General features: G+C 72.3%; 53 protein-coding genes and 1 pseudogene (1 of these 54 only partly in view). 26 read left to right on the forward strand and 28 right to left on the reverse strand.

The genetic code is table 11. The annotated features are described in order from the left end of the window. From ACWEK3_RS24095 to ACWEK3_RS24115, 5 genes and pseudogenes are all read left to right on the forward strand, one after another. A pseudogene (locus tag ACWEK3_RS24095) lies at positions 1-214 on the forward strand (IS200/IS605 family accessory protein TnpB-related protein); the annotation flags it as partial. A 197-nt stretch (positions 215-411) separates the two neighbouring features. Then, a complete protein-coding gene (locus tag ACWEK3_RS24100; protein ID WP_450541609.1) occupies positions 412-810 on the forward strand; it encodes a phage holin family protein in 399 nt (132 codons plus the stop codon). Beyond that, positions 807-1,370: a DUF3618 domain-containing protein gene (locus ACWEK3_RS24105; protein ID WP_453250572.1), complete on the forward strand. Its 564-nt coding sequence runs from the start codon at positions 807-809 to the stop codon at positions 1,368-1,370. Before ACWEK3_RS24100 ends, ACWEK3_RS24105 begins: the two co-directional genes overlap by 4 nt. A gap of 259 nt (positions 1,371-1,629) precedes the next feature. Next, the gene (locus ACWEK3_RS24110; protein WP_376402368.1) at positions 1,630-2,247 is read left to right on the forward strand and encodes an ArsR/SmtB family transcription factor; all 618 of its coding nucleotides are present in this window, start codon (positions 1,630-1,632) and stop codon (positions 2,245-2,247) included. A 41-nt stretch (positions 2,248-2,288) separates the two neighbouring features. Beyond that, on the forward strand, positions 2,289-3,014 hold the full coding sequence (locus ACWEK3_RS24115; protein ID WP_453250573.1) for an SRPBCC family protein: 726 nt from the start codon (positions 2,289-2,291) through the stop codon (positions 3,012-3,014). A gap of 33 nt (positions 3,015-3,047) precedes the next feature. Here ACWEK3_RS24115 and ACWEK3_RS24120 read toward each other — a convergent pair whose 3' ends face one another. Beyond that, positions 3,048-4,877, reverse strand: a complete 1,830-nt coding sequence (locus tag ACWEK3_RS24120; RefSeq protein ID WP_453250574.1) for an endonuclease/exonuclease/phosphatase family protein — start codon at positions 4,875-4,877, stop codon at positions 3,048-3,050. A gap of 314 nt (positions 4,878-5,191) precedes the next feature. On the opposite strand from ACWEK3_RS24120, the gene ACWEK3_RS24125 reads away from it, so the two are divergent. Continuing rightward, positions 5,192-6,619 (forward strand): hypothetical protein, encoded by a 1,428-nt coding sequence (locus ACWEK3_RS24125; RefSeq protein WP_453250575.1) that lies wholly within the window; start codon positions 5,192-5,194, stop codon positions 6,617-6,619. Positions 6,620-6,824: 205 nt separating this feature from the next. On the opposite strand, the gene ACWEK3_RS24130 is transcribed toward ACWEK3_RS24125, so the two are convergent. From ACWEK3_RS24130 to ACWEK3_RS24165, 8 genes are all read right to left on the reverse strand, one after another. Continuing rightward, on the reverse strand, positions 6,825-7,409 hold the full coding sequence (locus tag ACWEK3_RS24130; RefSeq protein WP_225074115.1) for a TerD family protein: 585 nt from the start codon (positions 7,407-7,409) through the stop codon (positions 6,825-6,827). Positions 7,410-7,456: 47 nt separating this feature from the next. Further along, positions 7,457-8,671, reverse strand: a complete 1,215-nt coding sequence (locus ACWEK3_RS24135; protein WP_450541662.1) for a TerD family protein — start codon at positions 8,669-8,671, stop codon at positions 7,457-7,459. Between the two features lie 102 nt (positions 8,672-8,773). Further along, a complete protein-coding gene (locus tag ACWEK3_RS24140) occupies positions 8,774-9,763 on the reverse strand; it encodes a zinc-dependent alcohol dehydrogenase family protein (protein ID WP_453250576.1) in 990 nt (329 codons plus the stop codon). Next, the gene (locus ACWEK3_RS24145; RefSeq protein ID WP_384182903.1) at positions 9,760-10,626 is read right to left on the reverse strand and encodes a carbohydrate ABC transporter permease; all 867 of its coding nucleotides are present in this window, start codon (positions 10,624-10,626) and stop codon (positions 9,760-9,762) included. The genes ACWEK3_RS24140 and ACWEK3_RS24145 overlap by 4 nt, the downstream gene beginning before the upstream one ends. After that, positions 10,626-11,567: a carbohydrate ABC transporter permease gene (locus ACWEK3_RS24150; RefSeq protein ID WP_453250577.1), complete on the reverse strand. Its 942-nt coding sequence runs from the start codon at positions 11,565-11,567 to the stop codon at positions 10,626-10,628. Before ACWEK3_RS24150 ends, ACWEK3_RS24145 begins: the two co-directional genes overlap by 1 nt. Continuing rightward, positions 11,564-12,925, reverse strand: coding sequence for an ABC transporter substrate-binding protein (locus ACWEK3_RS24155; RefSeq protein ID WP_453250578.1), 1,362 nt, complete (start codon positions 12,923-12,925; stop codon positions 11,564-11,566). The genes ACWEK3_RS24150 and ACWEK3_RS24155 overlap by 4 nt, the downstream gene beginning before the upstream one ends. 105 nt (positions 12,926-13,030) lie before the next feature. After that, positions 13,031-13,801: a DeoR/GlpR family DNA-binding transcription regulator gene (locus tag ACWEK3_RS24160; protein ID WP_376402391.1), complete on the reverse strand. Its 771-nt coding sequence runs from the start codon at positions 13,799-13,801 to the stop codon at positions 13,031-13,033. A 268-nt stretch (positions 13,802-14,069) separates the two neighbouring features. Next, a complete protein-coding gene (locus ACWEK3_RS24165; protein WP_453250579.1) occupies positions 14,070-14,879 on the reverse strand; it encodes an NAD-dependent epimerase/dehydratase family protein in 810 nt (269 codons plus the stop codon). Between the two features lie 256 nt (positions 14,880-15,135). On the opposite strand from ACWEK3_RS24165, the gene ACWEK3_RS24170 reads away from it, so the two are divergent. After that, a complete protein-coding gene (locus ACWEK3_RS24170; protein WP_453250580.1) occupies positions 15,136-16,335 on the forward strand; it encodes a hypothetical protein in 1,200 nt (399 codons plus the stop codon). Here the strand turns inward: ACWEK3_RS24170 and ACWEK3_RS24175 are convergent. Continuing rightward, positions 16,272-17,504, reverse strand: coding sequence for an MFS transporter (locus tag ACWEK3_RS24175; RefSeq protein WP_450541628.1), 1,233 nt, complete (start codon positions 17,502-17,504; stop codon positions 16,272-16,274). The genes ACWEK3_RS24170 and ACWEK3_RS24175 overlap by 64 nt on opposite strands. A gap of 387 nt (positions 17,505-17,891) precedes the next feature. On the opposite strand from ACWEK3_RS24175, the gene ACWEK3_RS24180 reads away from it, so the two are divergent. From ACWEK3_RS24180 to ACWEK3_RS24235, 12 genes are all read left to right on the forward strand, one after another. Further along, positions 17,892-18,479 (forward strand): TIGR03086 family metal-binding protein, encoded by a 588-nt coding sequence (locus ACWEK3_RS24180; protein ID WP_450541630.1) that lies wholly within the window; start codon positions 17,892-17,894, stop codon positions 18,477-18,479. A 513-nt stretch (positions 18,480-18,992) separates the two neighbouring features. Then, entirely contained in the window at positions 18,993-19,661 is a 669-nt protein-coding gene (locus ACWEK3_RS24185) for a GntR family transcriptional regulator (RefSeq protein ID WP_390874210.1), read from the forward strand. After that, positions 19,658-20,566, forward strand: coding sequence for a dihydrodipicolinate synthase family protein (locus ACWEK3_RS24190; protein ID WP_453250581.1), 909 nt, complete (start codon positions 19,658-19,660; stop codon positions 20,564-20,566). The genes ACWEK3_RS24185 and ACWEK3_RS24190 overlap by 4 nt, the downstream gene beginning before the upstream one ends. Next, positions 20,563-22,302, forward strand: a complete 1,740-nt coding sequence (gene araD, locus ACWEK3_RS24195; protein ID WP_450541636.1) for an L-arabinonate dehydratase — start codon at positions 20,563-20,565, stop codon at positions 22,300-22,302. Before ACWEK3_RS24190 ends, araD begins: the two co-directional genes overlap by 4 nt. 125 nt (positions 22,303-22,427) lie before the next feature. Next, positions 22,428-23,360: a carbohydrate ABC transporter permease gene (locus ACWEK3_RS24200; protein WP_365420892.1), complete on the forward strand. Its 933-nt coding sequence runs from the start codon at positions 22,428-22,430 to the stop codon at positions 23,358-23,360. Then, positions 23,357-24,241 (forward strand): carbohydrate ABC transporter permease, encoded by an 885-nt coding sequence (locus ACWEK3_RS24205; RefSeq protein WP_376651371.1) that lies wholly within the window; start codon positions 23,357-23,359, stop codon positions 24,239-24,241. The genes ACWEK3_RS24200 and ACWEK3_RS24205 overlap by 4 nt, the downstream gene beginning before the upstream one ends. Continuing rightward, positions 24,238-25,431 carry a Gfo/Idh/MocA family protein gene (locus ACWEK3_RS24210; protein WP_453250582.1) on the forward strand — a complete coding sequence of 398 codons (1,194 nt, stop codon included), beginning with the start codon at positions 24,238-24,240 and terminating at the stop codon, positions 25,429-25,431. Before ACWEK3_RS24205 ends, ACWEK3_RS24210 begins: the two co-directional genes overlap by 4 nt. Next, positions 25,428-26,267 (forward strand): DUF6807 domain-containing protein, encoded by an 840-nt coding sequence (locus tag ACWEK3_RS24215; RefSeq protein WP_450541641.1) that lies wholly within the window; start codon positions 25,428-25,430, stop codon positions 26,265-26,267. Before ACWEK3_RS24210 ends, ACWEK3_RS24215 begins: the two co-directional genes overlap by 4 nt. A gap of 183 nt (positions 26,268-26,450) precedes the next feature. Further along, positions 26,451-27,791: an ABC transporter substrate-binding protein gene (locus ACWEK3_RS24220; RefSeq protein WP_453250583.1), complete on the forward strand. Its 1,341-nt coding sequence runs from the start codon at positions 26,451-26,453 to the stop codon at positions 27,789-27,791. Positions 27,792-27,942: 151 nt separating this feature from the next. Continuing rightward, the gene (locus tag ACWEK3_RS24225) at positions 27,943-29,262 is read left to right on the forward strand and encodes a pectate lyase family protein (RefSeq protein ID WP_453250584.1); all 1,320 of its coding nucleotides are present in this window, start codon (positions 27,943-27,945) and stop codon (positions 29,260-29,262) included. Between the two features lie 86 nt (positions 29,263-29,348). Further along, positions 29,349-30,515: a pectinesterase family protein gene (locus ACWEK3_RS24230; protein WP_453250585.1), complete on the forward strand. Its 1,167-nt coding sequence runs from the start codon at positions 29,349-29,351 to the stop codon at positions 30,513-30,515. Positions 30,516-30,645: 130 nt separating this feature from the next. Beyond that, positions 30,646-31,443, forward strand: a complete 798-nt coding sequence (locus ACWEK3_RS24235) for an HAD family acid phosphatase (RefSeq protein ID WP_450541647.1) — start codon at positions 30,646-30,648, stop codon at positions 31,441-31,443. A 63-nt stretch (positions 31,444-31,506) separates the two neighbouring features. On the opposite strand, the gene ACWEK3_RS24240 is transcribed toward ACWEK3_RS24235, so the two are convergent. Beyond that, positions 31,507-31,986, reverse strand: a complete 480-nt coding sequence (locus ACWEK3_RS24240) for a GNAT family N-acetyltransferase (protein ID WP_453250586.1) — start codon at positions 31,984-31,986, stop codon at positions 31,507-31,509. Between the two features lie 3 nt (positions 31,987-31,989). Further along, positions 31,990-32,763, reverse strand: coding sequence for an IclR family transcriptional regulator (locus ACWEK3_RS24245; RefSeq protein ID WP_141362132.1), 774 nt, complete (start codon positions 32,761-32,763; stop codon positions 31,990-31,992). Between the two features lie 166 nt (positions 32,764-32,929). On the opposite strand from ACWEK3_RS24245, the gene ACWEK3_RS24250 reads away from it, so the two are divergent. From ACWEK3_RS24250 to ACWEK3_RS24265, 4 genes are all read left to right on the forward strand, one after another. After that, complete coding sequence (locus ACWEK3_RS24250; RefSeq protein ID WP_453250587.1) at positions 32,930-34,456, forward strand: aldehyde dehydrogenase (NADP(+)); 1,527 nt, start codon at positions 32,930-32,932, stop codon at positions 34,454-34,456. 49 nt (positions 34,457-34,505) lie between these two features. Then, positions 34,506-35,009: an N-acetyltransferase family protein gene (locus tag ACWEK3_RS24255; protein ID WP_453250588.1), complete on the forward strand. Its 504-nt coding sequence runs from the start codon at positions 34,506-34,508 to the stop codon at positions 35,007-35,009. A gap of 79 nt (positions 35,010-35,088) precedes the next feature. After that, positions 35,089-35,811, forward strand: coding sequence for a DsbA family oxidoreductase (locus ACWEK3_RS24260; protein WP_390727686.1), 723 nt, complete (start codon positions 35,089-35,091; stop codon positions 35,809-35,811). A 107-nt stretch (positions 35,812-35,918) separates the two neighbouring features. After that, positions 35,919-36,968 carry an aminotransferase class V-fold PLP-dependent enzyme gene (locus ACWEK3_RS24265; RefSeq protein WP_450541657.1) on the forward strand — a complete coding sequence of 350 codons (1,050 nt, stop codon included), beginning with the start codon at positions 35,919-35,921 and terminating at the stop codon, positions 36,966-36,968. 156 nt (positions 36,969-37,124) lie between these two features. Here ACWEK3_RS24265 and thpD read toward each other — a convergent pair whose 3' ends face one another. The 5 genes from thpD to ACWEK3_RS24290 all read right to left on the reverse strand — a co-directional run bounded on the left by thpD (position 37,125) and on the right by ACWEK3_RS24290 (position 42,002). Continuing rightward, positions 37,125-38,024 carry an ectoine hydroxylase gene (thpD, locus tag ACWEK3_RS24270; RefSeq protein ID WP_450546292.1) on the reverse strand — a complete coding sequence of 300 codons (900 nt, stop codon included), beginning with the start codon at positions 38,022-38,024 and terminating at the stop codon, positions 37,125-37,127. Beyond that, complete coding sequence (locus ACWEK3_RS24275) at positions 38,021-38,425, reverse strand: ectoine synthase (protein ID WP_361411284.1); 405 nt, start codon at positions 38,423-38,425, stop codon at positions 38,021-38,023. Before ACWEK3_RS24275 ends, thpD begins: the two co-directional genes overlap by 4 nt. Positions 38,426-38,541: 116 nt before the next feature. Beyond that, the gene (gene ectB, locus ACWEK3_RS24280; RefSeq protein WP_453250589.1) at positions 38,542-39,813 is read right to left on the reverse strand and encodes a diaminobutyrate--2-oxoglutarate transaminase; all 1,272 of its coding nucleotides are present in this window, start codon (positions 39,811-39,813) and stop codon (positions 38,542-38,544) included. An 84-nt stretch (positions 39,814-39,897) separates the two neighbouring features. Further along, a complete protein-coding gene (gene ectA, locus ACWEK3_RS24285) occupies positions 39,898-40,437 on the reverse strand; it encodes a diaminobutyrate acetyltransferase (RefSeq protein ID WP_376402452.1) in 540 nt (179 codons plus the stop codon). A gap of 461 nt (positions 40,438-40,898) precedes the next feature. Then, the gene (locus ACWEK3_RS24290; protein ID WP_450546294.1) at positions 40,899-42,002 is read right to left on the reverse strand and encodes a pyridoxal-phosphate-dependent aminotransferase family protein; all 1,104 of its coding nucleotides are present in this window, start codon (positions 42,000-42,002) and stop codon (positions 40,899-40,901) included. A 127-nt stretch (positions 42,003-42,129) separates the two neighbouring features. Between ACWEK3_RS24290 and ACWEK3_RS24295 the strand changes: the two genes are divergently transcribed. After that, a complete protein-coding gene (locus tag ACWEK3_RS24295) occupies positions 42,130-43,227 on the forward strand; it encodes an amidohydrolase family protein (protein WP_450546296.1) in 1,098 nt (365 codons plus the stop codon). 252 nt (positions 43,228-43,479) lie between these two features. Further along, positions 43,480-44,460 carry an SCO1860 family LAETG-anchored protein gene (locus ACWEK3_RS24300; protein WP_453250590.1) on the forward strand — a complete coding sequence of 327 codons (981 nt, stop codon included), beginning with the start codon at positions 43,480-43,482 and terminating at the stop codon, positions 44,458-44,460. Between the two features lie 63 nt (positions 44,461-44,523). On the opposite strand, the gene cobC is transcribed toward ACWEK3_RS24300, so the two are convergent. The 6 genes from cobC to cobM are packed head-to-tail and all read right to left on the reverse strand — an operon-like array spanning position 44,524 to position 50,844. Continuing rightward, positions 44,524-45,603, reverse strand: coding sequence for an Rv2231c family pyridoxal phosphate-dependent protein CobC (gene cobC, locus ACWEK3_RS24305; RefSeq protein ID WP_453250591.1), 1,080 nt, complete (start codon positions 45,601-45,603; stop codon positions 44,524-44,526). Further along, positions 45,593-46,507 carry a sirohydrochlorin chelatase gene (locus tag ACWEK3_RS24310; RefSeq protein ID WP_450546302.1) on the reverse strand — a complete coding sequence of 305 codons (915 nt, stop codon included), beginning with the start codon at positions 46,505-46,507 and terminating at the stop codon, positions 45,593-45,595. The genes cobC and ACWEK3_RS24310 overlap by 11 nt, the downstream gene beginning before the upstream one ends. Next, entirely contained in the window at positions 46,504-47,091 is a 588-nt protein-coding gene (locus tag ACWEK3_RS24315) for a precorrin-8X methylmutase (RefSeq protein WP_450546304.1), read from the reverse strand. Before ACWEK3_RS24315 ends, ACWEK3_RS24310 begins: the two co-directional genes overlap by 4 nt. Further along, on the reverse strand, positions 47,088-48,788 hold the full coding sequence (gene cobJ / locus ACWEK3_RS24320) for a precorrin-3B C(17)-methyltransferase (protein WP_453250592.1): 1,701 nt from the start codon (positions 48,786-48,788) through the stop codon (positions 47,088-47,090). The genes ACWEK3_RS24315 and cobJ overlap by 4 nt, the downstream gene beginning before the upstream one ends. Further along, positions 48,785-50,029, reverse strand: coding sequence for a precorrin-6y C5,15-methyltransferase (decarboxylating) subunit CbiE (gene cbiE / locus ACWEK3_RS24325; protein WP_453250593.1), 1,245 nt, complete (start codon positions 50,027-50,029; stop codon positions 48,785-48,787). The genes cobJ and cbiE overlap by 4 nt, the downstream gene beginning before the upstream one ends. Continuing rightward, complete coding sequence (cobM, locus tag ACWEK3_RS24330) at positions 50,026-50,844, reverse strand: precorrin-4 C(11)-methyltransferase (protein ID WP_450546309.1); 819 nt, start codon at positions 50,842-50,844, stop codon at positions 50,026-50,028. The genes cbiE and cobM overlap by 4 nt, the downstream gene beginning before the upstream one ends. 95 nt (positions 50,845-50,939) lie before the next feature. Between cobM and ACWEK3_RS24335 the strand changes: the two genes are divergently transcribed. Next, complete coding sequence (locus ACWEK3_RS24335) at positions 50,940-51,671, forward strand: ZIP family metal transporter (RefSeq protein ID WP_390727672.1); 732 nt, start codon at positions 50,940-50,942, stop codon at positions 51,669-51,671. A gap of 26 nt (positions 51,672-51,697) precedes the next feature. On the opposite strand, the gene cobI is transcribed toward ACWEK3_RS24335, so the two are convergent. The 5 genes in view from cobI to cobN are tightly spaced (each overlapping or abutting the next) and all read right to left on the reverse strand, a layout consistent with a single transcriptional unit that may run on beyond the window. Continuing rightward, a complete protein-coding gene (gene cobI, locus ACWEK3_RS24340; RefSeq protein WP_361411260.1) occupies positions 51,698-52,447 on the reverse strand; it encodes a precorrin-2 C(20)-methyltransferase in 750 nt (249 codons plus the stop codon). Further along, entirely contained in the window at positions 52,444-53,829 is a 1,386-nt protein-coding gene (locus ACWEK3_RS24345; protein ID WP_450546311.1) for a cobyrinate a,c-diamide synthase, read from the reverse strand. Before ACWEK3_RS24345 ends, cobI begins: the two co-directional genes overlap by 4 nt. Continuing rightward, complete coding sequence (gene cobO, locus ACWEK3_RS24350) at positions 53,823-54,431, reverse strand: cob(I)yrinic acid a,c-diamide adenosyltransferase (RefSeq protein ID WP_450546313.1); 609 nt, start codon at positions 54,429-54,431, stop codon at positions 53,823-53,825. The genes ACWEK3_RS24345 and cobO overlap by 7 nt, the downstream gene beginning before the upstream one ends. After that, on the reverse strand, positions 54,431-56,452 hold the full coding sequence (locus ACWEK3_RS24355; protein WP_453250594.1) for a putative cobaltochelatase: 2,022 nt from the start codon (positions 56,450-56,452) through the stop codon (positions 54,431-54,433). The genes cobO and ACWEK3_RS24355 overlap by 1 nt, the downstream gene beginning before the upstream one ends. Further along, on the reverse strand, positions 56,449-56,454 hold the final stretch of the coding sequence (gene cobN / locus ACWEK3_RS24360) for a cobaltochelatase subunit CobN (protein WP_453250595.1). It continues 3,663 nt past the right edge of the window; 6 of the gene's 3,669 nt are visible here — the last part of the coding sequence; its start codon lies beyond the right edge, outside the window — the gene reads right to left on this strand; it ends in the stop codon at positions 56,449-56,451. The genes ACWEK3_RS24355 and cobN overlap by 4 nt, the downstream gene beginning before the upstream one ends.

The following is a 56,454-nucleotide window of genomic DNA, read 5'->3' on the forward strand; positions in this document are numbered from 1 at the left end:
CGATGCGGTGGGGCATCGGACCGTCCAGGCCCGACCGGGCGTCCTGGGGCGTGAGGGACCCCGCCCCCGCGTTCCCGGACCGCGGACACGATCCGCCGGCGCCGGACGCGGAGCGAAAGCGGGCGACCAGTGTGCCCACAACCGTTCGGGGCACACGGCTGAGTGCGAGTCCTGGCAGCAGGACTCACTCCCGCTCAGTCTCCAGGAACGGTAATCGCAGAGGTCCCGGGGTACCCGGATGGTCCGGACCGAGAGGAGGCGGACACCGTGACCGGGACGATCGATGTGAGGCCTGTGCGCGACCGGCGTCGCCCAGTGCGTGACCGCTCGGCGGACGACCGCTCACCGGCTGAACGTCCGGTGGCCGAACGCCTGCCGGCCGAACCGTCGGTGGGCGACCGTTCACCGGCTGTGCCTGCGGAGGGCGAGCACTCGGTGGGTGAACTCGTCCACCGGGCCACCGAGCAGCTTTCCCAGCTCGTACGGCAGGAAATGGCCCTGGCCAAGCTGGAGCTGACCGAGAAGGGGCGCCGTATGGGACGCGGCGGCGGACTGCTCGGAGCGGCGGGCGCCGTCGGCTATGTCGGGCTGATCGTGCTCGCCGGCGCGGCCACCGCCGCCCTCTCGCTGGCGCTGCCCGTGTGGGCCGCGGCGCTCATCGTGGCGGCCGTGCTGTTCGTGGTCGCGAGCGTGCTGGCCGTCGTCGGACGTGCCCAGTTGCGCCGCGCCGCACCGCCCACACCGGAGGAGATGCTCGGCAGCGTCAAGGCGGACGTCGAAGCGATCAAGGAAAGGGCACACCACCGATGACGGACAGGACACAGGGGGACGGAGGCGCCACTCCGCCGGCGGGCGCGAAGGGCCCCGATGAGCTGAGGTCGCAGATCGAACAGACTAGGAGCCAACTCGGCGACACTGTCGAGGAGTTGGCCGCCAAGGCGGATGTGAAGGGCCGGGCGAAGGCCCGTGCGGCCGACCTGATGGACAAGGCCGGCGCCCTGACGGTCCAGCTGCGCAGCTCCGCCGCGCACGCCGGGCACGTCGTCCAGGAGAAGGCCACCCATGCGGGCCACCGGACCCAGGCGGGGGCGAGCCGGACCGGGCACACCGTCCAGGAGCGGGCCTCGCGGGCGGGCCACACGGTTCAGGAGCGGGCCATACGCGCCGGGCACACGGTTCAGGAGCAAGCGACCCGGGCCGGGCACACGGTCCAGGAACAGGCGACCCGGGCCGGGCACTCCGCCCCGGTGACCAACGCGGTCGAGGCGTACCGCCGCAACCCGCGCCCGCTGGTGATCGCGCTCGCGGCGGGCGCGGCGCTGGTCGCGGCCGGACTGCTGATCCGGCGCAGCCGCAGCCGCCGCCGCTGAGGCCGCCCGGTCCGGAACCGCACACCGGGCACACGGCATGCCGGGACCACTGGCACGCCGTAACCACCGGCACCGGCACCGGGACCACGGCACACCGGGACCGCCGGCTTCCTGGAGGCCGCCCCCACCCGAGAGGTGGGGGCGGCCTTCCCGTGCGCCCGGCGACCGACGCACCGACGAACCGGCCCACCGACCCGCCGACCCACCGAAAAATCGAACCGTCTGGACAAAAAAAGTTTTCGGTGGGAGGGTGGGTCCCATGCTGGACGTCACCGTGATCGAGGACCCCGAGGCCGCAGCCGTCTCCCTGGACCCCATAAGGGCCAGGCTGCTCGCCGAGCTGGCGGCCGGCCCCGCCTCGGCCGCCATGCTGGCCGGTACGGTCGGCCTGCCCCGGCAGAAGGTGAACTACCACCTCAAGGCGCTGGAGCGGCACGGGCTGGTCGAGCTGGCCGGCGAACGCCGCAAGGGCAACGTCACCGAGCGGCTGATGCGCGCGACCGCCGCGTCGTACGTCATCTCCCCGCTGGCCCTGGCCTCCGTGCAGCCCGACCCGGACCGCTTCCGCGACCAGCTCTCCGCGCGCTGGTTGCTCGCCCTCGGCGCCCGGCTGGTGCGCGACGTCGGCTCGCTGATCACCGGCGCGGCCAAGGCCCGCAAGCGGCTGGCGACCTACGCGCTGGACGGCGAGGTCCGCTTCGCCTCGGCCGCCGACCGGGCCGCGTTCGTCGAGGAGCTGACGGCGGGCGTCACCGCCCTGATCCGCAAGTACGACGCCCCGGACGCCGAGGGCGGACGCGACCACCGGATCGTCGTCGCCTTCCACCCCACGGTGAAGGAGCGGGCCGCGCCCGCCGTGGAACCCGAAGCCCAGTAACAGCCCAGTACTCCCCGATCGTCACCGAGCAGGAGCGCGTCATGTCCAAGGAATTCGAGATCGTCCGTGAGTTTGAGGTCGACGCCACCCCCCAGGAGGTGTGGGAGGCGGTCACGATCGGTACCGGTGGATACCTGTGGCCGATGGAGCCGCCGGAGCCCCGGGTGGGCGGCGCCGGACCGTTCGGGTCCACGGTCACCGCCTGGGACCCGCCGCACCGCTACACCAACCGCAGCGAGGACGTCGGGTTCCCGGTCCAGTCGCTCAACCAGCTCGACCACACCATCGAACCGCGCGACGGCGGCCGCCGCGCCTGGGTGCGGTACGTGCACAGCGGCGTCTTCACCGACGACTGGGACAACCAGTACGACGGCGCGAGCAAGCACACCGACTTCTATCTGCACACCCTGCGCGAGTACCTGACGCACTTCGCGCCGCGCCCGGTGGCCTTCGCGACCCTGGACGGCCCTGAGGCGTGCACCGCCCCCGACGCCTTCACGGCCGTGGGCCGGGCCCTCGGGCTCACCGACGACACGGCCACGGGTGCGCGTGTGACCGTCCAGGGGCCCCGGACGTTCGAGGCCGTGCTCGACTACCGCAGCCCGTACTTCATCGGGCTGCGCACCGACGACGCCCTCATCCGCCTCTTCGGCCGCAACCACTGGGGCGCCCCGGTCGGCGTCAGCGTCCACGACTTCGCGCCGGACGCCGACGCCAAGGCCAACGAACTGGCCTGGCGGGAATGGCTGGACGGGGTCTGCGCCTGACGGCCGCCGACCCCGTCCCCAGACACGCGGGTGTTACGGGTGGAACCGCAGCACCTGCGGGTCGTGATCGCTGGTCTGGTCGTGGAACTCCGCGTTGACGTGCACGCTGTCGTAGTCGAAGTTGCCGCCGCGCTTGATCGCCGGGCTGATCAGGATCTGGTCCAGAACCTGGAGGTTGCCCTGGTAGTCGTAGGTGTAACGCTCGTTCTTGGGCAGCGACTTGATCGCCGACCACAGCTCGCCGTCACCCTCGAGGATCTTCGCGGTGCCGGAGAACTCGAAGTCGTTCATGTCGCCGAGCACGACGACGTCCGCGTTCTTCTCGGCCTTCAGGATGTCCTTGACGAAGGAGTTCACCTCGGCCGCCTGGCGGTGGCGCTGGACCTCCGAGCTGCGCGTCGGCGGCTGGTACTGCGAGGTCAGGCCCTGGTCACCGCCCTTGGAGGCGAAGTGGTTGGCGATCACCACGACCGTGCGGCCGCGGAAGGAGAACTCGCCGGCCAGCGGCTTGCGGCTGGACTTCCAGGCGTCGCCGGCGGGGTTGATCCGGCCCGGGGAGACCGTCAGGGCGGCCTTGTTGCCGTTCACCTTGGTGACACCGACGGCGGTGGTCGAGTCGCCGCCCGGGCGGTCGGTGAAGGAGACCCGCTCGGGGTTGAACAGGAACACCTGGCGGATGTTGCCGCCCGGCTCACCGCCGTCCTGGTCGTTGACCGGGTCGATCGAGCGCCAGTCGTACTTCGGGCCGCCGGCCTTGACGATCGCGTCGATCAGCTTGCCGACGGTCACGCTCGCGTCGACCGTGCCGTCGTCCACGGCGCCGTTGTTGTCCTGGATCTCCTCCAGGGACACGATGTCGGGCGACTGGAGGTGGTGCACGATCGCGGCGGCGTGCTCGTCGAAGGTGGCGTCGGACGGGTCGAGGTTCTCGACGTTGTAGGTGGCCACCGAGAGCTCGCCGGCGGACTGCTTGCGGGTCGTCTCGCGCTGGAGGCCACCGCTCTCGAGCGTGCCGAGTCGGCTCGCGACGAGCGTGTAGCCGCCGTAGGAGTTGAAGTCCAGCGGGCCGGTGGTCGTGCCGGCGAGGGTGTCGCCGACGTTCGCCACGGGGAAGTCGGCGGTGGAGCCCAACGACTCGATCTGGAGGCGGCCGGTGTTCTGGGAGTCGTAGGAGCCGTAGACCGTGCCGCCGCGCGTGCTGCGGTTCTCGTCCGGCTTCACCGTGACCCACAGCTCGCTGTAGGGGTTGGTGGCGGTGACCACCCGGGCGTCGGCGATCCGGACGTTCATGCCCTCCAGGGACTCGTAGTAGTCCAGGGCGTACTCCGTCGGCTCCAGGGTCAGACCGTTGATCGAGCCCTTCGCGGCGGGGTCGCCGGCCGGAGCGTAGGCGGCGGGCACCGACTTGGCGTCGATCACGACCGGGGCCGGCACCGGGTTGCCGCGGGAGACGACGGTGACCGTCGGCTTGGTGATCTCGGTGATCGACTGGTTGCCGGAGGCGGCGCCGCCGGGGACGTACTCGGAGACCGTGCCGGTCACCGTGACGGAGTCGCCGACGGCGACCGTCGGGGTGGAGCTGGTGAAGACGAAGACGCCCTCGCTGGTGGCGGGGTTGTCGTCCGGATTGGCGTCCTGCATCCAGAAGCCCCTGGTGGAGCCGTAGGTGCGCACGGCGGTCACGATTCCGGGCACGGCCGTGACCTGCTGGCCCGCGTAGGGGGAGGTCCGGGTGGTGCCCTGGATGTCGTGGATGTGCACGGTGTCCGCGTGCGCGGGAGCGGTGAGGACGACCGTGGACGCGGCCGAGCAGACGGCGGCGATGGTCAGCGCGGCAAGACGCACGGAGGACTTACTGGGCAAGGTGGATCCCTTCGGGACATGACGGAGCGCGGCGACGGGGAGTGCGACGCGAAAACGCGGGCCGCGACCGGAGGCGTACGGATCCACGCGCGTAGAACGTGCCGGGAAACGGCCGCCTCCGCTTATCTACGCGCGTCAATCTCCTGTGTGGCCCGGTCGGCTGTCAAGGTTTCGACCATGTACGGGGCAAGACGGAAAGGTGAACCGGATGGGATGGGTCGAAATCCGTCTAGGCTGAGCGGTCGAGTCGTCAGACTTACCGGCCCGTGGGCTTCCCACCCTCCGGGCCCCGGTCCGCTAGGAGAAACCAGCCGATGTCAGACAGGTCCTCGTTCCCGCCGGTGCTGCTCGCCTCCCAACCGGAGCTGGCCCGGGACGCGCTCGCCACCCCGCTGCTGTCCCGCGCCGCGCGGCTCGCGCGCTGGGCCGGAGGCGGGACACGGGTCGACGCCGACGGCTCGCTGGCCGAGGAGCAACTGCCCGCCGCGGCCGACGCGCTCGGCCTGAGCGGCGACGGCGCGGCGGCCGGGGCGAGCGAGGCCTGGCGGGTCGCCCTGGACACCGGGCTCGTCCGCATCGTCGACGAGGACGAGGGCGCCGTCGCGCCCGGCCCCGATCTGGCCCTGCTGACCGGCGGCTCCCCGCACGACGTGCTCGCGGTCTGGACGAACGCCCTCGAGGGCGTGCTGGCCGACGCGAGCGTGCCCGATACGGACGCGCTGGTCGAAGCGGTGGGCAGGGGCGGCGCGGTCGACCTGTCCGGACTGGACTGGGACCCCGAGGCGGAGGCGGAGTTCCTCGACGGGGTGCTCGCCAACCTCTACCGGCTGACGGCCGGCTCGGACGGGTCCGGCGGCGGCCCGGTGCCGCTGCCCGTGCTCGCCGCCTCCATGATCGTGCCCAGCGACATGGGGGAGCCCACCAACGACATACTGGAGCAGGTCTCCGAGGCGATGATGCGGCTGGACGACCAGTTCCGGCTGCTGGAGCCGGCGGGCCTGGTCGAGTACCGGCCGGTGGACGAGGAGTTGATGGCGGACGCCGAGAGCGAGCCGTCGACGCCGGTCGAGGAGGTGGACGTCGCCCGCTACGGCATGGTGCGGCTGACCCCCCTCGGGCTGCACGGTCTGCGGACCCGGCTGCTGGAGGCCGGCTGCCGGGCGCCGGTGATCGGCGAACTCGCGGACAAGGGCGCCGACGCGCTGCTCGACGGCACCGCCGGGTTTCCCCCGGCGGCCACGCACGCGGAGACCGAGCAGTGGCTGGCGAGCCGTGAACCCCTGTCCGCCGCACGGGAGTTGCTCGCCGCGGCGCGCGGCACGGACGCGGGCGCGCCGCTGCGGCGGCTGCGGTGCCAGCAGGCGCTGTCCCTGGTCGGAGCCGAGGCCGAACCGGCGCTGCGGGAGGTGCTCGACGACGCCGAACTGGGCGGTCTGGCCCGGGTCTGGCTGACCGAGCGCGGTCTGTCCGACGTGCCGCCGCCGTCCCAGGAGATGATCTTCTGGCTGACCATCGACACGGTGGCCGCCCAACTGGCGGCCGAGGGCGACTCCGAGGAACTGCACGCCCTCGTCGAGGGGCTCGCCGAGCAGCACAGCGGCTTCTTCGCGGCGGCCTGGCGGGTGGACCACCCGCAGACGGCCGACGTGCTGGAGGCGATGGGACGGCTGCACCCGGACAAGAGGACCGCCAAGGAAGCACGCAAGGCGGCGTTCAAGGCCCGCTCCGCGCACGGCGGTTGAGCGGAGGATCCGGGCAGGCGGCACTCCGGGCGGCGCCGGAGGCGGGCGGAACACGGCGCGTTCGGCGCCGCCCGCGCGACCGCGGGCCCCGGCCAGGGCGGCGACCGTCTCCCCTCACGTTGGCGCGGGGGCCCGCGGCCATGGACCGGCCGCGACCCGCGTCCAGTGTGCGGGCCGCGGCCGTCTGGTCATGTGCCGCGTCGTGTCACTTGCTGACGGCGAAGCGCATCAAGGCGTGCTCGTCGCCCTGCTTGATCTTCCCCGTCTCGTTGATCACCTCGAGCTTCCAGGAGCCGCCGACCCGAATGGCCTTGGCCACGGCGCAGCCGTTGTCCTGGGTGAGCAGGCTCGGCCAGATGTCGGCGACCTGCTGGGAGGTGCCCCCGGTCGCGTCGTAGACCTTGAAGCTGATGTTGCGCGCCTTCTGGAAGGAGCTCCCCTTCTTGAAGGCCGAAGCGATGAACACGATCGAGGTGATGTTCTGCGGTATCCGCGCGAACTCGACCGTCACCGTCTCGTCGTCGCCGTCGCCCCGGCCGGTCTGGTTGTCGCCGCTGTGCAGCAGCGAGCCGTTGCCCATGGGGTCCAGCGAGTCCAGGCCCGCCAGGCGCACCGGATCCGCGCCCTGCATGGCGACGGCGATCAGGTCGAGGTCGGTGCCCATCTTGCGGCGGAGCACGCCCATCACCCCGCCGGAGGTGCCCCCCGTGGGGTCCCAGGACACGCCGATGGACATGTGGGTCACCCCGTCCAGGTCCGCCGGGCCGTCTTCTTTCGTCAGCGTGATCATCTGTGGTTCATCCTCCGGTGAAATGACTGCGACAGGCGAATTCTGTCCTACAGTGCCTGGGCCGCAGGCTTCACCATGTTCCGTACGGTGCGGGCCTTGACGAAGTCGCCCATGGCCGTCATCTCCCACTCGCCGGTGAACTGCCGGATGAGCTTGGCCATCATCACCCCGGTCTGCGGCTCGGCGTGGGTGAGGTCGAAGCGGACCAGCTCCTCCTCGGTGGTGGCGTCCACCAGGCGGCAGTAGGCCTTGGCCACCTCGGTGAACTTCTGGCCCGAGAAGGAGTTCACGGTGAACACCAGGCCGGTCACCTCCTGGGGCAGACGCCCGAGGTCGACCACGATCACCTCGTCGTCGCCCGCGCCCTCGCCGGTGAGGTTGTCGCCGGAGTGCTTCACGGCGCCGTTCAGGATGGTGAGCTTGCCGAAGTAGCAGCTGTCGATGTGGTTGCGCTGCGGGCCGTAGGCGATGACCGAGGCGTCCAGGTCGATGTCGGCCCCGCGGTACGCCGGTTCCCAGCCGAGGCCCATCTTGACCCGGGCGAGCAGCGGACGGCCGCCCTTGACCAGCGACACGGTCTGGTTCTTCTGGAGGCTGACCCGGCCCTTGTCCAGGTTGACCTTCCCGGCACCGGGAGCGGGGCCGGCGGCCGGCGGGGCCGGGGGAACCGGAGGAGCGGCCGGGGACTGCGCGGCGGGCACCGGGGGCGGCGGGGTGAGCGGCTGGGGCGGGACGACCGGTTGCGGCGGGGCCACCGGGGCGGGGGCCGGTTCCTCCACCGTCACGCCGAAGTCGGTGGCGATGCCCGCGAGTCCGTCGGCGTACCCCTGGCCGACGGCCCGCGCCTTCCACTGGCCGCCCCGCAGATAGATCTCCACGACCACCAGCGCCGTCTCGGTGCCGAGCCGCGGCGGGGTGAACGTGGCCAGCGCCGAGCCGTTGTCCGCGTCGCGGATGGTGGCCGTGGGCTCGATGCCCTGGAAGGTCTGCCCGGCGGCGTCCGGGCTGGCGGTGACCACGATCTTCTCGATGCCCGGCGGCACCGCGGTGGTGTCCACGATGATCGCGTCGGGCGCGCCGCCGCCGCCCGAACGGTAAGTCACGCCCGGCCCGGACGGCTGGTTGTAGAAGATGAAGTCGTCGTCCGAGCGCACCTTGCCGTCGGCGGTGAGCAGCAGGCCCGATACGTCCAGCCGCACCGGAGCGGCGACGTCCACCGCCACACGCGCGGCGGCCAGAGGGATGTTCGAGCCGGGGGTCATAGCTGTCATGTGGGAGGTAACGACCGAGGGCGCTTTACCGTTCCCTTACCCGGCAGACGGGTGAAGCGGTGAAGCGCCCTCGCCGACCGTGGCCGGTCCTCGCTACGGCACGACCACGATCTTCCGCCCCACCCCGGACGCGAACTGCTCCAGCGCCTCCGGGTACCGCTCCAGCGGGATCCGGTCACTGATGAAGACCTCGGGGTCCAGCACCCCGGCCGCGAACAGCTCCGCGGCCCGCTCGAAGCTGTGCAGCACCGCCATCGAGCCGGTGATGGTGATCTCCTGGTTGTAGATCCGGTACGGGTCGATCATCACCCGGGTCGCGTAGTCGGCCACCCCGAACTGGAGGAACGTACCCGCCTTCGCCACCCGGTCCAGGCCGTCCTGGATCGCCGCCGCGTTGCCGGTCGCGTCGATCACCACGTCCCAGCCCTGCGGCCGGTCCAGCTCGTCCGCGTTCGCCGCGGACGCCGACACGCCCAGCTGCCGGGCCGTCTCCAGGCGGGCCGGGTTCACGTCGACCACGTCCACGCCGGCCGCGCCGGTCCGCTTGGCCAGTTCCAGCATCATCAGGCCCATGGTCCCGGAGCCGTAGATCAGCACGTGCGAGCCGAGGCGCGAGCGCAGCACGTCGTAGCCGCGGACCGCGCACGACAGCGGCTCGATCAGGGCCGCGTCCTCGGTGCGGATGTGCTCGGGCAGCTTGACGCAGTTGGCGACCGGGGCCACGGCGTACCGGGCGGCGCCGCCCGCGGTGGTGACGCCGATCGCGGCCCACCGCTCGCACAGGTTGTTGTGCCCGTCACGGCAGTAGCGGCACTCGTAGCAGTACAGCGACGGGTCGACCGCCACCCGGTCGCCGACCGACACATCCGTGACCTGCGTGCCGACCGCGGCCACCTGGCCGGCGAACTCGTGCCCGGGCACGATCGGCAGCTTGGGCGCGAACTCGCCCTGGAGGATGTGCAGATCGGTGCCGCACAGCCCGCAGGCCGCCACCTCGACGACGACCTCGCGCGGCCCCGGCGTCGGGTCGGGGACCTCGGTGACGACGGCGCGGCCCACGGACTCGATGACGGCGGCCTTCATTTCACGGCTCCCAACGACAGGCCCTGGACCAGTTTGTCCTGGGCGGCGAACCCCGCGGCGAGCACCGGCAGGGAGATGACGAGCGACGCGGCGCACACCTTGGCCAGGAACAGGCCCTGGCTGGTGATGAAGGTGGTGAGGAAGACGGGGGCGGTCTCAGCGACCACACCCGTGAGGACCCGCGCGAACATCAGCTCGTTCCAGCTGAAGATGAAGCAGATCAGGGCGGTCGCCGCGATGCCGGGCAGGGCGATCGGGGCGACCACGCGGCCCAGCACGGTCGGCAGCCGGGCCCCGTCGATCTGGGCGGCCTCGATGATCGCGACCGGCACCTCAGACAGGAAGGACTGCATCATCCAGACCGCGATCGGCAGGTTCATGGCCGTGTAGAGGATGACCAGCGCCCAGATGTTGTCGAGCAGGCCGGTGTTCTTCGCGAACAGGTAGATCGGCAGCAGACCGGCCACCAGGGGCAGCATCTTGGTGGACAGGAAGAAGAACAGGACGTCGGTCCACTTCTTCACCGGCCGGATGGACAGCGCGTACGCGGCGGGCAGCGCGAGGAGGAGGGTCAGCAGGGTGGAGACCAGCGAGGCGGTCATGGAGTTGATCAGCGCGGGCCAGGGACTGGCCCCGCCGGTCAGCCCGAAGAACTGCCGGTAGCCGTCCAGCGTCAGCGCGGCGGCCACCGACGGCGGGTTGGTCGCCGCGTCCGCCTCGGAGTGGAAGGACGTCAGTACCATCCAGAGCAGGGGCAGCACGAACACGAGTCCGGCCAGCCAGGCGACGACGCCCAGGGCTGCCCCCCGCAACCGGCTGCGCGGTTTGCCGAGCCGCGGGGCGGTGGTGGCGACGGTGGCCATCAGCGGGACACCTCCTCACGGAACAGTGACGAGACCACGCGCAGCGCGAAGGTCGCCAGGATGATCGAGCCGATCACGACGATGACGCCGGCCGCGGAGGCGAGGCCGTTCTCGTGCGCCTGGTAGAAGGTCTGGTAGATCGTGTACGGCAGGTTCGCGGTGCCCAGACCACCGGAGGTGATGGTGAACACCGCGTCGAAGTTCTGCACGATGTAGATCGAGCCGAGCAGGACGCCGAGTTCGAGGTAGCGGCGCAGATGCGGCAGGGTGATGTGCACGAAGATCTGCCAGTTGCTCGCCCCGTCCATCCTGGCCGCCTCGAGCAGTTGTGAATCACGGCTCTGCAGTCCGGCCAGCAGGATCAGCATCATGAACGGGGTCCACTGCCAGATCAGCGCGGCCTCCACCGCCATCAGCGGCATCTCGGAGATCCAGTCCGGCTGAACCGCCCCGTCCCCGCCGATGGCGTGCAGGATGCCGTTGAACAGCCCGTACTCCGGGTTGAACAGGAGGTGCTTCCACATCAGCGCGGCGGCGACCGGCACCAGCAGGAACGGCGCGATGAGCATGGTGCGCACGGCGGCCCGGCCGCGGAAGCGGCGGTCGAGCAGCAGCGCCAGCAGCAGGCCGAGCAGCAGGCTGACCAGCACCACGGTGAGGGTCAGCAGGATGGTCGTCCACACCGAACTGCGCAGCTCGGGGTCGCTCAGCACCTCGCCGTAGTTGGCGAATCCGGCGAAGTGGCGCCGGTCGGGGTAGAGCGCGTTCCAGTCGAGGAACGAGATCACCAGGGTGGCTACGAAGGGCAGTTGGGTGACGACGATCATGAAGAGCAGGGCCGGCAGCAGGGGCGCCCGGGTGGCCCAGGCACGCATGCGGTTCGGGCGCCGGGCCGCCGGCCGTCCGGAGACGGCGGCGCGGGCCGGTGACGTCAGGGTCATGACCCCTCGTACTTCTGGGCGACGGCCTCGGCGAGCTTCTGGGCCTTCTTCAGGGCGCTGTCCACCGACTGGCGTCCGGCGATGGCGGAGCTGATCTCCTGGGAGACCTTGGTGCCCAGGTCGGTGAACTCGGGGATGCCGACGAACTGGATGCCGGGCGCGGGACGGGGCTGCACGCCCGGGTCCTCGGGCTTGGCGTGCGCGATGGCGTCCCGAGTGACGTCCGCGAACGCGGCGGCCTCCTTGCGGTACTGCGGGATGTCGTAGGTCGAGGCACGCTTGCCGGCCGGGACGTTGGACCAGCCGGCCTTCTCGCCGGCGAGCTTCTCGTAGTCCTTGCTGGAGGCCCAGGAGATGAACTTCCAGGCGTTCTCGGAGTTCTTGGACGCCTTCTGGATGCCCCACGCCCAGGTGTAGAGCCAGCCCGAGCCGTCGGTCTTCTCGACCGGGGCCGGGGCGTAGCCGATCTTGCCCTTGACCGGAGAGCCGTCGGCCTCCAGGGAGCCCGCTCCGGCGGTGGCGTCGTACCACATGGCCGTCTTGCCCTGGGTCATGTTGTTCAGGCACTCCGCGTAGCCGGACTGGGCGGCACCGGCCTCGCCGTGCTTGCGGACCAGGTCGACGTAGAACTGGGTGGCCTCCTTGAACTCCTTGGAGTCCAGGCGTGCAGTCCAGTCCTTGTCGAACCAGGTGCCGCCGAAGGTGTTCACCACCGTGGTCAGCGGCGCCATGACCTCGCCCCAGCCCGGCAGCCCGCGCAGGCAGATGCCCTTCATGCCGGAGCCGTCGATCTTGGCGGCCAGGTCGGCGACCTGCTTCCAGGTGGGCTTGTCCGGCATGGTCAAGCCCTTCTTCTCCAGGACGTCCTTGCGGTACATCAGGAAGGAGGACTCGCCGTAGAACGGCTCGCCGTACAGCTTGCCGTCCTCGGCGGTGAGCGCCCGGGTCATCGGGGGGAGGATGTCGGCCTGGTCGAAGGCGGTGTCCTTCTTGACGTTGGCGTCCAGGGGGTGCAGCCACCCGTTCTTGGCGTAGATCGGGATCTCGTAGTTGCTCAGGGTGGCGACGTCGTACTGCCCGGCCTGGTTGGCGAAGTCCTGGCTGATCTTGTCACGGACGTCGTTCTCCGGCAGGACGGTGAAGTTCACCTTGATGCCGGTGTCCTTGGTGAAGTGGGCGGCGGTCAGCTTCTGCAGCTCCACCATCTGCGGATTGTTCACCATCAGGACGTTGACGGAGCTGCCGCCGGCGGATCCGGACCCGCCGGCGCCCGAGCAGGCGGCGAGCGGAGCGATCAGCGTCCCTACCGCCGCCACGGCGAAGAGGGTCCGTGGCGAGCGTCGGCTCTGGGTTCGCATGGGTACTCCAGGAGATGTTGACACTAAGGGGACTTGAGGGGGACGAGAGCGCCTCGCCGGGCGGGCGGAGGGTGAGGTTCAGCGGGGTGCCGGGCGACTCGGCGGTCAGACCCGGATGACCTGCGGCCCGAGCAGGGAGTAGCGGTGTGCCTCGGTCGCCGGGAGCAGGGTGCTCGTCACGATCGCCTCCAACGCGCCGACTTCGGCGAACCGGCAGAAGCTGACCGCCCCGAACTTGGTGTGGACGCCCGCGAGCACCACCCGGCGCGCGGCCCTGACCGCCTGCGCCTTCACCTCGCTGACCGCTGGGTCGGGCGTGGTCAGACCGTGTTCGCGGGAGATGCCGTTGGCGCCGATGAACGCCAGGTCGATGACGAAACCGGACAGCATCCTCGTCGTCCAGTGGTCCACGGTGGCGAGGGTGCCGGAGCGGACCCGGCCGCCGAGCAGCAGCACGGAGATGGTGCCGGTCTCGGCGAGCGCGCCCGCGACCGGCAGGGAGGCGGTGACCACGGTCAGCGGCCGGTCCCGGGGCAGGGCCTCGGCGATGAGCTGCGGGGTGAAGCCCTCGTCGACGAAGACCGTTTCGGCGTCCCCGAGCAGTTCGGCGGCGGCGGTCGCCACCCGGCGCTTCTCGGGTACGTGGCTGGTGGCGCGGAAGGCCAGGGTGGTCTCGAAGCCGGCGCTCTCCACGGGGTAGGCGCCTCCGTGGGTACGGCGCACGAGACCGTGGTCCTCCAGGGCGCGCAGGTCCCGTCGTACGGTCTCCTTGGCCACGCCCAGGTCGGCGGCGAGCGCGGTGACGTCGACCGATCCGGAGGCACGCGCCAACCGCACGATCTCGCGCTGGCGCTCCTCGGCCGTCCCGTGGCTCATGGGTCGACCACCCGCTTCCTGGTCTCGATGCCCGTTCGGGCCCGGTGCGGCCCTTGCCGGATGTTCTACAGCGGGTGCGCGGTTCTGACCAGGCTTGTTTTGGGTTTACTCCTGCCCGTTTATGCCCGTTCGGCTCGGGTGGTGCCCGCCTCGGACCTGCACGGGCGCGCACCGGGGCGTGGGAACGGGCAGCCCGGATGCCCGAATGCGAGGGCGGGCGGGCCCGTTCGGTGCCCGCCCGCCCTCGGAAGCGTCGAATTTCCGCCGGTCAGTACGGCCAGATGGGCGGGTCCGTCACGAAGGGGCCGCCGATGTACACATGGGCCTTGTTGTCCGGGTCGAGTTCGCCCTGCTCGGCGATCAGCTTCTCGGCGTACTGCTCCGAGTCGTCCCGCGGCTCGTAGCCGAGCGCCCGCGCGCTGGTCAGATCCAGCCACAGGCGGGTGTTGGAGGAGGCGCCGTGGACGACGGTGTGGCCCACGTTCTCGGCGGTCAGGGCCGCGTGGAAGAGGCGGGCGCCGTCGGCTGGGCTCATCCACATGGAGAGCATCCGCACACTGGTCGGCTCGGGGAAGCAGGAGCCGATGCGCACCGAGACGGTCTCCAGGCCGTGCTTGTCCCAGTAGAGCTGGGCGAGGTCCTCGCCGAAGGACTTGGACAGGCCGTAGAAGGTGTCCGGGCGGCGCGGCGTCTCGATCGGCAGGAGCGGCTCACCGGGGCCGGGGTGCGGGGTGTGGCCCACCACGTGGTTGGAGGAGGCGAAGACGATCCGCCGCACGCCCTCCTCGCGGGCCGCCTCGTACAGGTGGTACGTGCCCTCGATGTTGGCCTTGAGGACCTTCTCGAACGGGGCCTCCAGGGAGATGCCCGCCAGATGGACGACCGCGTCGACGCCCCGGACGGCCTCGCGCAGGGCGTCCCGGTCGGAGAGGTCCGCGACGATCGCGTCCGGCTCGCCCTCGATGGGCCGCATGTCCAGCAGGCGCAGCTCGTAGCCGTACTCGGGCAGCAGGCCCCGCATCAGGGTGCCGAGCCCGCCGGCGGCGCCGGTGAGCAGAACGGTGCGGGGAGCGGGCATCCTCGGTCTCCTTGCGCGGGTCGGTCCCATGTGTGGACACGATTCACATGGATGGACACGCTATGAACAGTGTCCGTACCCCGTCAAGTGTGTCGTGAACTCGCGAAATCCGCTCCTGTGTTGCCGGTTTGCGCGCTTGACCTGCCCGAATGGGGGCTTCTAACGTGATCGCGTTCATGAACATGGACATTGCCCAGAAACGTGCACCCGCCCGGCTGATCGAGCGTGGCCGCGCGCTGCTCGACGAGGAGGAAGCGTGAAGACCTCGGCCTTCGTCTACCCCTGGGACGTCAACGGCGACCCCGAGGCGCCCGGCCGCCTGGCCGCCCTCGGAGTGGAGCAGGTGACGCTCGCCGCGGCCTACCACTCCACGCGCGCGCTGACTCCCCGCCACCCGCGCCACCGCGTGGTCACCGCCGAGCACGCCGCCGTGCTGTACCCGGTGGACGACCGCTGGGAGGGCAGGACGCTGCGCCCGTACCCGGCCGGCGACTGGGCGCCGGGCGACGCGTACGGCGAGGCGGCGGCGGCCCTGGCCGAGGCCGGGCTGGAGGTGCACACCTGGGTCGTCCTCGCGCACAACTCCCGCCTGGGCGCGGAGCATCGGGGCACCTCCGTCGTCAACGCCTACGGCGACCGCTACCCGTGGGCGCCGTGCGTCGCCCAGCCCGCCACGCGCGCGTACCTGACCGAACTGGCCGCCGAGGCGGCCGTCCGGCCCGGGGCGCGCGGCACCGAGCTGGAGTCCCTCGGCTGGTACGGGCTCGCCCATCTGCACGCCCACGACAAGACCGCCGGGGTGGGTCTCGGGGACGCCGGGCAGTACCTGATGTCCCTGTGCTTCTGCCCCGCCTGCCGCGCCGGCTACGTCGAACAGGGCCTGGAACCTGAAGAGTTGGCGCGGGCCGTGCGGAGCGCGCTGGAACCGGTGTGGCAGGGGGCGCCCTCCGGTGGGGGTACCGCCCGGTCGAGCGAAGGCGAGACTGGGGGAGGCTGGGCCGGTGTGGTGAAACTGCTCGGCGAGACCAGGGCGGACGCCACCCGCGCATGGCGCGACCACACCGCCCGCACCCTCCAGGAGGCGGCGGTCGCGGCGGTCCGCGCGGCGGCCCCCGACGGCTTCCAGGTCCTTCTCCACGCCGACCCGGTGTCCTACCACTGCGGCGCCAACGCCGGTGTCGACCCCGCCCACATCCTGTCCGTGGCGGACGGGGTGGTGGTCCCCTGCACGGGCGGTTCCGGCCCGCTGGCCCCGTTCGCCGAACAGGGCCGTCCGGACGCCGTCCTGGCCGCCAACTTCACGATCGTCTCCGGCATGGGCGGCAGCCCGGGCACCCTGGGCCGGGACATTGCCCGGGCACGCGAGCTGGGGGCGACGGAACTGCGGCTCTATCACGCCGGGTTGGCGTCGGACGGCGACTTGGCGGCGGCGCGCTCGGCGCTCGCGGGCCGCTGAAGCAGCGCCCCCGACGCCACCAGAAGTCCCAGGCCCAGGACGGTCAGCAGCACGGGGAGGCCGACGGCGCCGACCAGGGCGGCTCCCACGGCCAGGCCGAGGACGTTGGGCACGAAGAGCAGGGTGTGGGCGGTGGCGGTCGCACGGCCGAGCAACTGCGCCGGACTCTCGCGCTGGACCGCGGTGAGCGCGGCGATCAGTACGCAGGGCAGACCCGCGCCGATCGCCGCGCTGCACATCAGGGCCACCGGGTCGGACGGGATCGCGCGCAGGGCCACGCCGACGGCCGTGAGGGCGATGCCGCAGGCCGCGAAGCGGCGGCCGCCCAGGCGGCGCAGGGCCGCCCCGGAGGCGAGGCCGACCGCGACCGAGCCGGCGCCCTGGACGGCGTACAGCACCCCGGCGTACGCGGGCGCGCGGCCGAGGCCTTCGACGACGGCGTAGACCAGTGCGCCGTTCACCCCGGTCCACAGCATCGTGGCGCCGCCGGCCAGTACCAGGGGCCGCAGCCGCGGGTGGGACCACAGGTGGCGGGCGCCCTCGGCGGTCTGCGCACGCCAGGAGCCCTCGGGCCGACGGGGCTTGTCCTCACGGACCCGCAGCAGTGCGTACAGACCGGCGGCGAGCAGGAACGTGGCCGCGTCGAGCAGGGCCACGCAGCGGCCGCCGTACGCCGCGTACAGGCCCGCGCCCGCCAGCGGGGCCAGCAGCTTCATGCCCTCGTTGGCGGTCATCCGCAGCCCGTTGAAGTCGCCGAGCACCTTCGGGTCGACGGTGGTGGCGACGAGCGCCGACTGCGCCGCGTCCTCCACGACGCCCGTGGCGCCGTAGAGGAACAGCACCCCGTACAGCACCCAGACACGGCCGGGGGAGTCGACGGTGAGGAGGGCGAGCAGGAGCGCCGCCAGCAGCAGGTTCGCGGCGATCAGCAGAGGGCCGCGGCGGACGCGGTCGGCGAGCGTGCCGAGCGCCGGGCCGGCCAGGGTCGGCGCCCACATCGCCAGCAGGCACAGCGCGGCGAGCCCGTTCGAGCCGGTGAGGTCCTTGACCCACACTCCCGAGGCCAGCCACAGCGCCGACGTGCCGAAACCGGAGACCACCACAGCGGCCAGACACAGCCCCGCCGCGCGGTCCCGCAGCACCCGAACCAGGGTCCATTCAGTCGTCATACCGCCCGATCGTCACCCTAAGGCCCCACCCCACGGATCCGTCAGGTGCCGTAGAACCCGGGCCCGCCCGGCGGACGATCCGCCGGCGGTCGTGGGTCATGTCACGGGGGCGTGGGCGGGTGGCGAGCGGCGGGGCCGGAGGCCTGAGCGTGGGTGTTGAGTTCCGATCGGACGGGTTGTGCCAGGAGCCGTCGGTCGCGCCGCCGGGGCGTGGCCGAGTACCGGCGGTCCCGTTTTGGGGCGGTTCGTGGCGGGCGGTCCTCGCCGGTGGGCCGGCGGGGGTCCCAGCGTAGGCCCTGGCCGCCGGGTCGCCGTGTCGTGTGGGCGATGAGTTTTGGGGGCGGCTGCGGTCCACCTCCTGTACGTAAGAGAAGGAGTGGAGGAGCGATGACCGACACGATCCTTGATCTCGGTCCGCAGGCCCGTCTCGTGGCGCGGCTTGCCGAGGGTGTGCGTGAGGAGCAGCTCGGCGCGGTGACACCGTGCCCGGACTACACGGTGCGCAACCTGCTGGGACACCTGATCGGCCTGGCGGTGGCCTTCCGGGACGCAGGCCGCAAGGACCTGGGCGCCACGACGGACACCAGCCCCGACGCCGCCGCGCCCGACCTCGGCCCCGGCTGGCGCGAGGAGCTGCCCAAGGCCCTCGACGAGCTCGCCGAGGTCTGGCGCGACCCGGCTGCCTGGACCGGCATGACCCGCGCGGGCGGCGTGGACCTGCCGGGCCAGGTCGCCGGGGCGGTGGCCGCCGACGAACTGGTGATCCACGGCTGGGACCTGGCCCGGGCCACCGGCCAGGACTACGAGCCCGACCCCGCCGCGCTGCGGGCGTCGTACGGCTTCCTGCGCGCGGCGGCCGACGACCCGAACCGCGGCAACGGCCCGTTCGGACCCGTCGTCCCCGTCCCCGAGGACGCCCCGCTGCTCGACCGGGCGGTGGGCCTGAGCGGCCGCGATTCCGGCTGGAAGCCCTGAACGGCCGAGGGCCGGTAAGCACCAGTCCGAACACGAGCCGATCTTCCCGGAGTTGCGGCGGCACACGCTTTCGGCCGCTGTGATCCCGGCCCCCATGCCCCGCCACCGCACGCAGCGGTCGCGGGGCTTCTTCGGGCCGCTCGGCGCCCAGTCTCCGCGCGAGACATCCCTGCCACGTGCGTCGTCACCGTGGCGCGGAGACAGGTCCACAGGTCGTGCGCACGCTCCTCGGCGGTCCGTGGCCGGCCCCCGGCCGTCGGCACCTCCGCCGAATCACCATCGCGAAGGCGAACACCCGGCGCGCCTCACCTCCCCCCACCCACCGCCGAGTTCGCCCGCACCGCACCCGCCGTTCCCCGGCGCGATTTCCTGTGTCGGAGGCATTGACGAAACCCCGGACCCCTCTTACCTTCATCGCGTCGTACTTCGTACGTCATATATGAGACGCGATACGCGAGATCAGAAGCTCGCGATCCGAGCCGTGATGTGATCGACGAGATCCGAGAGGCGCGCATGACCTCTGTGCCCACGCCGATCCCCTCCCGCACGCAGGTCGTGCTGGAAGGGATCAAACACCGCATCCTCACCGGGCGGCTGACACCCGGTCAGGCCCTGGTCGAGACCGAACTCGCCGCTCAGTTCGGGGTGTCCAAGACGCCGGTGCGCGAGGCGCTGAAGACCCTGGCCGGCACCGGACTGGTCGTGATGAACCAGTACAAGGGTGTCACGGTGCGCGAAGTGGACGCGGACATGGCACGCGAGGTCTACGACGTGCGGCTGCTGCTGGAGCCCGAGGCGCTCAGGCGCTCGGTGCGCCGTGGCGCCTCCCTGGACGCCGCCCGCGACGCGCTGAAGCAGGCCGCCGAGGCCGCCGACACCGCCGAACGCTCCCTCGCCAACCGCGAGTTCCACCGCGCCCTCTACCTGCCCTGCGGCAACCCGCTGCTCGGCCGGATGCTCGACGAGGTCCGCGACCAGGCCGCCCTCGTCTCCGCCGTCGCCTGGTCCGCCGACCCCTCCTGGGACCGGGAGGCCACCGAGCACCGGGAGATCCTGCGGCTCGCCCTGGAGGGCGACGCCGACGGCGCGGCCCGCGCCCTCCACGCCCACATCGCGTCGTTCGTGCAACGTGCCTTCCCCTCAGCGGAGTCGAAGGCCCAGGGAGAGGACGGTCAGGCATGACAACGGCGTTCGAGACCCAGCGGGCGGCCCTGGCCGACGTGGTGGCGATCCCGGTGACCCCGTTCACCGAGGACGGCGGCGTCGACAGCGTCACCTACCGGGCCCTGCTGCGCCGTCTGCTCGACGGCGGCATCACGACCCTCACGCCCAACGGCAACACCGGCGAGTTCTACGCCCTCACCCCCGAGGAGCGGCAGCAGGTCACCGAGATGACCGTCGAGGAGACCGGGGACCGGGCGAACATCCTGGTCGGCGTCGGCCACGACGTGCCTACCGCGGTCGCCTCCGCCCGGCAGGCCCACGAGCTGGGCGCGCAGATGGTCATGGTCCACCAGCCCGTGCACCCCTACGTCTCCCAGGGCGGCTGGGTCGACTACCACCGCGCGATCGCCGAGGCCGTGCCCGAGCTGGGCGTCGTCCCCTACATCCGCAACGTCCAGCTGCCCGGCGCCCGCCTGGCCGAACTCGCCGACGCCTGCCCGAACGTCATCGGCGTCAAGTACGCCGTACCGGACGCCAGCCGCTTCGGCGCCTTCGCCCGCGACGCGGGCCTGGACAGGTTCGTGTGGGTCACCGGCCTCGCCGAGCCCTACGCCCCCTCCTACTTCTCCGCCGGCGCCACCGGCTTCACCTCCGGCCTGGTCAACGTCGCCCCGGCCGTCTCCGTCAGCATGCTCCAGGCGCTCAGGGCCGGCGACTACCCGGCCGCGATGAAGGTCTGGGAGCGGATCCGCCGCTTCGAGGAGCTGCGCGCGGCCAACGGGTCCGCGAACAACGTCACCGTCGTCAAGGAGGCCCTCGCCGCGCTCGGCCTGTGCCGCCGGGACGTGCGCCCGCCGAGCAAGCCGCTGCCGGAGAGCGAACGCGCCGAGGTCGCCGCCATCGCCGCCGGGTGGTCGATATGAGCGCCCGGCCGGGCGACAGGCGCCCGGAGGACCTGCGCAGCCACCAGTGGTACGGCACCGACGGCCTTCGCTCCTTCAGCCACCGCGCCCGCACCCGCCAGCTCGGCTACCTGCCCGAGGAGCACCTGGGCAAGCCGGTCGTCGCCATCCTCAACACCTGGTCCGACATCAACCCCTGCCACGTCCACCTGCGCGACCGCGCCCAGGCGGTCAAGCGCGGGGTGTGGCAGGCGGGCGGCTTCCCGCTGGAGTTCCCGGTCTCCACGCTCAGCGAGACCTTCCAGAAGCCGACCCCGATGCTCTACCGCAACATGCTCGCCATGGAGACCGAGGAGCTGCTGCGCTCCTACCCGGTCGACGGCGCCGTCCTGATGGGCGGCTGCGACAAGTCCACCCCCGCCCTCCTGATGGGCGCCGCGAGCGTCGACCTGCCCACCGTCTTCGTGCCCGCCGGGCCCATGCTGCCCGGCCACTGGCGGGGTGAGGTCCTCGGCTCCGGCACCGACATGTGGAAGTACTGGGACGACAAGCGGGCCGGCCTGATCGGTGACTGCGAGATGGCCGAGCTGGAGAGCGGCCTGGCCCGCTCGCCCGGCCACTGCATGACCATGGGCACGGCCTCCACCCTGACCGCCGCCGCCGAGGCCCTCGGCGTGACCGTCCCCGGCGCCTCCAGCATCCCGGCCGTGGACTCCGGGCACGACCGGATGGCGGCCAGGGCGGGCATGACGATCGTCGAACTCGTCCGCGCGGACCGGAGACTGAGCGAGATCCTGACCCGCGAGGCGTTCGAGGACGCGGTCACCACCGTCCTCGGGCTCGGCGGCTCCACCAACGCCGTGATCCACCTGATCGCCATGGCGGGCCGCGCGGGCGTCCGGCTCACCCTCGACGACTTCGACCGCATCGCCCGCACCGTCCCGGTCCTCGCCAACGTCCGCCCCGGCGGCCAGAAGTACCTCATGGAGGACTTCCACTTCGCCGGCGGCCTGCCCGGCTTCCTCTCCCGCATCCCGGACCTGCTCCACCTGGACCGGCCGACGGTGTCGTACGACACCCTGCGCGAACAGCTCGGGGGTGCGCAGGTGCACGACGACGACGTGATCCGGCCCCGCGGCAACCCGGTCGCGGACGAGGGCGGTGTGGCGGTGCTGCGCGGCAACCTCTGCCCGGACGGCGCCGTCATCAAGCACATCGCCGCCGAGCCGCACCTGCTCAAGCACACCGGGCCCGCCGTCGTCTTCGACGACTACCGGACCATGCAGCGCACCATCAACGATCCCTCGCTCGGCATCACCGCCGACAGCGTGCTCGTGCTGCGCGGCTCCGGCCCCAAGGGAGGACCCGGAATGCCCGAGTACGGCATGCTGCCCATCCCCGATCACCTGCTCAAGCAGGGCGTGCGGGACATGGTCCGGATCTCCGACGCCCGCATGAGCGGCACGAGTTACGGCGCCTGCGTGCTGCACGTCGCCCCCGAGAGCCACGTCGGCGGACCGCTGGCGCTGGTGCGCACGGGCGACCGGATCACCCTCGACGTCGAGGCCCGCGCTCTCCGACTCCACGTGGATGACGAGGAGTTGGAGCGCCGCAGGGCCGAGTGGACTCCGCCGCCCGCGCGTTACGAGCGCGGCTACGGCGCCCTGTACTCCGAGCAGATCACCCAGGCCGACACCGGCTGCGACTTCGAGTTCCTGGCCCGGCCGGGGAAGGTGCCGGACCCCTACGCCGGGTAGCCGGCCCGGCCCGCCCGGAACGAACTGCCCCACCCCTGCCCCCTCCTCCGAAGTGCTTCACCCATGTGTGGATAGCAAGCGCTTCCTATGGACTGCCGCACTGCCCCACTCCGAGGAGAACAGTCATGGCCCAAGCCGCAGCCGTGGCGAAACCGCCCGCGCCACCCCGGCGGCGCCGTGCCTCCGCCACGCCGCGCAGGCTTCCGTACCTGCTGATCGCCCCGGCCGCCCTGCTCATGCTGGGCTTCATCGCCTACCCGGTGCTCAGCGTCTTCTACTACAGCCTGCAGAACTACAACCCCACCAAGCCGTGGCGGAACGGATACGCGGGCTTCGACAACTTCGTCCACGCCTTCACCCAGGATCCCCAGTTCTGGGACACGCTGATCTTCAGCGCCAAGTGGGTGGTCGTCGAGGTCGGGCTGCAACTGCTCTTCGGACTCGCCCTCGCCCTGATCGTCAACCAGACCTTCGTGGGCCGCGGGCTCGGCCGGGCCCTGGTGTTCTCCCCGTGGGCCGTCTCCGGCGTGCTCACCTCCGCGATCTGGGTACTGCTGTACAACTCCCAGACCGGCATCACCCGTTACCTCGCCGACATGGGCATCGGCTCCTACGGCACCAGCTGGCTGTCGGATACCTCCACCGTGTTCCCGGCGGCGGTGGTCGCCGACCTGTGGCGCGGGGTGCCCTTCTTCGCCATCCTCATCCTCGCCGACCTCCAGTCCGTCTCGACGGACCTGTACGAGGCCGCCGAGGTCGACGGGGCGAGCCGGCTCAAGCAGTTCTGGCACATCACCCTGCCCCATCTGAAGGACGCCATCGTCCTGTCCACGCTGCTGCGCGCGGTGTGGGAGTTCAACAACGTCGACCTGCTCTACACCCTCACCGGCGGCGGACCGGCCGGCGAGACGACCACCCTGCCGCTCTACATCGCCAACACCAGCGTCGACGCCCACAACTTCGGCTACGCCTCCGCCCTGACCACGGTGGCGTTCGTCATCCTGCTCTTCTGCTCGATCGTCTATCTGCGGCTGAGCAAGTTCGGAGGTGAGAAGTGATCACCGAGATCGCGCCCGCGCCCGAGCGCGTGGTGTCCGAGCCTTCCCGGCCGCGCGGCAGGCGCCGCGCCTGGGACGAGGTCCCGCGCTGGCACATCTATCTGCCGCTGTCCGTGTATCTGCTCTTCACCCTGATCCCCTTCTACTGGATCCTGCTGTTCGCGCTGCGCCCGGCCGGCTCCACCTCGCTCGTGCCCTGGCCGATGACCTTCGAGCACTTCGAGAAGGTGTGGACCGAGCGGAGCTTCGGCCTCTACTTCCAGAACAGCGTGCTCGTCGGCGTCGCGACCCTGGTCCTCACCACGGTCGTCGCCCTGGCCGGCGGCTACGCGCTCGCCCGGTTCGACTTCCGGCTCAAGCGCGGTTTCATGCTCGCCCTGCTCTGCTCGCAGTTCGTGCCCGGCGCGCTGCTGCTCGTCCCGCTCTTCCAGATCTTCGCCAAGCTGTCGATGATCAACTCGCTGGGCAGCGTCGTCATCGCCGAGACCGTCTTCCAGCTTCCGCTGTCGATGATCCTGATCAGCGGCTTCATCAAGAACGTGCCCCCGTCCCTGGAGGAGGCCGCCTGGGTGGACGGCTGCAACCGCTTCTCCGCCTTCCGGATCGTCGTCCTGCCGCTGCTGCGGCCCGGGCTGATCGCCGTCGGCTCCTTCGCCTTCGTGCACGCTTGGAACCACTTCCTGTTCGCGCTGATGTTCCTCTCCGACCAGAGCAAGCAGACCATCCCGGTCGGCCTCAACACCCTGATGAGCGCGGACAGCGTCGACCTGGGCGCGCTGGCCGCGGGCGGCATCGTCGCCGCCGTACCCGTGGTGATCGTGTTCGCCTTCATCCAGAAGTGGCTGATCACCGGCTTCAGTGCGGGGGCGGTGAAGGGATGACGGCCACCACTCCACCGACGGCGGCCACCGCACCGACGGACGCCATCACGCCGCTGCCGGTCGTGCTCGCCGGTGCCCGCGGTCACGGCCGCTGGCACCTGGACAACATCCGCCGGCTCCAGGACAAGGGCCTCGTACGGCTCGTGGGCATCTGCGAGCTGACCCCGCTGGCCGAGGACGAGATACCCGGCGGTCTCGGCACACCGGCGCAGTCCGCCGACTTCGGCGCGCTGCTGGACGCCACCGGCGCGCGGATCGCGGTGATCTGCACGCCCATCCCGACCCACACCGACCTGGCGCTCACCGCCGCCGCGCGGGGCGTCCACCTCCTGCTGGAGAAGCCGCCCGCCCCCTCCTACGCGGAGTTCCGCCGGATGGCCGACGGGGTCGCCGAGGCGGGTGTCGCCTGCCAGATCGGCTTTCAGGCGCTGGGCTCGCACGCGATGCCCGCGATCCGGGAGCTGGTCGCGAAGGGCATGATCGGGACGGTCACCGGGGTCGGCGCGGCGGGCGCCTGGGCGCGCGACGAGGCCTACTACTGGCGGGCGCCCTGGGCGGGCAGGCGCCGTCTGAACGGCGTCGACGTGGTCGACGGGGTGCTCACCAACCCCCTCGCGCACGCCGTGTCCACCGCGCTCGCCCTGCTCGGCGCCACCCGCGCCGAGGACGTCACCGGCATCGAGACCGAGCTGTGGCGGGCCAACGCCATCGAGGCCGACGACACCTCCTGCGTCCGCGTCACCACCGCGCACGGCCCGGCCGCCGTCGCGGCGACCCTGTGCGCCGAACGCCCCGACGACCCGTACGTCATGGTGCACGGCAGCAGCGGCCGGATCACCTTCTGGTACAAGCAGGACCGGGTGCTGCTGCAGCGGGCCGGCCACGGCCCGGAGGAGTTCGAGTACGGCCGCACCGACCTGCTGGAGAACCTGGTCGAGCATCTGACCACCGGGGCGGAGTTGCTGGTGCCACCCGTATCCACGGGCGCCTTCATGCGGGTCGTCGAGGCGGTCCGCACCGCCCCGGACCCGGGCGCGCTGCCGGCCGGCTTCTGGCGGCGCCTGGCCGACGAGGACCGCCGGGTCGTGCCCGGTGTCGACGGGCTCGTCGCGGCCGTCGCCGACACCCTCTCCCTGTACTCCGAGCTGGACGTCGACTGGGCGTCGCCGAAGGAGGTGGCCGTCGGATGACGGACTCCCCGGTCCTGCGTGTGGCGGGCCGCCCGGTCGCGCGCTACGTCACCCGGCCCGAGCTGCCCGACCGGCGCTCCCCGCGCCCCTATCTGCACCCCGTCACCACCCTGGCCGGTACCGCGGTCACCGAACTCGGCCCCGCCGACCACCTCCATCACCTCGGCGTCGGTGTCGCCGTTCCCGACGTCGAGGGGCACAACTTCTGGGGCGGGCGCACCTTCGTACGCGACCGGGGCCCGACCGAGCTGGACAACCACGGCGCCCAGCGGCACACCGGCTTCCCCCTGCGTGAGGCCGACCGGTTCGAGGAGGAGCTGCGCTGGGTGGCCGCGGGCCGTGAGCTGCTGCGCGAGCGCCGTACCGTCGCGGCCACCGGACTCACCGCCACCGCCTGGGCCCTGGACTTCACCTTCGCCCTCACCAACGTCACCCCTCGGGCGCTGTCGATCGGCAGCCCCGCCACCAACGGACGCCCCGGCGCGGCGTACGGCGGCTTCTTCTGGCGGGCCCGCAAGGAGGAGCGGCCCCCGCTGGTCCTCACCGCCGACCGGGACGGCGAGGCGGAGGCCCACGGCACCCGCGCCGACTGGGTGGCGCTCGTGGGCGGCACCTGGACGCTGGTGTTCGCCGGGGCCACCGACGCCACCCGCCGGGACGCCTGGTTCGTGCGGGCCGCGGAGTACCCGGGCGTGGGCTCGTCGCTGGCGGCCGAGCGGCGGCTCGCGATCGAGTCCGGCGAGACCGTCCTGCGCCGGATCGTCACCGTCGTCGCCGACGGCCGGCTCGGCCGGAACGAGGCCGGGGAACTGGCCCGCGAGGCGGCCCGGTCATGAGGAAACCGTCCGTCGGGAGCCCTCCCGCCCCCACCGTGCCGTAACCCGCCCCGTCGTCGCCTCGGCCGGGAGCCGCCGCGGCACACCCCTCCAGCAAGCGCTTACCGGAAAGCGTCCCCGAGTCCCCAGTCCCAAGCCCCAAGCTCCACCTCCGAGTTGGATCCAGAAGAAGAGAGCCGATCATTGAAGATCAACATCCGTAGAAGCAGGCGTGCCGCCGTGGCCGTCGTCCTGGGTTCCGCGCTCGCGCTGACCGCCACCGCGTGCGGTGATGACGGCAGCGCCTCCGGGAAGAGCAAGGGTTCCGAGGGCTCCGGCAAGGGCGAGATCACCTTCTGGGACAACAACGGCGGCGTGCGCACCGACATCTGGAAGCAGATCATCGCGGACTTCGAGAAGAAGTACCCGGACATCAAGGTCAACTATGTCGGCATCCCGGCCGCGAGCGCCCAGTCCAAGTACGACACCGCCATCCAGGGCGGCGGTCTGCCGGACGTCGGCGGCGTGGGCACCGCGATGCTCGCCGAGATCGCAGCCCAGGGCGCCCTGGAGCCGCTGGACGGCCGGCTGGCGAAGAGCGAGCTGAACGGCAAGCTCAGTGAGAACGTGCTCGGCGTCAGCAAGGCGGCGGGCGGCGGCGACACCCTGTACCACGTGCCGACCTCGGTGAACAACGGCACGCTGTGGTACCGCACCGACCTGTTCAAGAAGGCGGGCCTGGACGCGCCGACCACCTGGGACAAGTTCTACGAGGCCGCGGGCAAGCTCACGAACAAGGGCAAGAACGAGTTCGGCTTCACCATCCGCGGCGGCGAGGGCTCCATCGCGCCGGCCCTGGACGCGGTGTACGGGCAGACCGGCATCACCTCGTTCTGGGACGGCGACAGGACCACGGTCAACGACCCGAAGAACGTGGCGGCGCTGGAGAAGTACGTCGCGCTGTACAAGAAGGACACCCCGTCCGCCGACGTCAACAACGACTTCACCAAGATGGTCGCCCAGTGGGACAGCGGCACCATCGGCATGCTGAGCCACAACCTGGGCTCGTACCAGGATCACCTGAAGGCCCTCGGCAAGGACAAGTTCCGCGGCATCCCGAACCCCACGCTGGACGACGGCACCCGGGTGCAGGTGTCCAACCCGGTCGACGGTGTCGGCCTGTTCAAGGCGAGCAAGAACAAGGCGGCCGCCTGGAAGTTCATCGAGTTCGCCGCCTCGGCCGCGGAGAACTCCAAGTTCAACGAGTCCGCCGGGCAGGTGCCCACCAACGTCGACGCCGCCGCGGACGCCTGGATCCAGCAGGCCGAGCCGACGAAGCTGGCGGCCGAGGCGCTGAACGGGGCCGACACGAAGATCGTCCAGTTGCCGTACTACCTGCCCGACTGGAACACCATCTCCAAGGCCGACAACGAGGCGAACTTCCAGAAGGTGCTGCTCGGCAAGATGAGCGCCAAGCAGTTCCTGGACACGCTGGCCGACCAGCTGAACAAGGCGCAGGCCGAGTGGAAGCAGAACCAGGGCTGACGCCGGCCGATGAAACGAAGGCGGACGGTCCGGGGGCTTGAGGCCGGTTCCGGGCCGCGGGCCGTGGCTGGGCGCGCGGTTCCCCGCGCCCCTTCTTGTCCCGCTCCCCGTTGAAACTTGTCCCGCTCCCCGTTGAAAGAGGATCCGTACAGTGCGCCCACAGAAATGTCATGAGCGTGTCATCACAGCGGCCGTGGGCTGCACCGCCCTGGTGCTCGCCGTCACCGGCACCGCCGCCGCGACTCCCGGGCCCCACACCCCCGACACCGCCCGCCAGGTGCTCGCGGCCAAGGACGGCTGGGGCTCCTACGGCACCGGCACCACCGGCGGCGCGCAGGCCGACGCCGCCCACACCTACACCGTCACCACCTGGGACGGCTTCAAGGCCGCGCTCGCCGCCGGCGGCAGCGCGCCGAAGATCATCAAGGTCAAGGGCATGATCGACGCCGACGGCCCGAGCTGCTCCGTCTTCGAGGTGCCCGGCTACGACTTCGACACCTACCTGGAGACCTACGCGCCCCAGACGTGGGGTCGCGACCGGAACCTGGACGGCGAGCCCGACGACAGCCCCGAGGGCCTGCGCCGCGCCTCCGCCGCCCTCCAGGACAAGTACATCAAGGCGAACATCCCCGCCAACACCACCCTCGTCGGCGTCGGCGAGGACGCGGGCTTCAAGGGCGCCAGCCTCCAGATCAAGAACGTGGACAACGTCATCGTCCGCAACCTCACCCTGGAGAGCCCGCTGGACTGCTTCCCGCAGTGGGACCCCACCGACACCGCCGACGGCAACTGGAACTCCGAGTACGACAGCGCGGTGATCACCGGCTCCACCCATGTCTGGATGGACCACAACACCTTCACCGACGGCGAGCACCCCAACAGCGCCCTGCCGTACTACTACGGCCGGATCTTCGAGCAGCACGACGGCGAGCTGGACATCGTCAAGGGCGCCGACTACGTGACGGTCTCCTGGAACGTCTTCGCGGACCACGACAAGACCATCCTCATCGGGAACAGTGACAGCGCGTCCACCGCCGCGATCGACCGGGGCCACCTCAAGGTGACCCTGCATCACAACCTGTTCGAGAACCTCGTCGAGCGGGCCCCGCGCGTCCGCTTCGGGCAGGTCGACTCCTACAACAACCACTTCGTGGCCAACGCCGGCTACGGCTACAGCCTCGGCATCGGCATGGAGTCCCAACTCGTCGCCGAACACAACGCGTTCACGTTGGCGCCCGGGGTCGGCGCGGGCCGGATCCTCAAGAAGTGGAAGGACTCGCCGGTCACCGAGTCCCACAACTACGTCAACGGCAGGCTCACCGACCTGATCGCCGTGCACAACACCCAGGTCCCCGACGAGATCCTCCAGCGGGGCGGGGACTGGACCCCGGCCCTGCGCACCCGGATCGACAACCCGAAGGCACTGCCGGGGATCGTCGACCACCAGGCGGGCGCCGGCCGTCTGCGCTGACGTCCCCCTACCCGGCGGGCCGGGGCGCACCCTCCGTCCCGGCCCGCCACGGCCGCCGACCCGCCGCACCGCGAAGGAGCACCCGCATGCCCTCGCCCCACCTCAGCCCGTCCCCGCCGCCCCTGCCTGGAAAGGGACGGCCCGGAAAGGGGCTGTCCAGAAGGGGACTGCTGCTCGCCGGCGCCGCCGCCGGCGCCGCGCTCGGCCTGGCCGCCCCGCCCGCCGGTGCAGCCGCCCGGCCGCACCCGTTCGGCCGCCACGGCTCACCGGCCGCCCGCCGCACCCCGCGCACCCTCTACGTCGACCCGCACGGCCGCGGCGACTTCACCCAGGTGCAGGCCGCGGTGAACGCGGCCGCGGGCGGCGGCTGGACCCTGGTCCTCGCGCCGGGCACCTACCGGGAGACCGTCTCCGTGGACGCCACCCGCACCGACATGACCTGGATCGGCGCCACCGGCGACGCCCGCGACGTGGTGATCGTGTACGACAACGCGGCCGGCACGCGCAGACCCGACGGCGGCACCTACGGCACCAGCGGATCGGCCACCACGACCGCCCAGGCGGACGGCTTCACCGCCCACCGGATCACCTTCGCCAACGACTGGCTGCGCGCCGACCACCCCGGTGTCAGCGGCACCCAGGCCGTCGCCGCCAAGGTGCAGGGCGACCGCTCGGCGTTCTGGCACTGCCGCTTCCTGGGCCACCAGGACACCCTGTACGCCGACACCAGGACCCTGTCCGCCTTCGCCCGCCACTACTACGCCCACTGCCACATCGAGGGCGACGTCGACTTCGTCTTCGGCCGGGCGACCGCGGTGTTCGAGCACTGCCACTTCCGCGCGCTGGACCGCAGCGACCTGGCGGCGGCACCGTACGGCTTCGTCTTCGCGCCCTCCACCGCGGTCGCCAACCCGCGCGGCTACCTGGTCACGCACGGCCGCGTCACCAGCCGGGCCCCGGACGGCGGCTACAAGCTCGCCCGCCCCTGGGTGCCCAGCTCGGACACGACCGCCCGCCCGATGCTGACCGTCCGCGACACCTGGCTCGGCGCGGGCATCGACACGGTCACGCTCTACACCAACATGTCGGATACGTACCCCTGGCAGGACCAGCGTTTCGCCGAGTACCGCAACTCCGGGCCCGGCGCGCGGATCAGCGGCCCGGCCGACCGCCCCCAGCTCACCCGCGTCGAGGCCCGGACGGGGACCCGGGAGGCGTACCTCGGCGACTGGACGCCGTGGCGGGGGCGCTGACGGCGCGTGACCGGTCGAGGTGAACGGCGGGTGGCGCAGGCGAATTGTCCGCCACGCCAGATATCGATCGGGCAAAAGGTACCCCGCATGGTCTCGCGCATCCGAGGGTGACGCGCGTAGAAAACGACTCATGCACAAGCCACTGCGTATCGCGGCCCTCGCCGCCACCTGCGTCCTCACCGGTGCCGTGATCTACGGCGCCGGTGCGGCCACGGCAGGTCAGTCGACCGCCAACTCCACCCACGAGCCCTACAACATCGGGCTCCTCACCCAGGACATCGACACCTACTACGGCACCAAGCCCGATGCCGACGGTGTCTACCAGGCGTCCCCGGACAGCCCGTACGCCAAGGACCTCGCGCGCGTCGACGCCGACGCCAGGAAGTGGATCGACAAGGCGGCGGACAAGGCGGACCACAAGGGCAAGAACAAGCCGGCCGTCGTCTTCGACATCGATGACACGCTGCTGCTCAGCCTGGACTACGAGAAGAAGAACAACTACGGCTACAACAGCGCCACCTGGGCGGCCTACGTCAACAAGGCCGACCGCCCGGCGGTCTTCGGCAGCCCCGAACTCGTGCGGTACGCCGCGAAGAAGGGTGTCGAGGTCTTCTACAACTCCGGCCTGAGCGAGGCGCAGCGCTCCGCGGCCGTGGAGAACCTGAAGAAGATCGGCGCCGACGTCAACCTCGACGCCGCGCACATGTTCCTCAAGGACGCGGCCAACCCGCCGTCCTACCTGAAGGACTGCGCCACCCCGGGCGCCTGGAAGTGCACCACCGTCCAGTACAAGTCCGGCACCCGCAGGCACATCGAGGACCTCGGGTACGACATCGTCGCCAACTTCGGCGACCAGTACTCCGACCTCGACGGCGGCCACGCCGAGCGCACCTTCAAGCTGCCGAACCCGACGTACTTCGTCGGCTAGGCACATGACGTGCCCCGCCCGCTCCACGAGGTCGGGCGGGGCACATCTCGCGCGCGCCCGTTGTCACCCGGCGTCGGCCCGCAGCGACAGCACCACCTCGTCGATCTCCTCGCCGCGCGCCTCGGCGAACCCCCGGGCCCGCGCGGACTCCCGGAAGCCGCACTTGGCGAGCACCCGCAGTGAGCCGGCGTTGTCCGCTGCCGCCCGCGCGTACAGCGGGCGTTCGGGCACCTCGGCCAGCAGGGCGCGCAGCGCGGCCGTGGCGACGCCGCGGCCCCAGTAGGCGCGGTCCACCCAGTAGGTGACCTCGCGCTCGCCCGGCTCGCCGTAGACGGCGGCGCTGCCGACCACGTCACCGTCCAGCAGGACGGTGCGCAGCACGACGGACGAGGCGCGCAGCCTTCGCCAGTGCGCCTCGAAAGCCTCGTGGTCGGCCGGGTCCTGCGGGGTGAAGGCGGCCATCCGCAGCGCCTCCGGGTCGTTCATCTGCCGGAAGAACACCGGCAGATCGCTGTCGTGGACCTCGCGGAGTACGACCTCCATGTGTCACAGCCTCCGGGTGGCGAGCGTCAGTCGGTCACGGGCGTCGAAGAGAGCATCCTTCACCATCTGCTCGTGCGCCGGCGTCAGGCGTGCCACCGGGACCGAGCAGCTGACCGCGTCCCGGGCCGGGGTGCGGTACGGGATCGCCACCCCGAAGCAGCGCAGGCCCAGGGTGTTCTCCTCGCGGTCGACGGCGTACCCCTGCTCGCGGATCTGATGCAGTTCCTCGATGAGCCGCTCGCGGTCGGTGATGGTGTGCTCCGTCAGCGCGGGCAGCGTCTCCGGGAGCATCTTGCGCACCTGCTCGTCCGTGTACGTGCTCAGCAGCGCCTTGCCCAGCGAGGTGGAGTGGGCGGGCAGGCGGCGGCCGACCCGGGTGAAGGGGCGCAGATAGTGCTGCGACTGGCGGGTGGCCAGGTAGACGACGTTCGTGCCGTCCAGACGGGCGAGGTGGATCGTCTCGGTGGTGTCGTCGGACAGCCGGTCCAGCGTGGGGCGGGCCGCCGCGACCACCTCGTCGCCGTCGATGTAGGAGGTGCCGACGAGCAGCGCCCGCACGCCGATGCCGTAGCGCGTGCCGGTGGCGTCGGTCTCCACCCAGCCCAGCTCGACGAGTGTGCGGAGCAGCATGTACAGGCTGGACTTGGGATACCCGACGGCCTCCTGGACCGCGGCCAGCGAGTGCATACCGGGCCGGCCGGCGAAGAACTCGAGCAACTCCACGGTCCGTACCGCGGACTTGACCTGCGCCCCGCCGCCTGCGTCGCCTGCCGACATCGCCCTGGACCCCTTCGTTCGACGAGAAGCTGGAGATATAGTCTCCGACAGTGTATTCATCATCAGAGACAGCGTTCAGCATATCGAACGCCCTGATGGTGACCCGAATCCGGCCGACCGTAGGGACCGGCCGGATACTGCGGCAAGACATGTGGAGGGATCCGCGGTGGCAGCACCAGTCTGGAGTGTCGACCCCCGTACCGGGAAGCAGCGGGAACAGGTTGCGGTGGAGGCCACAGCGCGGGAGGTGGACGCCGTCGTGCGGGCCGCGCACGAGGCGCGCGGGGCGCTCGCCGACCGCGCCGTCCGCGCGGCCTTCCTGCGCTCCGCCGCCGACCGGCTGGAAGGGGCCCGGGACCGGCTCGTCGAGGCCGCCGACGCCGAGACCGCGCTCGGACCGGTCCGGCTCACCGGCGAACTGGCCCGGACCTGCTACCAGTTGCGGGCCTTCGCGGACATCGTCGACGAGGGCGCCTTCCTCGACGTGATCATCAACCACCCCGACGCCACCGCGGCCCCGCCGATCCCGGACCTGCGCCGCTTCAAGGTGCCGCTCGGGGTCGTAGCCGTCTACTCCGCCTCCAACTTCCCCTTCGCCTTCTCGGTCGCCGGCGGCGACACCGCGAGCGCGCTCGCCGCGGGCTGCCCCGTCGTCGTCAAGGCGCACCCCGACCACCCGGCCCTGTCCGAACTGGTCGCCAGGGTGCTGCGCGGAGCGGCGGCGCACCACGGCGTCCCCGTGTCCGTGATCGGTCTCGTCCACGGCTTCGAGGCGGGCGTCGAACTCGTCGGGCACCCGCTGGTGGCGGCCGCCGGCTTCACCGGTTCCGTGCGCGGCGGCCGGGCCCTGTTCGACGCGGCGGCCGCGCGGCTGGCGCCGATCCCGTTCCACGGCGAGCTGGGGTCGCTCAACCCGGTCCTCGTCACCGAGGCGGCGGCCGCCGAGCGGGCCGAGGCCATCGGGACCGGGCTGGCCGGGTCGATGACGATGGGCGTCGGACAGTTCTGCGTGAAGCCCGGACTGGTCCTCGTGCCGTCCGGAGCCGCGGGCGACGGCCTGGTCAAGTCGCTCACCGACGCCGTCAGCGACACCGACCCGGGCGTCCTGCTCGACCACCGGATGCGCGACAACTTCCTCACCGGCATCGCCGAGCGCTCCGCACTGCCCGGCGTCGAGTCGCCGGTCACCCCGGGCGCGGGCGGCGAGCACTCGGTCAGCGCGGGCTTCCTGACCGTCCCGGCCGAGAAGCTCACCGAGGACGGGGAGCACGACCTGCTCCTGGAGGAGTGCTTCGGACCGGTCACCGTGGTCGCCCGCTACGAGGACGAGACCGAGGCCGAGGCCGTCCTGTCGCGGCTGCCCGGCAACCTCAGCGCGACCGTGCACCTGTCCACCGAGGAGGCGGCCGGCCAGGGACGCGGCGCCGAACTGCTCGCCCGGCTCACCCCGCTCGCCGGACGCGTGCTCGTCAACGGCTGGCCGACCGGTGTCGCGGTGGCCCCCGCCCAGCACCACGGCGGCCCTTACCCCGCGACGACCTCGACGTCCACTTCCGTCGGCGGTACGGCGATCGAGCGGTGGATGCGCCCGGTGGCGTACCAGAACGCCCCGGAGGCGCTGCTGCCGCCGGAGCTGCGCGACGACAACCCGCTCGGCCTGCCCCGCCGCTTCAACGGCCACCTGGAGCGCTGACCCCGCACAGCACGGAACCGGATCGCCGGGCCTCCGCGTCCTCCCTCGCATGATCGACAACAGTGCGGGCGGACGCCTGGTGATCCGTACGGCCGTACCCGCCGAGGCGGAGGCCGTCTCCGACCTGATGGTGCGCGCGCGGTCCACGTACTACCGGGGCGGCATCCCGGCCGCCGACGCCGACTGGACCGCGCGATGGCACGAGGCCATCGCGCGCCCCGACGGCCATGTGCTGTGCGCTGTCGACCAGGGCCGCATCGTCGGCATCGCCTCCTTCCGCACCCCACCGGACGGCCCCGCGGACACGGTCATGCTGTTCCAGTTCCACGTCGACCCCGGCCACTGGCGCTCGGGCATCGGCACGGCGCTGCACGCGGCCTGCGTCGAGCAGTGGCGCACCGACGGCAGGCGGACGGCCGTCCTGGAAGTGCACACCGGCAACGAACGGGCGCAGCGCTTCTACGCCCGGCAGGGCTGGACCCCGGATCCGCTGCGGCCCGCCGACGAGGGCGGCCACCATCTGTGGCTGTGCTACACGGTGACCGGGGAATGAAACCCGCTGATTGAACGTTCACGGACCCGGCGGAGGGCGTCCACCTCCGCTTCCGTACGAGCGGGAGAGAGCCGAGAGCATGCGCGTCGAGATCTGGTCGGACATCGCCTGTCCCTGGTGCTACGTCGGGAAGGCGCGCTTCGAGAAGGCACTCGCGGCCTTCCCGCACCGGGAGCAGGTCGAGGTGGTGCACCGGTCGTTCGAGCTGGATCCGGGGCGGGCCAAGGACGACGTGCAGCCGGTGATCACCATGCTCACCAAGAAGTACGGGATGAGCGAGGCGCAGGCGCACGACGGCGAGGAGAACCTGGGACGGCAGGCCGCCGCCGAGGGGCTCGCGTACCGCACCCGGGGCCGGGACCACGGCAGCACTTTCGACATGCACCGCCTGCTGCACCTCGCCAAGGAGCACGGCAGGCAGAGCGAGCTGCTGGACGCGCTGTACCGGGCGAACTTCGCCGAGGAGCGGTCCGTCTTCACCGAGGGCGACGAGCGGCTGGTGGAGCTGGCCGTCGCCGCCGGGCTCGACGCCGACGCCGTCCGGAAGGTGCTCGCCGACCCCGACGCCTACGCCGCCGAGGTCCGCGCCGACGAGCGGGAGGCCGCGCAACTCGGTGCCTCCGGGGTGCCGTTCTTCGTGCTCGACCGGAAGTACGGCGTCTCCGGTGCCCAGCCCGCCGACGTCTTCACCCAGGCCCTCACCCAGGCATGGGGCGAACGCTCGCCGCTGACCCTCCTCCAGGGCGGCGACGCGGACGGGGACGCCTGCGGCCCGGACGGATGCGCGGTGCCGCGGAGCTGAGCGGCGAGGACGAACCGCAGGTCGGGGCGGACGCATAAGGGATCCTTCGGAGCACTCCGCAGAAACGCGCGATGGACGGGGGCCGCGACGGGCCGCACAGTGGACCCATGGAAACCTTCGAGACCCTCGTCCGCGCCGAGTTCGCCCCGAAGACCACCTATCTGAACAGCGCGACCCTCGGTCTCCTGCCCGCCCGTACCGTGGAGGCCCTGGGCACCGCCGTGGCGGCGACCGCCGCCGGGCAGTCGACCGACATGTTCGCCGACGTCGAGGCCGCCCGCGCCTCCTTCGCCCGGCTGATGAAGGTGCCGGACCGGCGCGTGGCGGCCGGCGCCTCCGTCGCCGTCTACACCGGGCTGATCGCCGCCGCACTGCCCGAGGGTGCCGAAGTCCTCACCGTCGAGGGCGACTTCAGCTCCCTGGTGAACCCCTTCCACATCCGCCGGGACCTGAAGGTACGCAGCGCACCGCTGGAGCGGATCGCCGAGGCGGTACGGCCCGGCACGGTCCTGGTCGCCGTGAGTGCCGCACAGTCGGCCGACGGCCGCGTCGCCGACCTGCCCGCCGTCCGCGCGGCCGCGCGCGAGCACGGCGCGCGCGTGTACGTCGACGCCTCCCAGGCCGCCGGCTGGCTGGACCTCGACGCGGACGCCTACGACTACGTCAGCGCCGTCGCCTTCAAGTGGCTCCTGTGCCCGCGGGGCGTGGCCTTCCTGGTCGTCCCCGACGACCTCGGCGGCCTCGACCCGCTGTTCGCGGGCTGGGTGGCGGGGGAGCGGCCCTGGGACAGCTGCTACGGCCCCGTCGAGGAACTCGCCCACTCCGCACGGCGGTTCGACGAGAGTCCCGCCCTCTTCTGCTACGCGGGCGCTCGCCGCTCACTCGAACTCGTCGAGGAACTCGGGGTGTCCGCCGTACGCGCCCACGACCTCGCGCTCGCCGACCGCTTCCGCGCCGGGCTGCGCTCCCTGGGCCACGAACCGGTCCGGGCGCCGGGCTCCCCGATCGTCGCCGTGCCCGGACTCGGAGCGCGCCAGGGCGAGTTGAGCGCCAAGGGCATCGAGGTCTCCCAGCGCGCGGGCAATCTGCGGGCCGCGTTCCACCTCTACAACACGCCCGCCGACGTCGACCGCCTGCTGGACGCGCTGGCCGGCTGACGCCGCCACCGGGATCCGGACACGGGCCGGGGCCTCCCGTCCCACACGAGGAGGCCCCGATCCGTATCACCCACGGGTCACCGCACCGGGGTGAAGTCCCGCGCTCCGATGCTGTGTCCTCCGGGGGCCACCCCCCGGACGCCCGGCCGGTTCGTCTCACCGCACCGGAGTGAAATCCCGCGCTCCGATGAACTCCGGACGCCGTACCGGCGCCGAGAACGGGTCCACCGCCGCGTTCTCCACGCTGTTGAAGACGATGAACACGTTGCTGCGCGGGAACGGCGTGATGTTGTCGCCGGAGCCGTGCATGCAGTTGCAGTCGAACCAGGTGGCCGAACCGGCCCTGCCCGTGAACAGCTTGATGCCGTACTGCCCGGCCAGGGCGGTCAGCGCCTCGTCGGACGGCGTGCCCGCGTCCTGCATCTGAAGCGACTTCTTGTAGTTGTCCTTCGGCGTGGCCCCCGCACAGCCGAGGAACGTTCGGTGCGACCCTGGCATGATCATGAGGCCGCCGTTGGTGTCGTAGTTCTCGGTCAGCGCGATCGAGACGGACACCGTCCGCATGTTCGGCAGGCCGTCCTCGGCGTGCCAGGTCTCGAAGTCCGAGTGCCAGTAGAAGCCGCTGGCCCCGAAACCCGGCTTGACGTTGATCCGCGACTGGTGGACGTATACGTCCGAGCCGAGGATCTGCCGGGCCCGCCCGACGACGCGCTCGTCCCGCACCAGCCCGGCGAACACCTCGCTGATCCGGTGCACCTCGAAGACCGAGCGGATCTCCTTGGACGTCGGCTCCACGATGGAGCGTTCGTCGGCCCGGATCGCCGGGTCGCCCACCAGCCGGTCCAGCTCCCGCCGGTAGACGGCGACCTCGTCCTCGGTGATCAGCTGGTCGACGGCGAGGAAGCCGTCGCGCTCGAACGACTGGAGGCCGGCGGCGTCGAACGGTCCGGGCGTGTCGGGGGAGCCCCAGACGACCGGGTCCTGACGGGGAGTGGTCACCTCGGTGGCGCCGCGGGTGGGGTACAGGTCGGTGACGTTGCTCATGGTGGTGTTCACACCTCCTCGGGCTCGGTGAGCAGGGGGTAGACGCCGTTCTCGTCGTGATCCTCCCGGCCGGTGACGGGCGGGTTGAACACGCAGATGCAGCGGAAGTCCTCCTTGACGCGGAGCGTGTGCCGCTCGTGGCCGTCGAGGAGGTACATGGTCCCGGGCGTGATCGTGTAGGTCTTCCCGGTCTCGTGGTCGGTCAGCTCGGCCTCGCCCTCGACGCAGACGACGGCCTCGATGTGGTTCGCGTACCACATCGACGTCTCCGTACCCGCGTACAGGATCGTCTCGTGCACGGAGAAGCCGACCTTCTCCTTGGCGAGAACGATGCGCTTGCTCTCCCAGGTGCCGGACGCGGCCTTCACATGCCGGTCGGTGCCTTCGATGTCCTTGAACGAACGGACGATCACGGTGGTACGCGCCTCCTTGCGTCGATTTTTCCGGTGTTCCGGAGTTCCGGAGTTCCGGTGTTGCCGTGTTGCGGTGTTGCGGTGTTGCGGTGTTCTGGTGCTCGGCCGCTCGGTGGTCAGGCGGTCTCGCGGACCGCGCGGGCGAGGACGCTCATGCCCTCGTCCAGCTCCTCGGGGGTGATGGTCAGCGCCGGCAGCAGCTTGACGACCTCGCCCTGCGGGCCGGACGTCTCGACCAGCAGCCCGAGGTCGAAGGCGCGCCGCGCGATCCGCCCGGCCCGCTGCGGGTCGTGGAACTCCAGGCCCCACACCAGGCCCCGGCCCCGGTACTCGCTGACGTCCGCGAGGTTCTCCTCGGTGATCGAGATCAGCCACTGCTCGAGCAGCTCACCGCGGGCGCGGGTCTGCTTCTCCATCGCCGAGCCGTCCGTCCAGTAGGCCTCCAGGGCGGCGGTGGCCGTGACGAACGCCGGGTTGTTGCCGCGGAAGGTGCCGTTGTGCTCGCCCGGCTCCCACACGTCCAGCTCCGGCCGGAACAGGCACAGCGACATCGGCAGGCCGTAGCCGCTGATGGACTTGGAGACGGTGACGATGTCGGGCACGATGCCGGCCTCCTCGAAGGAGAAGAAGGCCCCGGTGCGCCCGCACCCCATCTGGATGTCGTCGACGATCAGCAGCATGTCCTGCCGCTCGCACAGCTCCTTGAGCGCGCGCAGCCACTCGGGCCGGGCGACGTTGACGCCGCCCTCGCCCTGCACGGTCTCGACGATCACGGCGGCCGGCTTGTTCAGACCGGAGCCCTGGTCCTCCAGCAGCCGCTCGAACCACAGGAAGTCCGGGACCTTGCCGTCGAAGTAGTTGTCGAACGGCATGGGCGTGCCGTGCACGAGCGGGATGCCGGCGCCGGCCCGCTTGAAAGCGTTCCCGGTGACGGCCAGGGAACCCAGCGACATGCCGTGGAAGGCGTTGGTGAACGACACGATCGCCTCGCGCCCCTTGACCTTGCGGGCCAGCTTCAGCGCCGATTCCACGGCGTTGGTGCCGGTCGGGCCCGGGAACATCACCTTGTACGGCAGGTCGCGCGGGCGCAGGACCAGGTTCTGGAAGGTCTGGAGGAACGTGCGCTTGGCGGTGGTCGACATGTCGAGCCCGTGGGTGACCCCGTCGCGCTCCAGGTAGTCGATCAACGCCCGTTTCAGTACGGGGTTGTTGTGGCCGTAGTTGAGCGAGCCTGCGCCCGCGAAGAAGTCGAGGTACTCGTGGCCGTCCTCGTCGTACATGCGGCTGCCGCGCGCCTGGTCGAAGACGGTGGGCCAGCCGCGGCAGTAGCTGCGCACCTCGGACTCCAGGGTCTCGAAGACGCTCAGGTCGGGCTGGGTGATGGTCACGACGAATCGCTCCTCGGTGGGGGAGTGAGAGGGAGGCGGGGGAGGGAGAGGTGGCCGGGCGCCGGAGAGCCGGAGTGGGCGCGGTCAGAAGGAGAGTGGACCGATCCGGTGGAGGACCTCCGGGTCGTGCGGCCCGTCCGGGAACTGCTCGGCCCCGAACAGGACCTCGCGCTCGACCGTGGCGCCATGCCGGGCGGCGTAGGAGGTGAAGAGCCGCTCGGAGGCGGTGTTGCCCGGGGTGATCGTGGTCTCCACGGAGGTGAGCCCGCGCTCGGCGGCGACCCGGGCGGTGAGCGCGTCGAGCAGCCGGGCGGCAAGGCCCCGGCCTTGGTGACCGGCGTCCACCGCCACCTGCCACACGAGCAGGGTGTGCGGGCGGTCGGGCCGCACGTATCCGGTGACGAAGCCGACCGGCTCGCCGTCGGCGTCGCGCGCCACCGCGGACGTGGCGGCGAAGTCGCGGCACCAGAGGAGATAGCTGTACGAGGAGTTCACATCGAGCGTCCCGGATTCCTTCGCGAGCCGCCAGAGTGCGGCGCCGTCGGCGGGGGCGGGACGCTCGATGCGGAGCGCCTCGGGCAATTCTGTGTGGGGGGAATGCAGGTCTGCTTGGGCGGCAGTCATGTGGAATGAACTTACCGAGCAGAATTCAAAATTGCATCGCCCTGAAGCCTTACGTGAACCGGACTCGTGTGTTATCGCGCGGGCACGTGATCGCGCGAGAGGGCGGCGATGTGAGTGGTTTTGTCCGTAATTTACTGGGCAAAAGGGTCGCTTTTGTGGAGTGCGTCACAGTCGCATAACGCTGCCCGGGGTCTTCGAATTGTGTCGCCGAGCGTTCGTGAAATCTCTGCGTTTAGGTCCCGGGAAACGGGGCAGAAGAATATGGGAAGCTGCCCGGAATTGAATTCACGAATTACCTTGCCGACAAGTCCCGTTAATCCCGTCCATCCGCTTCTGGAGAATGCGGGCCCGCCATTGTGCCGGGCGTAGTCATCGATCGTGTCGCCCTCATGTTCACGAACACCACCACATCCCGGCCCCCGGCCGGCCCGCCGTCCGCGTGCCTGTCGCCGCCCGCGCGCCTACGGCCGCCAGGCCTCCGCGACCGCGTTCCGGGCTGCCGCGACGTCCACGGTCGTGCCGAGGCCGGTCAGGGCGGCGCCCAGGGCCGTCAGGGCGGCCTCGACCATGTCCCGGGTGGCGTCCGTCCCGTAGTGGTTGACGCGGATCATCTCCTTGGCGAGCGGGCCGCCGCCCGCGGCCAGCGGCAGGGTGGGGCCGGCCGCCAGGGCGCGGGCCACCAGTTCGGAGGCGTCGATGCCCGAGGGGGCCCGCAGGGTGGTGGCGACCGGGGCCGCCTCGGACGCCTCGTGCACGTACGGCTCCAGGCCTCCGCCGAGGGCGTGCGTACCCGCGCGGGTGGCCGCGGCGGCGCGGCGGTGGCGGTCCATCACCGCGTCCAGGCCGGCCGCCTCGATGCGTTCGAGACAGGCCTCGAGCGCCAGCATCTCCAACTGCGCGGGCGCGTGCAGCAGCGCCTTGCGGCCGCCGTCGATCCAGCGCTCCTTCCAGTCCAGCAGGGACAGGTAGGAGCGGCGCGGCGCCTGCGGGTTCGCCGCCATCCGGGCCCAGGCGCGTTCGCTGACCGACACCGCCGACACCCCGGCCGGGCCGCCCATCGCCTTCTGCGCCCCGATCACGCACAGGTCCACACCCCACGCGTCCGGCAGCACCGGTTCCGCGCCGACCGAGGCCACGGCGTCCAGGTAGAACAGGGCGCCCTGCTCCGACACGGCCTTGCCGATCTCCGCGACCGGATTGGTGTTGCCGGTCGCCGCCTCCGCGTGCACCAGCGACACGAAGTCGATCTCCGGGTGCTCGGCGAAAGCCTCCCTGACCTGGTCCGCCGTGGCCGCTGTGTGGTACGGCACCGACAGGTCGTACACCGTCGCGCCGCAGTCGCGCAGCCAGTTGCCGAACGTCTGCCCGTACGGCCCGGTGATCACGTTCAGCGCGGTCGTACCGGGGCCGGCCGTCCCCCTGATCGCGCCCTCCAGCGGCAGCAGCGCCTCGCCCTGCGTGATCACGACATCCTGCTCGGTGCCCAGCAGCCGCGCCACCCGGTCCTCGATCGAGGCGAATCGGTCGGCGCTCAGCGGAGCGAGGTCCAGGAACGGGTTCGTCACGGCGGTGCTCTCTTCGTACGGGCGAGGGTGAACGCGTCGAGCGTAGTCGGCGGGTCTGCCCCGCTTTCACCCGGTGACCCCGGACCGGGTGGTCCGCCGCGGGCACCGGCTCATTAAGGTGCGGTGCATGAGCGATCACGCGGTGCTGCACGTGAAGGGTCGGGTGCTCGTCGGCCCGGACGAGGACCAGGTCCGGGACGAGCTGTGGGTGGTCGGCGGCCGGATCTCCTACGACCGTCCCGTCGGCGCCACTGACGTGACGACCGTCGAGGGCTGGGTGCTGCCCGGACTGGTCGACGCGCACTGCCACGTCGGCCTCGACGAGCACGGACCGGTGCCCGACGACGTCTCGGAGAAGCAGGCGCTCACCGACCGCGAGGCCGGCACCCTCCTCCTCCGGGACGCGGGCTCGCCCTCGGACACCCGCTGGATCGACGAGCGCGAGGACCTGCCGAAGATCATCCGCGCGGGCCGCCACATCGCCCGCACCCGCCGGTACATCCGCAACTACGCCTGGGAGATCGAGCCGGAGGACCTGGTCGCCTACGTCGCCCAGGAGGCCCGGCGCGGCGACGGCTGGGTCAAGCTGGTCGGCGACTGGATCGACCGCGACCTCGGCGACCTGTCGGCCTGCTGGCCGCGCGAGGCGGTCGAGGCGGCGATAGCGGAGGCCCACCGCCTGGGCGCCCGCGTGACCGCCCACTGCTTCGCGGAGGACTCCCTGCGCGACCTGGTCGAGGCGGGCATCGACTGCATCGAGCACGCCACGGGCCTGACCGAGGACCTGATCCCGCTGTTCGCCGAACGCGGCGTCGCGATCGTCCCCACCCTCGTCAACATCGCCACCTTCCCCGGCCTCGCCGACGGCGGCGAGGCCAGGTACCCGCGCTGGTCGGCCCACATGCGCCGGCTGCACGAACGCCGCTACGACACCGTCCGCGCCGCCTACGACGCCGGCATCCCGGTCTACGTCGGCACCGACGCCGGCGGCTCCCTGCCCCACGGCCTGGCGGCGGCCGAGGTGGCCGAACTGGTCACGGCCGGCATCCCACCGCTGCAGGCCCTGTCGGCGACGACGTGGGGCGCGCGCGACTGGCTAGGCCGCCCCGGCCTCGACGAGGGCGCCCCCGCCGACCTCGTCGTCTACGACGAGGACCCGCGCGCGGACGTCCGCGCCCTGGCGGCACCGCGACGGGTGGTCCTGAACGGCCGCGTGACGGGCTGAGAACCGGGCGTTGACGTGTGGCGTCACCGATTTCGGGGGCGTGCGCGCCGATGCGGACGCCGGGGCGGTGGTCCGTGCGCTCGTACGCGGAGGGGGTGCGCGAGGGGCCGATGGGAACGTCCGTGCCGGGAGAATCGAAAGGACGGACGGAAACCCCACGAAGGGGTGAAGTCGCGCTAGATCGCTGACCGTTCACCCTCAGTACGTAATTCTTACCGGGTCCCAAGCATTCCTTTCTGGGGGTCCCACACCTTGAACGGCAACAACTTCCGCATGTCCGCCCGCCGTTGCGCCACCGCCGCCGCGGCCACCGTCCTGGCCGCCGGCCCGGTGACGCTGGCCGGCGCGGGCTCCGCGCACGCGACCGGTGGGCAGGAGGGTCACGCGAGCGCCTCCGTCCTGCGCACCGGGCTGGACGTGTCCCTGCTCAACAGGACGGTGAACGTCCCGCTCGCCGTCTCCCTCAACGAGGTCGAGGCACCGCAGAGCGCGCAGCAGACGGCACTGACCGCCCGTCTCGACGGCGTCGACGGCGGGAAGCCCTTCAGCGTGATCCGCGCGGACGTGGCGAAGACCGACGCGACCGTCTCCGCGGACAAGGCGGAGGGCATGGTCCAACTGGCCCACGCCCGCATCCACGTCCCCGGCCTGCCCCTGCTGTCCCTGATCGAGGTCGACCAGGTCACGTCCAAGGCGACCTGTGAGGCCGGCGAGTCCCCGGTGGCGAGCAGCAACGTCCTGGGCTCCGTGAGAGTGCTCGGCAAGAGGGTGACGCTCACCGCCGGCGGCACGACCGACGTCCGTGTCCCCGGCGTTGGCGAGGTCCGCCTGGACCTGTCGAAGCGCGAGACGACGTCCCGCACGGCCGCGGCGACGGCCCTGGAACTCAAGGTCTCCGTCAACCCGCTCAAGCTGAACGTGGCCGAGGTGGAGGGAACCGTGACCCTGGCCAAGGCGACGTGCGAGTCCCCGACGGCGCCGGAGAAGGAGGCGGCCCCGCCCGCCGACCGGGGCGGCGACGACAAGCCTCAGGGCGGCGACGAGGAGCCCCGGAGCAGCGACGTGAAGCCCCAGAGCGCCGATGTGAAGCCGCAGGCCGCATCCGAGAAGCAGACCGTCAACCTCGCGGAGACGGGCGGCAGCTCCCTCACCCCCTACCTGGCGGCGGGCTCCGCCGTCCTGCTGGCGGCGGGTGGAGGCGCGCTGGCCGTGGCACGGCGGCGCCGGGGCTGACGGCCCGGACCCCGCCGCCCAGCCGGGAAGTCCTGGACCGGCGGGACTTCCCGGCTCGGTGAGTCAGGGGGCGGTGGGCGGCGACAGCGCCGAGCCCAGGGCGCGCACGAAGCCGTCCACCGTCCCCCGGTCCCGCACCGCCAGCCGCAGCCAGTCCCCGTCAAGGCCGGGGAACGTGTCCCCGCGCCGCACCGCGTATCCCAGGGCGCGCAACCGCCGCCGTACGTCCGCCGCCCCCGGCATGCGCACCAGCACGAAGGGGCCCTCGGCCGGTCGCACCACCCGCACCCCGTGTCCCGCGACGGATGCCAGGCCCGCCACCAGGTGGGCCCGGTCCGCGGCGATACGGCGAGCCGCGTCCTCCGCCTCCGCCAGCGCCCGCGGCTCCACGCACGCGACCGCCGCCGCGAGCGCCGGAGTGGACACGGGCCACAGCGGCTGGGCCCGCTCCAACTCGGCGATCACCTCGGGCGACGACAGCACATAGCCGATCCGCAGCCCCGCAAGCCCCCACGTCTTGGTCAGGCTGCGCAGCACCACCAGGCCGGGCACGTCCGCCCGCCCCGCCAGCGCCTCCCGCTCGCCCGGCACCGCGTCCATGAAGGCTTCGTCGACCACCAACACCCGCCCCGGACGGGCCAGTTCGGCGATCACCGAGGCCGGGTGCAGCACCGACGTCGGGTTCGTCGGGTTGCCGACCACCACCAGGTCCGCGTCCTCGGGGACGGCCGCCGGATCGAGCCGGAAGCCGTCCTCCGCCCGCAGCAGCACCCGGTCCACCGTGTGCCCCGCGTCCCGCAGCGCCGCCTCCGGCTCGGTGAACTGTGGATGCACGACGACCGGCCGCCGTACCTTCAGCGCCCGCGCCAGCAGCACGAACGCCTCCGCGGCACCCGCCGTCAGCAGCACCCGCTCCGCCGGCAGCCCGTGCCGCGCCGCCACCGCCGCCCGCGCGGCCCGCCCGTCCGGGTAGGCGGCGAGACCGGTCAGCGAGGCGGCGATCCGCTCCCGCAGCCACGCCGGCGGCGTGTCCGCCCGTACGTTCACGGCCAGATCGACCAGTGCCGCCCCGCCGTCGCGCACCTCGGCGTCCCCGTGGTGCCGCAGATCGTGCCCGAATGGCACCGCGTCCTCAGTGCGCATGGGAGTGGGCGTGCCCTCCGTGATGATGGCCGTGGTGCCCGTCGTCGTCCGGGTGGAAGTGCGGCTGCTGCGGCAGCCCCACCTTGTCCTCGAAGCCCGGCAGCGCGATCCGGTACACGCACGAGTCGCAGTTCATCCGCAGATCGCCCCTCACCGCCTCCCCGTACCGCTCCAGCACGAGGTCCAGCAGCTCCGGCTCCGGCCCGATCACGTCCGCCGAGCGCACGTCGGTCTCCGGATGCGCGGCAGCCCAGTCCGCCGTCTGCCGCCGTACCCGGTCCGGCAGGATGCCCGTGAACAGGAAGTAGGGGAGGACCACGATCCGCCGCGCGCCCAGCTTCGCGCACCGGTCGAGCCCGCTCGGCACGTCCGGAGCCGCCAGCGACACGAACGCCGTCTCCACGCCCGCGTAACCGCGCCCCTCCCACAGCAGCCGCGCCGCCTTGTGCACCTCGGCGTTGGCGTCCGGGTCGGTCGAGCCACGCCCGACCAGCAGCACGGTCACCTCGGAGCGGTCCCAGGAGGGATCCACCGCCTCGTCCAGCCGCCGCTCCAGCACGCTCAGCAGCGCGGGGTGCGGGCCCAGCGGCCGGCCGTAGGTGTACGAGATCCCCGGATGCCGTTCCTTCTCGCGGGCCAGCGCCGCCGGGATGTCGCCCTTGGCGTGCCCGGCGGACACCAGCATCAGCGGTACGGCGGCGAACCGCCGCACGCCCCGCTCCACCAGCTCGGCGACGGCCTCGCCCAGCGGCGGCGGGGACAGCTCGATGAAGCCTCCCGCGACGGGCAGTTCGGGCCGACGGCGCCCCAACTCCCGTACGAAGTCGCGGAACGCCTCGGCTCCGGCGTCGTCCCGGGTGCCGTGACCGGCGATGAGCAGGGCGGGCGGCGGCGGGGTGGTCACAGGGTCTCCTCAAGCGAAGTGGGGTGGTACAGCAGGGCGTTGAGTGCGGCCGCGGCGACCGCCGAACCGCCCTTCTCGGACACGTTGCTCACGGCGGGCAGCCCGCTCTCGCGCAACGCGGCCTTGGACTCGGCCGCCCCGACGAAACCAACGGGCAGACCGATGACGAGCGCGGGGGAGGCGTCCAGCTTCAGCAGCTCCTCCAGGGCGGTCGGCGCGCAGCCGATCACCCACAGCGCGCCCGGGCCGACGTCCTCGTAGGCCAGCCGGATCGCGTGCGCCGAACGGGTCATCCCGGGACCGGACCTGGCGTCCGTCAGCCGGCAGACGCTCGTGCGCCGGGTGATCCCGGCGGCCACCATCTCCACGTCCGCGACCACCGGAGCCCCCGCGTGCAGCGCGGCGTGCGCCGTCACCAGCTCGCCCTCGTCCATGACGAGGTCGGAGGCGTACTCCAGGTCGGCGGAGGAGTGGACGACCCGCTCCACCACCGCCCGCGTGAGCGGCGCGAGGCGCGAGGTGTCCAGGCGGGCGCGCAGCCGCCGGAACGACTCCTGTTCGATCGGATGGACGACGCGGTTCACTCGGACTCCTCCCGGGGTGCCTGCCAGCGGTAGCCGCGCGGCGTGACCATGCGCCCCGCGATCTCGCGGGTCGCGGTGTTGCCCACGGTCACGACCGTCATCATGTCGACCGTCTCCGGGTCGAGACCGGCCAGCGTGGTGACCCGGCTGGACTCGCCGGGCCGCGAGGCGTTGCGCACGACACCGACCGGCGTCGTCGGCTCCCGGTGCCCGGCGAGGATCGCCAGCGCCTTCGGCAACTGCCAGTCCCGGCCCCGGGAGCGGGGGTTGTAGAACGTCACGACGAGATCCGCCTCGGCCGCCGCCCGCACCCGCCGCTCGATGACCTCCCACGGCGTGTGCAGGTCGGACAGGCTGATCGACACATGGTCGTGCCCGAGCGGCGCGCCGAGGACCGCCCCGGCCGCGAGCGCCGCCGTGACGCCCGGAACGCCGGTCACGTCGATGTCGTCGGACGCCTCGGCGAGCGCGGGGGAGGCCATGGCGTACACCCCGGCGTCCCCGCTGCCGATCAGCGCGACGGCGTGCCCCCGCCGGGCCTCGGCGACCGCCGTGCGCGCCCGCTCCTCCTCCGCGCCCAGCCCCGACTGGAGGATCCGGGTACCGGGCCGCAGCAGGTCGCGGATCTGGTCGACGTACTGGTCGAGCCCCACGAGCACGGAAGCGCGCCGCAGCTCCGCCTGCGCGCGCGGCGTGAGCAGGTCCCGCGCGCCCGGCCCCAGCCCGACGACCGCGAGCCGCCCCCGCCCCGGACGCCGTACGACCGCGCAGGTGGCCATCGCGGGCGCCCCGTCGGAGCGCTCCGACTTCCGTTTGGGCACGAGGAGTTCACCCCCGCGCACGAGCGCGGCGGCCTCCGCGACCGACGGGGTGCCGACGGCGGCGAGCGGCGCCCGCGACGGGTTGGGCACGTCCACCGCCGCCAACTCATCGGCGGAGTACGTCACCAGGGGCACCCCGAGCCGCCGGGCCGCCTCGACGACGCCGGGCTCCTCCGCCTTGGCGTCGACCGTGGCCAGTTCGGCGAGCGACGCCGCGGACAGCCCGGCCTCCGCGAGCGCGCCCTCGACCAGGCCCACCACCTCGTCGGCAGGTGCGCCCCGGGACGCACCGACGCCCACCACCAGGGTCGGCGGCCGCAGGACCACCTCCCGCTCGGCGGGGACGGCGGCACGGTCGGTGACCCGGATCGTGTACGCGCCCTCGGCGGCGACCGGCAGCGGCGGCAGCGGCCAGCGCGCCTCCGCTTCCAGCGCGACCGGCTCCCCGTCGAGCAGCGCCCGCGAGACCCCGGCGACATCGCCCTCCACCGGAAGCCCGAGCGTGTCCAGGCCGGGCAGTCCCACGGCGTCCGTCGCGGTCGTCACGACCGGCTCCGCGCCCAGCACCTCGCCGACCGCGCGGGCCAGTTCGTTCGCCCCGCCCGCGTGCCCGCCCACCAGGGACACCGCGAACCGGCCGCCCTCGTCGACGCACACCACGCCCGGATCGGAGGCCTTCTCGCCCAGCAGCGGCGCGATCAGCCGGACGACCGCTCCCGTCGCCAGGAAGCACACCAGCCGCTCGCACTCGGCGAAGGCGGCCCGCACGGCCTCCCCGACGGGCCCTTCGTACACCCGGGTACGGTCCGGCCAGGCCACGGCCAGCCGGTCCCGCGCAGCCGCGCCCGCCGCGGTGGCGGAAATCAGGCCGATCACTGAGCAATTCCTCCTCTGAGCGCCGGGGGCCGCGTGCCCCACAGCAGGAAAACAGGGTTGGTGGCCGCGAGCCGGGTCACGTCGCCCGGCAGCGGCGCCAGCCGCGAGGACTGGAGCAGCACGCCGTCGCAGGCGAACCTGGCGGCGGCCAGTGCCTCGCGCACGGCCGGCACCCGGTCGAGCGCCGCCACGGCGACCACGACGGTCCGCCGGGCCCGCCGCGCGCACGCGGTCACGACGGCGGGCAGCGCGCGCCCGCCGCCGCCGACGAACACGGCGTCGGGGTCGGCGAGCCGGGCCAGCGCCTCCGGCGCGGCCCCGTGCACCACCGACACGTCCACGCCGTGCGCCGCCGCGTTGGCGCGGATCCGCTCCACGCCGTCGGCCGTCTTCTCGACGGCGGTGACGGCGGCGCCCAGCCGGGCGCACTCGACGGCGACCGACCCGGAGCCCGCGCCCACGTCCCAGACCAGGTCGCCGAGGCGCGGCCCGAGCCGGGCCAGCGCCAGGGCGCGCACCTCGAACTTGGTGATCATCGAGTCGCGGTGGGCGAACTCGCTCTCCTCAAGGGCCCATCGGGACGGGCCGGCCGGCGGCCCCGCGACCGTGCGCAACGGCCCCGGCGCCCGCGCCCCGGAAAGACACAGCACCACGTTCACCGCCGTACCCCAGTCGCGGGCGGCGGCCTCGGCCGGGGTGAGCCGCTCCACGCGCTCGCCCGCCGGGTCGCCCAGCGCGGAGGCGACGACCAGCGCCCGGTCGTCGCCGCAGGTGCCGGCCAGCGCGGCGCCCAGCTCGGCGGGCCCGGCCCCCGGCCCGGTCAGCACGGCGACCTTGGCCCGCGCCCGGCACACGTTCACGGCCGTACGCAGATCCCGCCCGTGCGCGCTGACCACCACCGCGTCGTCCCAGGGCAGCCCGATCCGCGCGAAGGCGGCGGCGACGGAGGAGACCCCGGGGCGGACGTCCAGCAGCCCGGGCCCGAACCGCTCGGCCAGCGCCCGTACGATCCCGAAGAAGCCGGGGTCCCCGGAGGCCAGCACCAGCACGGGCCGCTCCTTGCCGACGTACTCCCCGATGGTGTCGAGCGCGGGCGCCAGCGGACCCAGGACGACCCGCTCGGCGCCCTCCGGCAGCGATACGGCGTCCAGATGCCGCCGCGCGCCCACGACGAGCCGGGCGCCGGGCGGCACCCGAGTGCCGTACGCCGCCCCGGTGCCCGTGCCGACGACCGTGATCACGTGCTCGCACCCCGCGTGCGCAGGGCCCTGCGGGCCTCGGGGTCGGCCTTGCGGTGGCCGTGGAAGTGTCCGGGGTGGTACAGGTGCGAGCGGGTGCCGTGGGCGTCGAGGGCCGGTCCGACCAGGAACAGCGTGTGCTTCCAGAGCTTGTGCTCCTTGACCGTCTCCTCCAGCGTGCCGACCGTGCACGTGACGATCAGCTCCTCCGGCCAGGTCGCCTGGTACGCCACCACGACCGGCGTGGACGTCGGGTAGCCGCCCTCCAGCAGCTCCCGCACCAGCTGGCCGCTGCGGGCCGCCGACAGGAACACCGCCATCGTGGTGCCGTGCCGGGCGAACTCGCGCACCTCCTCGCCGGGCGGCATAGGCGTCTTCCCGCCACCGAGCCGGGTCAGCACGACCGACTGCGCGACCTCCGGAATCGTCAGCTCGCGCCGGGCCAGCGCGGCCACGGCGGAGAAGGACGAGACGCCGGGCACGACCTCCGTCGCGATCCCGATGTCCGCGCACCGGTCGAGCTGCTCCTGCGTGCCGCCCCACAGCGCCGGGTCGCCGGAGTGGATACGGGCCACTTTCAGCCCCTCCGCGTGCGCCCGCCGGTACACGGCGACGACGTCCTCCAGGGACATGGCCGCCGAGTCCAGGATCTCCGCGTCCTCCCGAGCGTGCTGGAGCACCTCGGCCTGCACCAGGCTGGCCGCCCAGATCACCACGTCGGCCTCGGCGATCGCGCGGGCGGCGCGGAACGTCAGCAGGTCGGCGGCGCCGGGGCCGGCACCGACGAAGGTCACCTTGCCGGTCGGGGCATCGGCCATGACTTCGGGTCCTCTCGTACGAAATGTCCTGGTATGCAGGGATGTAGCAGTGGCCGGATGTGCGCGATCGGGGCTTCATCGGATAGCAAGGGCACATGGCGGTCTTCGTCGCGCTCGGCGCGTTCCTGATGACGCTGGCCGGCGGCTGGACGGCACAGCGGGTGACCGACCGCCGCCACCTGGTCCTGGGACTGGCGGGCGGCCTGATGCTGGGCGTGGTCGGCCTGGACCTGCTGCCCGAGGCGCTGCACGCGGCCGACCGGGAGGTGTTCGGCGTACCGGCGGCCCTGCTGCTGTTCGTGGCCGGGTTCCTGGTGGCCCACTTGGTGGAACGCCTGCTGGCCGCGCGGCAGGCCGCGCACGGCGGCGCCGAGCGGCACAACCACCGCGCCCCCGAGGTGGGCCTGACGGCGGCGGCCGCCATGGTCGGTCACAGCGCCATGGACGGCGTGGCCATAGGCGCCGCCTTCCAGGTGAACGACGGCATGGGCGCCGCGGTCGCGGTCGCCGTCATCGCCCACGACTTCGCCGACGGCTTCAACACGTTCACCATCACCAGCCTGTACGGCAACGCGCGCCGCAAGGCCGTCGCCATGCTCGTCGCGGACGCCCTCGCCCCCATGGTCGGCGCCGCCGCGACCACGCTCGTCAGCATCCCGGGGTGGTTCCTCGGCGGCTATCTCGGCCTCTTCGGCGGGGCGCTGCTCTACCTCGCAGCGGCCGAGATCCTCCCCGAGGCCCACCACGAGCACCCGGCCCGCTCGACCCTGCTGTGCACGGTCGCGGGCGTGGCCTTCATCTGGGTGGCGGTCGGCCTGGCGGCGTGACCGGTCGCCCCGCGTGCGGGTACGGCTCACAGCTTGCCGCCCCGCCCGCCCTCGCGCCGCGCGGGCGCGATGAGCGTCGAGAGGTAGGGCAGCGGTGCCCCGTCCAGCCCCGACGCCGGCCGGATCGACTCCTCCGGCAGCCCCAGCGCCGACCCCCACACCGCGTCGTCGATCCGGCCGCTGTCCCGCAGCGCCTCGGCCACCTCACGCGCCTGCCGACCGAACTTGTACGCCACGACGGTCCCGGGCCCGCTCAGCGCCTCCTTGAGCACGGCGGCCCCCGCGGTGACCGGCACCAGGGTCAGCGGCTCGGTGCCCTCGGTCAGCACGGCCCCCGAACGCGCCGCCAGATCCTGCATCGCGGTGATCCCGGGCACCGTCTCCACCACGGTCCCCGGCACCAGGGCGGCGACGGTCTGCGCGAGATACGTGAAGGTCGAATAGACGTTGGGATCGCCGATGGTGGCGAAGGCGACCGTGCCGCGGGCCTCGAGCAGCCCGGCGACCCGCGCCCCGGCCGCGTCCCACGCGGCCTCCCGCCGCGCCCGGTCCGACCGCTCGTTCAGCGCGAACACCACCCGGACGACCTTCTCCGCGGGCACGTAGTGCAGCACGGTCGCCTCGGCACGCCCCCGCTCCCCGCCGTCCGTTCCGTCGGACGCGCCCATCACGGGCACGACGACGACGTCCGCGGCACGCAGGGCGTTGACGCCCTTGACGGTCACCAGCTCCGGATCGCCGGGACCCACCCCGACTCCGATCAGCCTGCTGCTCATGACGTCCGGCACCTCTCGACGAACCGACGGGCGACACCGGGCGCGGCGGCCCAGTGCGTGTGCAGATAACTCGCGTGCACGTTCCTCTGTACGAAGCCTTCGACCCGCCGCTCGGGGACGCGCACACCCCAGGCGGGGGCCGCCGCCCCCGCCCCCCAGCCGGGCTCGACGACGGTCCGGTGGAACTCGTGCCCCCGCATCCGCTCCCCGGCCCCGGCGAGCACGCTGTCGCTCACGGCCACGGCGTCCCGGTAACCGAGCGTGAGCCGCCCGGTCATTCGCGCCGAGGCGTCCAGCACCCCGCACATGGGCTGCCCGTCCAGCTCCCGGCACAGATACAGCAGCCCCGCACACTCGGCGGCGACGGGAGCGCCGCCGAGCGCGAGCTCGGCGACGGACCCGCGCAAGGGCTCGTTGGCGGACAGCTCCGCCGCGTACACCTCGGGAAACCCGCCCCCGACGACCAGTCCGCGAGTCCCCTCGGGCAGCCGCTCGTCCCGCAGCGGGTCGAAGGGCACGACCTCGGCCCCGGCGGCACTCAGCAACTCAGCGTGCTCGGCGTAGGAGAAGGTGAAGGCGGATCCACCGGCGACGGCGACCCTCGGCCTCTCCCGGGAGGATCCCCCGCCGACGGAGAGCAGGACCTCGGCCGCGTCCCAGGCCGCACACGGCAACGTCCCCGCACCGCGCGCCAGCGCGACCAGCGCCTCCAGATCGCACCCGTCGGAGACCTGCGCCGCCATCGCCGCCACCGCGTCCACGGCCGCCGCCCGCCGCTCGGCGACCGGCACCAGGCCGAGATGACGAGAGGGCGTGTCGACCTGCTCGACCCGCCGCAGGACTCCCAGCACGGGCACCCCGACAGATTCCAGCGCCTCGCGCAGCAGTGCCTCGTGCCGGTCGGAGGCCACCTTGTTGAGGATCACGCCCCCGATCCGCACCTCCGGATCCCAGGTCACGAACCCGTGCACCAGCGCCGCCACCGACCGGGACTGCGACGACGCGTCGACGACCAGCACCACCGGCGCCCGCAGCAGCTTCGCCACCTGCGCGGTGGACGCCAGTTCACCTTCCCCGGCGGCCCCGTCGTACAGCCCCATCACGCCCTCGACGACGGCGATGTCACACCCGCGCGCCCCGTGCAGGAACAGCGGCCCGATCAGCTCCGGCCCGCACAGGTACGCGTCCAGGTTCCGCCCCGCACGCCCGGTGGCGAGCGCGTGATACCCGGGGTCGATGTAGTCCGGGCCGACCTTGTGCGGGGACACCGAAAGGCCCCGCCGGGTCAGCGCGGCCATCAGCCCCGTGGCGACGGTGGTCTTGCCGCTGCCCGACGAGGGCGCGGCGACGACCAGCCGGGGCACGGACAGGGACGTCACCACTCGATGCCCCTCTGCCCCTTCTGCCCGGCGTCCATCGGATGCTTGACCTTGGACATGTCGGTGACGAGGTCGGCGAAGTCCACCAGTTCCTCGGGTGCGTTCCGCCCGGTGATCACCACATGCTGGGTCCCGGGCCGGTTCCGCAGCACGTCCACGACCTCGTCGGTGCCGATCCAGCCCCAGTGCATCGGATACGCGAACTCGTCGAGCACGTACAGCCGGTACGTCTCGGCGGCCAGGTCCCGCTTGACCTGCTCCCAGCCCTCACGTGCCTTCTGCTCGTTGGTCGCGTTGTCACCCTGTGCGTCCCGCTGCACCCAGGACCAGCCCTCGCCCATCTTGTGCCACGCGACAGACCCGCCCTCGCCGGAGTCGCCGAGCACCCGCAGCGCGCGCTCCTCGCCGACCCGCCACTTCGCCGACTTGACGAACTGGAACACCCCGATCGGCCAGCCCTGGTTCCAGGCGCGCAGCGCCAGCCCGAAGGCGGCGGTGGACTTGCCCTTGCCGACCCCGGTGTGCACGAGGACCAGCGGACGGTTGCGCCGCTGGCGGGTCGTCAGCCCGTCCTCCGGTACGACGCTCGGCTGCCCCTGAGGCATTACGCGGCCCTCCTTGAAGTCCCCTGCACGTCCCTGACAAGACAGGCGATGCTGTCCGCCCGCAGCTCGTCCAACGCCACGGCCGTACCGCCCAGTTCACCCGCGAGCTGCCCGGCGAGCCCCAGCCGCACCGGCCCCGACTCGCAGTCCACGACCACCGACGCGACCCCCTCGGCCGCGAACAGCCCCGCCGCGCGCCCGGCCAGGGCCACCGGCTCCGGACCACCGGTGGCCCGCCCGTCGGTCACGACCACGACGAGCGCCCGCCGCGCGGGATCACGCAGCCGCTCGACCCGCAGCACCTCGTGCGCCTTGAGCAGCCCGGCCGCCAGCGGAGTGCGCCCGCCCGTCGGCAGCGACTCCAGCCGGGCCGCGGCGGCGTCCACGGACGAGGTGGGCGGCAGCGCGACCTGCGCGTCCTTGCCCCGGAAGGTCACCAGCCCCACCTTGTCCCGCCGCTGATAGGCGTCGAGGAGCAGCGACAGCACCGCCCCCTTCACGGCGCTCATCCGCTGCCGCGCGGCCATCGAGCCGGAGGCGTCGACCACGAACAGGACGAGGTTCCCCTCACGCCCCTCGCGGGCCGCCTGCCGCAGATCGTCCCGGCGGACCACGAGCCCCGGCCCGGACCGCCCACGTGCCCGCTGGTGCGGGGCCGCCGCCTGCACGGTGGCCGCCAGGTGCAGCTTGGTCAGGGTGCCTCGGGGCCGCCGTGCCCCGATCGTGCGCCCGTGCTCGGTCCGCGCCCGCGAACGCCGCCCGGCGGCACCCTCGCCGAGGCCGGGCACGCTCAGCACCTTCGTGCGGAACGGCTCGGAGGCGCGTACGGCGGACTGCTCACCGGCGCCGGCACCGGAGGGCTGCGGCTCACCGCTGTCGCCGGCCTCGGGCTGCGCGGGCGTGTCCCCGTTGCCCTCGGGGCCGTCCTGCGGTGGCTGCCCGCCGCCTCCGCCCGGCCCGCCCGGCCCGCCCGGCCCGTCCGGATCGGGGTCGGAGTCGTCGTCCGGGGAATCGCCGAACTGCTCCAGCGTCTCGTCGAGCTTGTCCTCGTCCAGCCCCGGCGCGTCGAACGGATTCCGCCGTCGCCGGTGGGGGAGGGCCAGCAGCGCGGCCTGCCGCACGTCCTCGGCGAGCACGTCGGTCCGCCCGGCCCAGGCGGCCAGCGCGGTGGCGGTCCGGGCCATGACGATGTCGGCGCGCATGCCGTCCACCTCGAAGGCGGCACAGGTCGCGGCGATCTGCCGCAGCGCGCCATCGCCCAGCCGGACCTGCGGCAGCAGCTCCCGCGCGGCCACGATCCGCGCCCTTACGGCGGCCTCCTCGCCGGCCCAGCGTGCGGCGAAGGCGGCGGGGCCGTCGTCGTAGGCGAGCCGCCTGCGCACGACCTCCACCCGCTGGTCGGGCTCTCGCGAGGCCGCGACCTCGACGGTGAGCCCGAACCGGTCGAGGAGCTGCGGCCGCAGCTCGCCCTCCTCCGGGTTCATGGTCCCGACGAGCAGGAAGCGCGCAGCGTGCCGTACGGAGACGCCCTCGCGCTCCACGTAGGAGGCGCCCATGGCGGCGGCGTCCAGCAGGAGGTCCACGAGGTGGTCGTGCAGAAGGTTGACCTCGTCGACGTAGAGGATCCCGCGGTGCGCGTCGGCGAGCAGGCCCGGCTCGAACGCCTTCACGCCCTCGGCGAGCGCCCGCTCGATGTCGAGCGCGCCCACGAGCCGGTCCTCGGAGGCCCCCACGGGCAGCTCGACCGTCCGCGCCGGCCGCTCGGCACCGGCCCCCGGCTCGTGCGGCCCGTCCGGGCAGGCGGGATCGGGGGAGCCGGGGTCACAGGAGAAACGACAGCCGGAGACGACGTTCAGCGTGGGCATCAGCGCCGACAGGGCACGTACGGCGGTGCTCTTGGCCGTGCCCTTCTCGCCGCGCACGAGAACGCCGCCCACCTGCGGAGACACCGCATTCAGCAGCAGCGCCAACCGCAGGTCGTCCTGTCCGACGACAGCCGTGAACGGATACGGGGTGGTCACTT

This window comes from Streptomyces sp. NPDC004721, from assembly GCF_053601495.1.

What these genes read in the sequence shown, in the direction of transcription:
- ACWEK3_RS24235 (WP_450541647.1), top strand. Translation starts at nt 30,646, where the DNA reads ATGCACAAGCCACTGCGTATCGCGGCCCTCGCCGCCACCTGCGTCCTC.
- ACWEK3_RS24155 (WP_453250578.1), bottom strand. Translation starts at nt 12,925, where the DNA reads ATGCGAACCCAGAGCCGACGCTCGCCACGGACCCTCTTCGCCGTGGCG.
- ACWEK3_RS24115 (WP_453250573.1), top strand. Translation starts at nt 2,289, where the DNA reads ATGTCCAAGGAATTCGAGATCGTCCGTGAGTTTGAGGTCGACGCCACC.
- ACWEK3_RS24245 (WP_141362132.1), bottom strand. Translation starts at nt 32,763, where the DNA reads ATGTCGGCAGGCGACGCAGGCGGCGGGGCGCAGGTCAAGTCCGCGGTA.
- ACWEK3_RS24145 (WP_384182903.1), bottom strand. Translation starts at nt 10,626, where the DNA reads ATGGCCACCGTCGCCACCACCGCCCCGCGGCTCGGCAAACCGCGCAGC.
- araD (WP_450541636.1), top strand. Translation starts at nt 20,563, where the DNA reads ATGAGCGCCCGGCCGGGCGACAGGCGCCCGGAGGACCTGCGCAGCCAC.
- ACWEK3_RS24265 (WP_450541657.1), top strand. Translation starts at nt 35,919, where the DNA reads ATGGAAACCTTCGAGACCCTCGTCCGCGCCGAGTTCGCCCCGAAGACC.
- ACWEK3_RS24130 (WP_225074115.1), bottom strand. Translation starts at nt 7,409, where the DNA reads ATGATCACGCTGACGAAAGAAGACGGCCCGGCGGACCTGGACGGGGTG.
- cobI (WP_361411260.1), bottom strand. Translation starts at nt 52,447, where the DNA reads ATGAGCAGCAGGCTGATCGGAGTCGGGGTGGGTCCCGGCGATCCGGAG.
- cobM (WP_450546309.1), bottom strand. Translation starts at nt 50,844, where the DNA reads ATGGCCGATGCCCCGACCGGCAAGGTGACCTTCGTCGGTGCCGGCCCC.
- ACWEK3_RS24215 (WP_450541641.1), top strand. Translation starts at nt 25,428, where the DNA reads ATGACGGACTCCCCGGTCCTGCGTGTGGCGGGCCGCCCGGTCGCGCGC.
- ACWEK3_RS24140 (WP_453250576.1), bottom strand. Translation starts at nt 9,763, where the DNA reads ATGAAGGCCGCCGTCATCGAGTCCGTGGGCCGCGCCGTCGTCACCGAG.
- ACWEK3_RS24165 (WP_453250579.1), bottom strand. Translation starts at nt 14,879, where the DNA reads ATGCCCGCTCCCCGCACCGTTCTGCTCACCGGCGCCGCCGGCGGGCTC.
- ACWEK3_RS24230 (WP_453250585.1), top strand. Translation starts at nt 29,349, where the DNA reads ATGCCCTCGCCCCACCTCAGCCCGTCCCCGCCGCCCCTGCCTGGAAAG.
- ACWEK3_RS24160 (WP_376402391.1), bottom strand. Translation starts at nt 13,801, where the DNA reads ATGAGCCACGGGACGGCCGAGGAGCGCCAGCGCGAGATCGTGCGGTTG.
- cobC (WP_453250591.1), bottom strand. Translation starts at nt 45,603, where the DNA reads ATGCGCACTGAGGACGCGGTGCCATTCGGGCACGATCTGCGGCACCAC.
- ACWEK3_RS24335 (WP_390727672.1), top strand. Translation starts at nt 50,940, where the DNA reads ATGGCGGTCTTCGTCGCGCTCGGCGCGTTCCTGATGACGCTGGCCGGC.
- ACWEK3_RS24150 (WP_453250577.1), bottom strand. Translation starts at nt 11,567, where the DNA reads ATGACCCTGACGTCACCGGCCCGCGCCGCCGTCTCCGGACGGCCGGCG.
- ACWEK3_RS24110 (WP_376402368.1), top strand. Translation starts at nt 1,630, where the DNA reads ATGCTGGACGTCACCGTGATCGAGGACCCCGAGGCCGCAGCCGTCTCC.
- ACWEK3_RS24125 (WP_453250575.1), top strand. Translation starts at nt 5,192, where the DNA reads ATGTCAGACAGGTCCTCGTTCCCGCCGGTGCTGCTCGCCTCCCAACCG.
- ACWEK3_RS24190 (WP_453250581.1), top strand. Translation starts at nt 19,658, where the DNA reads ATGACAACGGCGTTCGAGACCCAGCGGGCGGCCCTGGCCGACGTGGTG.
- ACWEK3_RS24175 (WP_450541628.1), bottom strand. Translation starts at nt 17,504, where the DNA reads ATGACGACTGAATGGACCCTGGTTCGGGTGCTGCGGGACCGCGCGGCG.
- ectA (WP_376402452.1), bottom strand. Translation starts at nt 40,437, where the DNA reads ATGACTGCCGCCCAAGCAGACCTGCATTCCCCCCACACAGAATTGCCC.
- ACWEK3_RS24255 (WP_453250588.1), top strand. Translation starts at nt 34,506, where the DNA reads ATGATCGACAACAGTGCGGGCGGACGCCTGGTGATCCGTACGGCCGTA.
- ACWEK3_RS24295 (WP_450546296.1), top strand. Translation starts at nt 42,130, where the DNA reads ATGAGCGATCACGCGGTGCTGCACGTGAAGGGTCGGGTGCTCGTCGGC.
- ACWEK3_RS24135 (WP_450541662.1), bottom strand. Translation starts at nt 8,671, where the DNA reads ATGACCCCCGGCTCGAACATCCCTCTGGCCGCCGCGCGTGTGGCGGTG.
- cobO (WP_450546313.1), bottom strand. Translation starts at nt 54,431, where the DNA reads ATGCCTCAGGGGCAGCCGAGCGTCGTACCGGAGGACGGGCTGACGACC.
- ACWEK3_RS24105 (WP_453250572.1), top strand. Translation starts at nt 807, where the DNA reads ATGACGGACAGGACACAGGGGGACGGAGGCGCCACTCCGCCGGCGGGC.
- ACWEK3_RS24180 (WP_450541630.1), top strand. Translation starts at nt 17,892, where the DNA reads ATGACCGACACGATCCTTGATCTCGGTCCGCAGGCCCGTCTCGTGGCG.
- ACWEK3_RS24185 (WP_390874210.1), top strand. Translation starts at nt 18,993, where the DNA reads ATGACCTCTGTGCCCACGCCGATCCCCTCCCGCACGCAGGTCGTGCTG.
- ACWEK3_RS24260 (WP_390727686.1), top strand. Translation starts at nt 35,089, where the DNA reads ATGCGCGTCGAGATCTGGTCGGACATCGCCTGTCCCTGGTGCTACGTC.
- ACWEK3_RS24210 (WP_453250582.1), top strand. Translation starts at nt 24,238, where the DNA reads ATGACGGCCACCACTCCACCGACGGCGGCCACCGCACCGACGGACGCC.
- ACWEK3_RS24200 (WP_365420892.1), top strand. Translation starts at nt 22,428, where the DNA reads ATGGCCCAAGCCGCAGCCGTGGCGAAACCGCCCGCGCCACCCCGGCGG.
- ACWEK3_RS24240 (WP_453250586.1), bottom strand. Translation starts at nt 31,986, where the DNA reads ATGGAGGTCGTACTCCGCGAGGTCCACGACAGCGATCTGCCGGTGTTC.